The sequence below is a fragment of the Oribacterium sp. HCP3S3_B9 genome, from assembly GCF_052064255.1.
GTDB lineage: Bacteria > Bacillota > Clostridia > Lachnospirales > Lachnospiraceae > Oribacterium.
The window spans coordinates 1-57671 of sequence record NZ_JBQHVY010000008.1 but is presented as its reverse complement, the minus strand read 5'-3'; the positions used below and the strand labels follow the sequence as shown (position 1 = coordinate 57671).

Genomic DNA, 57671 nt, shown 5'->3' with positions numbered 1-57671 from the left:
CGAGATGCAGCGGCTGCACGGGATGTGCGGATCCGGTACTTCGGACAGGGCGACTGTATTGACCTCGGAGAAGTGGAGATACGCGGATACTATCCGGCGGGGACGGAGAGGCTGGAGGCCGCGAACGATCACTCGATCGGGATGCTGCTGCGCGCGCCGGATTTTCAGATGCTGTTTACGGGGGATATGGACGAGGACTGTGAGCGACAGATGCTCGCGGCACTGTGGGAGGCCGATGCAGGCTACCCGAAGATCGATGTGCTGAAGGCGGGGCATCACGGCAGCCATACGAGCAGCTCGGAGGCATTCCTCGCCGCGCTCCGCCCGGACTATGCGATTCTCAGCTACGGCGTCGGAAACGATTACGGACACCCGCATGCAGAAACGCGGGAGAGGCTGCGACGCTACGACGTAAAGATGCTCGAGACCGGCGTGATGGGGGAAATCAGGATAACAGTTTCGTCAGAGGCCCTCCGAGACCTCTGATATAAACAGAAATTAAGAAACCCTGCGGTGGGTTAACCGCAGGGCTTTGTGAGTAACGTTACTTACAAATATTTATTTTCAAGAACGACTTGAAAAAGCAGAAATCCTGTACATGATTTCTGTGCGCTTCGCGCAATCAGTTCATGGAAGCGACAGCCTTTGAGATGTGAGCAACCTTTCTGGAAGCGTTGTTAGCCTTATAGATGCCCTTGCTGTGTGCCATGCAAATCTTCTTCTGAGCCATCTTCAGAGCATCCTGAGCTGCTGCCTTATCGCCAGACTCAACTGCTGCGTATACTCTCTTGATGTATGTCTTAACCTCAGAACGAATAGCCTTGTTACGCTCGTTTCTAGCCTGAGCTACAAGAATTCTCTTCTTTGCGGACTTAATGTTTGCCATTGTGAAATCTCCTTTCCTTCAAATATCGTGTGGAGATCCGTCGGATCTCGGCGCTTTCAAATACCGGACACGGACAGTTTGAAAACACGCTAAACTATCATATATAAAACCCCCGCCGGTGTCAAGCTGAAAAGCACGTTTTTTCAGTCTCTCACGCGGACTACGTGTAACAGTTCAGATCGGCAGGAGACCCGGAGGGGGCGGCAATGGAGGCACAGTACTCCGAGACCGGTTCAATCTAAGCCGAGGCCCCTTAGCTGAACTGTGACATTCTGTTGGCAAAAGATGCAGGAGTATGTTAGTATATTTCCACGGAAAATACAAGAATCCGGGAACTGTCCCGGAAATTATATTTATATAGGTAGGAACATGGCAGACATCACAAACATCGATCAGAGTAAAATCAGAAACTTTTGCATCATCGCGCATATCGATCATGGTAAATCGACGCTGGCCGACCGGATCATCGAGAAGACGGGTACGCTGACGGCGCGTGAGATGCAGTCACAGGTGCTCGACAACATGGATATCGAGCGTGAGCGTGGCATCACGATCAAGTCACAGACGACGCGTATCGTCTATAAGGCACAGGATGGTGAGGAGTATATCTTTAATCTCATCGATACCCCGGGCCACGTCGACTTCAACTATGAGGTATCCCGTTCACTGGCAGCCTGTGATGGTGCGATTCTGATCGTCGATGCGACGCAGGGCATCCAGGCGCAGACGCTGGCAAACACCTATCTGGCGCTGGATCATGATCTCGAGATCCTTCCGGTGATCAATAAGATCGATCTTCCGTCGGCCGATCCGGATCGTGTGGCGGAGGAAATAGAGGATATCATCGGCATCGAGGCACATGATGCGCCGCGTATCTCGGCGAAGACCGGTGAAAATGTGGAGGAGGTCCTGGAGGCCATCGTGAAGAAGCTGCCGGCACCGACCGGCTCGAAGGAAAAGCCGCTGCAGGCGCTGATCTTCGACTCCCTCTATGATAACTACCGTGGTGTTATCATTTTCTGTCGAATCAAGGAGGGCACGGTGAAGGTAGGTACCCGCATCCGTCTGATGGCGAGCGGTGCCGCCTTCGATGTAACCGAGGTCGGGTATTTCGGACCGGGCCGCTTCATCCCGTGTCCGGAGCTGAGTGCCGGTATGGTCGGTTACATCACAGCGTCGATCAAGGATATCCGTGATACCCGTGTCGGTGATACGGTGACCGATGATCGGAATCCGGCGGCAGAACCGCTGCCGGGCTATAAGCAGGTGCAGTCGATGGTATACTGTGGTATCTATCCGGCTGATACGATGAAGTATCCGGATCTCCGGGATGCCCTGGAAAAGCTGCAGCTGAACGATGCGGCACTTCAGTATGAGCCGGAGACCTCGCAGGCGCTCGGCTTCGGTTTCCGCTGCGGCTTCCTGGGCCTTCTGCACCTCGATGTCGTACAGGAGCGTCTGGAGAGAGAGTATGATCTCGACCTGGTGACGACGGCACCTTCGGTTGTCTACCATGTGTATAAGACCGACGGCACGATGATGGAGCTTTCGAACCCGGCGAACCTTCCGGATCCGTCTGAGATCGATCATATCGAAGAGCCAGTGGTCGATGTGGAGATCATGGTGACCCCGGAATTCATGGGTGCCATCATGCAGCTCTGCCAGGATCGTCGTGGCGTGTATAAGAGTACCGAGTACATCGAGGCGAACCGTGCGATTCTCAAGTATGAGATGCCGCTCAATGAGATCATCTATGATTTCTTCGATGCGATCAAGTCCCGTTCAAAGGGCTATGCATCCTATGATTATGAGCTCAAGGGCTACCAGACCTCGAAGATGGTGAAGCTTGATATCATGGTCAACCGTCAGGTCATCGATGCACTGAGCTTCATCGTTCATAAGGACTCGGCGTATGAGCGTGGAAAGAAGATGTGCGAGAAGCTGAAGAATGAGATTCCGCGTCAGCTTTTTGAAATTCCGCTGCAGGCGTCGATCGGTGGACAGATCGTCGCTCGTGAGAACATCCGCGCGATGCGAAAGGATGTCCTCGCGAAGTGCTATGGCGGTGATATCTCCCGTAAGAAGAAGCTGCTCGAGAAGCAGAAGGAAGGTAAGCGCCGGATGCGTCAGTTCGGTAATGTCGAGATCCCGCAGAGTGCGTTTATGTCGGTACTGAAGCTCGATTCAGAATAAAATGTGATGGCGCAGGCCGTGGCCCCGGAGGGCCAGCAGCAGAAACACAGTACGCCGAGCTCGGAAGGCTCTAAAATCCCATCCATAAGAAGTACTAAGCCCTCTGCAATCACTGAGTTTTCTTTATGAAAACTCAGCGTTGCAGAGGGGGCTAAGGAAAAATGCTCTAAGTACTTCTAATGGATGGGATTTTGACTCTTCACGACCTCTTTGTATGGTTTCTGCTGTCGGCCCTCCGGGGCCGCAGCCTGTGTTATAACAGACATGAGTATTTTGTGTGCTTTTTGATTTGCATTCATTTTTTTCGAGGACTATACTAACTCTAATCATGACGAGATGTCATAGCGAAAGGAGATACAGACAATGGCGAAGAAAGACCTTGACTGGGGAAATATCGGTTTCAGCTATCGTGTAACCGATAAGAGATATGTATCAAACTGGAAGGATGGAAACTGGGATGAGGGTGCCCTGATCTCGGATCCGAACGTGACCTTAAATGAGTCAGCCGGCATGCTTCAGTACTGCCAGCAGGTATTCGAGGGTATGAAGGCATATACCTGGGAGGATGGCTCGGTCGTATGCTTCCGTCCAGACCTCAATGCGGACAGAATGTATACGTCGGCACAGCGTATCGAGATGCCGCCGTTCCCGAAGGATCGTTTCCTCGATGCCATCGATCAGGTCGTAAAGGGAAACCTCGACTGGGTACCGCCATATGGCTCCGGTGCATCCCTTTACCTTCGTCCATATGAGTTCGCAACCGGTGTTGTCATCGGTGTAAAGCCGGCGGATGAGTATCAGTTCAGAGTATTTGCAACTCCGGTAGGACCATACTACAAGGGTGGCGCAACGCCGATCGCTATCCAGGTTTCGGATTTCGACCGTGCAGCACCTCATGGAACCGGTGCGGTAAAGGCTGGCCTCAACTATGCGATGAGCTTACACTCTTCTGTGCTTGCGCATAAGGCAGGCTTTGCGGAGAACCTCTACCTCGATGCAGCGACCAGAACCTATGTTGAGGAGACCGGTGGGTCCAATGCAATCTTCGTCGATGCAGATGGCAAGCTGGTTGTTCCGAAGTCACCGTCGATCCTTCCGTCCATCACCAGACGTTCGATCGTGTACATCGCAGAGCATTATCTCCACCTGACGGTCGATGAGCGTCCAGTGAAGTTCGAGGAGATCAAGGGCTTCAAGGAGTGCGGTCTCTGCGGTACTGCAGCGGTTATTTCTCCGGTTGGTAAGATCGTAAACCACGAGGAGGTCATCGACCTTCCATCCGGTATGGAGAAGGCCGGCGAAGTCATCGGCGAGCTCTACGCAACCATCACCGGTATCCAGAGCGGCAAGATCGAAGCTCCGGAGGGCTGGATCCGTCACATCTGCTGATCGCGGACACCACTGAAATAATTAACTGGAAGTCAGTAAAAAGGAAACCGGAGGACTGTCTCCGGAAACCTTTAAGCTGAGGACGTGAAAAAACAGAATCGGACCTTTTAGAGGCAGTTAGACATTTTTCCTAAGCACCCTCTGCAACGCGGAGTTCCCATCAAGGGAACTCCGTCGATTGCAGAGGGCTTACTGCCTCTTAAAGGTCCGATTCTAGTTTTTTCCGCCGCAGGCGACCAGATTTTCGGAGACCGCCCTCCGGTTTTTTAGTCCAGCAGGAAATCACTTAAGATGAAATTCGAGACGTCCATACCGCGCTCGGAAAAACGGTAGCGGTAGCCTTCGTGGATCAGAAGGCCTTCGTCGGTGTAGCGTTGCAGCTGCTCGCCGAAGACGGAATGAATATCGACCTGGAAGCGGGTCTTGAACTCGACCTCGGAGATACCAGCGGTGCGGCGAAGCCCGAGAAACATAAACTCCTCCATCTGATCCTGCACGCTCTGTGTTTCATGCTCCGCGTGCAGTGTCGGGCAGCCCTGCCGAAGTTCTGAAGCCATGTCGAGTGCGAGGTACTGCGGAAAGCTTCGGAGATTGCTCCAGCGTTCGCCCTGGAAGCAGGAGGCAGCACCGAGACCGAAGCCGAGGTAAGGGATACCGGACCAGTAACCGTAGTTATGCCGGCATTCGTAGCCCGGCTTTGCATAGTTCGAGACCTCGTAGCGCTGGTAGCCGTAGCGCTCCGTCATCTCGCGGGTCAGCGCGTCGATGGCGGCCTGCGTATCCTCTGAAGGAAGTGCCAGCGTACCGGCCTCCTGCATTGCCCGAAACGGCGTCCCGTCCTCGACGATGAGGTTATAGATCGAGACATGCTCAGGCTTCAGCATGAGCACATGGCGGAGCGTCTCGCGCCAGGACTTCTCGGTCTGCCCCGGGATCTCGTCGATGAGGTCGATGTTGATGTTTCGGAAGCCCTCCATCCGCGCACTCTGGTAGCACTTCAGGAAGTCCTCGAAGAGGTGGAGACGGCCGAGGGTGCGGAGCTCGTCGTTGTCGGCGGACTGGAGACCGATGGACAGACGGTTGATGCCGGCGTCGCGGTAGGCCGCAAATTTATACGCGATGGTCGAGGCCGGGTTACACTCGATGGTGATTTCGGCGCTCGGACGGACGGTATAGAAGCGGCGGATGTAATACATGATGCGTGAGATGTACTTTGGATCCAGCAGTGACGGGGTGCCGCCACCGATGAAGATGGTCGAGATCTCGTAGTTCGTCGCCAGTGCGGCGCTTTCCCGAATCTCTGCACAGAGCTGATCGATGTAGGGTCCGTGTTCCGTTTCTTTCATCGGAAAGGAGAGGAAATCGCAGTAATTGCACTTTCGTGCGCAGAATGGGATGTGGATGTACAGCTCGAGCTGCTGATGGTCGTTTGAATCGATAATCTTGTTGTCCAGCATGGTTTTCTCCTGAAAAATCTAAAGAATAATGTAACATAAGCGCCGGATTTCTGCAATTCACGTTCATGCGCATAACAGCCATACAAAAAAGACATGCGCGCGCATGTCCTATTCTCCTTGCAATCTTTCCTTTGAAGGGGTATGATCATACACATATTTTTTGTTGGGAGAACGCGGCCTTTTTGCACGCTTTCATGCGTTGCCTCGAAAAAGAACGGCGGACTTCCTGTATTAAAGAGAGGTAAGAAAGATGACAGTAGCACAGATCGGAATGATGGTAGCCATGGTCCTGTACCTGGTCGGCATGCTCTTCATCGGATTCAAGGTATCCGATAAGAATGCGACGGCGGGGGACTTTTTCCTGGGCGGTCGTTCCCTGGGCCCCTTTGTGACGGCGATGTCGGCAGAGGCGTCGGATATGTCCTCCTGGCTGCTCATGGGCCTTCCGGGCCTCGCGTATCTCAGCGGCATCTCGGATCCGGGCTGGACCGCCATCGGTCTCGCACTCGGTACCTATATCAACTGGCTCGTCGTTGCGAAGCGTATCCGTATCTATACCGAGGTCAATGACTCCATCACGATTCCGGAGTTCTTCTCAAACCGTTATAATGACCGGAAGAAGATCCTGACCCTGATTGCGGCGGTGGTGATCGTTATTTTCTTTATCCCGTATACGGCGTCCGGCTTTGCTGCCTGCGGTAAGCTCTTCGGCAGTCTCTTCGGTGCAGACTATCATGTGGCGATGATCGCGAGTGCCTTCGTCATCGTCGGCTACACTTCCCTCGGCGGATTCCTCGCAGCGTCAACTACGGACTTCATCCAGAGCATCGTCATGTCGCTCGCACTTCTGATCGTCCTCGTCTTCGGTGTGCACAGAGCGGGTGGTTTCGCGGCCGTTCTCCAGAACGCATCTGGACTCAGTGGCTACCTCGATATGCTGCTGGTGTATGATCCGACGAGCGGGACCTCCAGCCCATACAGTCTCATCACCATCGTTTCGACGCTGGCATGGGGCCTCGGCTACTTCGGTATGCCGCATATCCTGCTTCGCTTCATGGCGATCGGTGATGATAAGAAGCTGAAGCTCTCGAGACGGATCGCGTCCGTATGGGTGGTGATCTCGATGAGCGTGGCGATCTTCATCGGTATCGTCGGCCTCGGTATGACGGCGGCTGGCGCGATCCCGAGCCTCGGCGGCAACCAGTCGGAGACCATCATCGTCGAGATCGCGAAGCTGCTTGCAACCCATGGCGTCCTGCCGGCACTGATCGCTGGTGTCGTCCTGTCCGGTATTCTGGCATCGACCATGTCGACCGCGGATTCACAGCTGCTTGCAGCGTCGAGCTCCATCGCAAACGATATTCTGACTGATGTACTGCACATTCATCTCGATGAGAAGCAGCTTCTGTACGTGGCGCGTGTCTGCCTCCTGATGATCGCCGGCCTTTCCATCGGTATCGCATGGAATCCGGACAGCTCGGTTTTCCAGATCGTATCCTTCGCATGGGCGGGCTTCGGTGCTTCCTTCGGACCGGTCGTTCTCCTCGCACTTTTCTGGAGACGCTCTAACAAGTATGGTGCGACCGCCGGTATGATCGCGGGTGGGTTCATGGTCTTCTTCTGGAAGTACAGCATCCGTCCGCTGGGTGGTCTCTGGAACATCTATGAGCTGCTTCCGGCCTTCCTTGTGGCGATTCTCGTGAACATCCTCGTGAGCCTCGCGACGCCGGCACCGAATGCGGAGGTGACCGCGGACTATGATGAGGTTCAGAAGCGCATTCGGAACCACTGATTCAGCATTCCATAAATTGAGACTGGGCCAATGCTTCTGTCGTGCTATAATGGTGGCACGCGAGGCATTGGCCTTGTTTTGTATTCGGAAAATGAAACGGGACAGGATGATGTGACGTCGGAGGCATTGGCCTCCATACAGGGAGAGAAAAGGAACGATGGCGTACGGGAAGAAAGAGTCGAAAACGGAATATCTGGCACTGAATGAGGATCTGAAGGCGCTTCGCTTTCGGCCCTGCTACCTGCTCTACGGTTCGGAGGAGTACCTGAAGCTTTCTTATAAGAAGCAGTTCCGTGCGGCCTTCGGCGGCGAGGAGGGGATGGCCTATACGTTTTATGATGGTGCACCGGATGTGCAGGAGCTGATCGATCTTCTGAATACGATTCCGTTTACCTTCGGAGAGAACACGGGGCGGCTCGTGATCATCAGCGGCAGTGAATGGTTCAAGAAGCCGGCACCGGAGAAGCTGCTGCACTATCTCGAGGATAGCGCGCACTATCCGGATACGGCACATCTCATGTTCATCGAGGGTGAGATCGATAAGCGCAGTAAGCTCTATAAGCTCGTGCAGAAGAACGGCTTCGCCTGTGAGCTCGGGGAGCAGGACCGCGCACAGCTCGGTCGCTGGGCGGCGCGGTATCTTACGATGGCGGGGAAGAAGATCCGGAATTCGACGATGGAGCTTTTCCTCGATAAGACCGGCACCAGCATGGATAACATCGCTTCAGAGATGGAGAAGCTGATCGCCTATACTGGTGTGCGGGACGTCATCGAGGACAGTGATGTCGAGGCGATCTGCTCGCAGAATGTCGAGGATCGTGTGTTTGACATGGTGTCTGAGATGGGACTCGGGCATACGAAGAAGGCGCTTCAGTACTACCGGGATCTGCTGACGTTGCAGGAGGCACCGATGCGTCTTTTGCATCTCATGCGCCGGAACTTCAATCAGCTGCTGCTCGCACGTGAGGCGATGGACAGGGATATGAGCGCCCAGGAAGCGGCGGCGTATGTCGGTGTGAGTCCGTGGATCTACCGGAAGCTCACGGATCAGGCGCGGCAGTACTCACGCCATGGTATCGAGGACTATATCCGACGCTTCTATGAATATGATGAAGCCATCAAGAGTGGGAATCTGACGGACCAGATGGCCGTCGAGCTGTTGCTCACCACGTAAGACCGACAGAAAAACGTAAGTTGACGGTTTTTCAGATCTGTATTATGGTTCTTATAGTAATCGTGCACAAAGTGGGAGATTTCTGTGGAAAAAACACAGTTTCTACCTGAAAAGTGCACCCGACTCCCTTATTTTCAGGAGGAAAAGGATGAAAAAGAATCATGTGTGGAGGACGCTTCTGACCCTCTGCCTCGCCACCTGCTTTGCGATACCTGCATGGGCGGAAGCGCAGGTCGGTCCGGCATGGGTGGATGGCGTTTCCATCAGTGAGCTGAGTCAGTCGACTTATTACACAGGCACGATGAACCCGCAGGATACAACGACGACAGATGGTGCAGAAAGGCCGGTTCTGGTGACCGCGCGAAGCGGACGCAAGGGAAAAAGTACCACCACGCCGGCTGCGGAGAGCACGACCGTGACGACAGGGACAGCGTCATCTGCAGAGAGCCCGGCGCCGGTTGCGAATGCTTCTTCAGGAAGCGCGATCGCGACGACGGCAGCAGCGGGCAGCGCGACGGATCCGTCCACAGCACTGCAGGAGAAACTGGCGGCAGAGCAGGCGGAGGCAGCGGACCTGGCGGCACAGATCGCACAGGAGGAAGCAGCGGGGAGCGTCGGTACGCGTACAGGCGAAACACCGATCGGGGCCGTCGTGACCGAGGAGTCCACGAAGTATACGAAGGGCAGCTCCCTCGGCATCTTCCAGATCACCGGCTACTACGGAAATGGAAAAACCAATTCCGGCACCTGGCCGAAGGCAGATCATACGATCGCGGCGGATACGACCATCCTGCCGATGGGGACGAAGGTTTTCATTCATCATACGGTGTATACGGTTGAGGATATCGGCAGTGCCGTGAAGGGAAATCTGATTGATATCTACTACAACAGCTACGAAGAAGCCTTCGGTGTGACCGCCCTCGGACACCGTTTCGCAGAGGTTTTCGTGGCCGTTCCGAAGAGCTGAAGCGGGACATCGATCTCCTCGCGGATGCACGAAACAGGCGCTGAGATTCGTCCCGATACAGCTGCCGGAGCAAGACGAAACAGGGGGTGTTTTCATCCGTTTATTTCGGTCTTGAAGAGGACGCGGGAAGCGAAAAAACAGTAAAATAAAGACTTGAAAAAAGTGAAAAATCACACGCAAATGCGTGATTTTTCACTTTTTTAATTCTTACGATCTTATAAACTTTTTATAATCACACACTCGACTCTCCGATGAAATAATGCGCAGTCATACGCGTATAAGCGTATGACTGATAGATGAGGGGCTTGACAATTTTTTGGATTTGTCCGTATACTTTCGTGCGTTGAGCTCGCTCCGATCCGGAGCTCTTCGTTCATGCCGGTTCATGTGAGAAAAAACGGAAAGAGAAGTTAGAGACACCGGCGCATACACAGGAGGTTATTTTGAGTTTAAATCTACAGAAGCAGAGAGGTATGATCGGGAAGATGACGATGCTCATCGTACTGATGATTCTTACGATGGCGATGTCCATGCGTACGTATGCAGATGAGAGCGCAAGCTCCGGCGTTTATGCATCTCAGAGCCTGGGCAATGTACTTTTCTTCAATACCAGCACCAACCCACACTTCACCACCGTACAGGAAACGTATGCTGCACAGGCAGTAGAAGAAGCGAAGCAGAAGCAGCAGGCGACACCGTTGTCGGGACAGACGGTGTCGATCGATGGCCGGCAGGCGACGCCGCTGGGGCGCTTCAAGCTGACAGGCTATTGCCCGTGCGCCAGATGCTCCGAGGGCTATGGTACACGTACCGCGACCGGCGCACGTGCGACCGCCGGCAGGACGGTTGCAGTCGACCCACGCGTGATTCCATATGGCACGCATCTTCTGATCAACGGCCATGAGTACGTCGCAGAGGACTGTGGCGGTGGAGTGCGTGGGGCACACATCGATGTGTTTTATAACACCCATGCGGAGGCGCGAAACATACTTGCGTATGCCGACGTATACGTCCTTCCGTAAGCGCCCTCGATTCGACGGAATTTAAAAAACAGAATATCGTGAAGAAGGGGAGCTGGCCATAGCGGTCGGCTCCCTTTCTTCACGATTTTTTCACAAATTCATCGAGGCTAATCCTTGACATCATTCCAAAATCGAGTAATATAGCAAATAGATGTTAGCACTCCGATATTTCGAGTGCTAACAGGCAAAGAGGAGGTGGCAGAGATGGAGCTGGATCAGCGTAAGGTGGTCATCCTTACAACGATTATTAAAAACTATCTGGAGACCGGTGAACCGGTCGGCTCGCGTACGATCAGCAAGTATTCCGGACTCAGCCTTAGTTCTGCTACGATCCGTAACGAGATGAGCGACCTCGAGGAAATGGGCTACATCATGCAGCCGCATACCTCCGCCGGTCGTATCCCGAGTGATAAGGGATACCGCTTCTATGTCGATCAGCTGATGGAGCATCATCAGCATGAAATCGATGATGTGAAAACGGAGATGTTCGAGAAGGTCGATAAGCTGGAGACGACCCTGAAGCAGCTCGTAAAGAACCTGGCACAGGATACTAACTACGCTGCGGTGGTCACCGAGCCGTCGATCCATACGAATAAGATCAAGTTCATCCAGACGTCGATCGTGGATGCGAGAAGAGTGCTTCTCGTCATCATGATGCAGGGCAACATCGTTCGAACCGCAACGGTGATGCTGAGCGGACAGGATGAGCTGGACTTTAACCGTATGCTGAGTATCAACATGCTCCTGAACGACACACTGGATGGCCTGAGTGGTGAAGAAATCACCGAGGGGCGGATCGGACAGATCCTCGCCCGGACACAGCATAAGGATGCAGTGGGTGCGATCCTTCAGGCGATCATCAGCATACTGGATATCCGATCCGGGGATGCACGCATCTATACGTCCGGTGCTACGAATATTTTCAAGTATCCGGAGCTCACGGAGTCGGACAATGCTTCCCGCCTCATCAATGCCTTCGAATCGAAGGTCGAGCTCGCCGAGCTGGTCCATGAGGTGCAGGGAAACGAGCCGGAAAAGAAAAATCAGATTCAGGTATACATCGGCAGTGAATCACCGATGGAAAACATGGCGGACTGCTCCGTGGTCACCGCAAATTATGAGCTCGGTAACGGGCTTCGAGGAACGATCGGTGTGATCGGGCCGAAACGCATGGATTACGAAAAAGTGCTGGAGGTTCTCTCGAAGATTCAGGGAGAGATGGATCAGGCATTTCGTTCATAGAGATGTACAGAGAATGAACGGAACATCCGGACAGGATGTGATAGGAGGTTATCTTGATAGACGAAGAGTTAAAGAAGTCTTCCGAGGAGCAGGGCACCGAGGAGACAAATGCAGGAAAGACGGCGGAGCAGGAAGCTCCGGCAGCAGATGCTGTGAAGGATACAGAAACGACGGAGAGCGATGCAAAGGATGCCGGAGAGGCAGAGAATGCAGAGCAGAGTGCGTCAGCTGAAGCTTCGGATGCAGACACCGAAAAGCTGAAAAAGAAGTATGAGGACGCGCTGGCAGAGCAGAAGGATAAGTACATCCGCCTCTATGCCGAGTTCGATAATTACCGTAAGCGGACCGAGAAGGAGAAGTCACAGAACTTCGACTTCGGTGCACGCGAGGTCATCGAGAAGCTGCTTCCAGTGGTCGATAATTTCGAGCGTGCGCTCGGTACCGTGGATCCGGAGGATGAGGGCGACGCCTTTACGAAGGGCGTACGTGGTATCTATAAGCAGCTCGAAAAGATGCTTGAGGACCTCGATGTAAAGGTCATTCCGGCAGAAGGCGAGAAGTTCGATCCGAATCTGCACAACGCCGTGATGACCGATACCGAAAGTGATGCCGAAGAGGATACGATCACCCAGGACCTGATGAAGGGCTATACCTACAAGGGCCAGGTGGTTCGTCACTCGATGGTCAAGGTTAAAAAATAAAGTATGTTCATTCCGCCGGGAAACCGGCGTTTGAAGCACCTTCACCAGAGCGCGGAAGCAATCCGGTGATGGCAAGTAGATAGATTACAAGTTTTTATAATTTCGTTTTAGATAAAGGAGATATTGTTATGGGAAAGATTATTGGTATTGACTTAGGTACGACAAACAGCTGTGTAGCTGTTATGGAAGGTGGTAAGCCGACCGTCATCGCAAACGCAGAGGGTATGAGAACAACCCCGTCTGTCGTTGCTTTTACAAAGAATGGTGAGCGTCTCGTCGGTGAGCCTGCAAAGCGTCAGGCCGTCACCAACGCAGATCGTACCATCTCTTCCATCAAGAGACATATGGGTTCAGACTATAAGGTAAGCATCGACGGTAAGGACTATACCCCGCAGGAGATTTCTGCGATGATCCTCCAGAAGCTGAAGGCAGATGCAGAGGCATACCTCGGTGAGAAGGTAAGCGAGGCAGTCATCACGGTTCCGGCATACTTCAATGATGCACAGCGTCAGGCAACCAAGGATGCCGGTAAGATCGCCGGCCTCGATGTAAAGCGTATCATCAACGAGCCGACCGCAGCTGCACTTGCATACGGCCTCGATGAGGGCGACGAGCAGAAGGTTATGGTATATGACCTCGGTGGTGGTACCTTCGATGTATCGATCATCGATATCGGTGACGGTGTCATCGAGGTTCTTTCAACCAACGGTGATACCCGCCTCGGTGGTGATGACTACGATGCACGTATCCAGAACTGGATGATCGAGGAGTTCAAGAAGGCAGAGGGCGTCGACCTCAGCCAGGATAAGATGGCCGTTCAGAGACTGAAGGAAGCCGCTGAGAAGGCAAAGAAGGAGCTTTCTGCTTCGACCACCACGGAGATCAACCTTCCGTTCATCACGGCAACCGCAGAGGGCCCGAAGCACCTCGATATGACGCTTACGAGAGCGAAGTTTGAGGAGCTGACCGCAGACCTCACTGAGAGAACCGCTGTTCCGGTACAGAATGCACTTCGTGATGCAGGTATGACGGCCGCAGAGCTTTCAAAGGTTCTTCTCGTCGGTGGTTCGACGCGTATGCCGGTTGCACAGGAGAAGGTAAAGCAGCTGACCGGTAAGGAGCCGAGCAAGACCCTGAACCCGGATGAGTGCGTAGCTATCGGTGCGGCGATCCAGGGTGGTAAGCTCGCCGGTGATGCCGGTGCCGGTGATGTTCTTCTTCTCGATGTAACACCGCTGACACTTTCCATCGAGACCCTCGGTGGTGTGGCAACACCGCTCATCAAGAGAAATACAACCATTCCTACCCATGCTTCTCAGGTATTCTCTACCGCAGAGGATAACCAGACCGCTGTAGACATTCATGTCGTACAGGGTGAGCGTGAGTTCGCAAGAGATAACAAGACCCTCGGCCAGTTCCGTCTGGATGGTATTCTCCCGGCACGTCGTGGCGTTCCGAAGATCGAGGTATGCTTCGATATCGATGCGAACGGTATCGTAAATGTATCCGCGAAGGATCAGGGTACCGGTAAGGAGCAGCACATCACCATCACCTCCGGTTCGAATATGAGCCAGGATGATATCGATAAGGCCGTAAAGGAAGCTGCTCAGTATGAGGCAGCCGACAAGGAGAAGAAGGAAGCCATCGAGACCAGAAATGGTGCAGATTCCATCGTCTTCCAGACCAAGAAGGCACTGGAAGAGGTTGGTGATAAGGTTTCTGCTTCCGATAAGTCTCAGGTTGAGGCGGATCTGAAGGCACTCGAGGATGTCCTCGCAGCAAATCCGCTCGAGTCCATCACGAAGGACGGCGCAGAGAAGATCAAGGCTGCACAGGAGACCCTGATGAAGTCTTCGCAGTCCCTGTTCTCAAAGGTGTATGAGCAGTCACAGGCTGCCGGTGCAGCAGGTCAGGCTGGCCCTCAGGGCGCAGCAGATCAGGGTGCAGCAAACAGCAACCCGGATGACAACGTAGTGGATGGCGATTTCAAGGAAGTTTAATTCCTGAAAGACATACGGAAAGCCTCCGGCGCATGCGCCGGAGGCATACGTTCGTCTTGTGAGAAAGAAAATCAGCAGGAGATAGAAACACATGGCAGAAAAGCGTGATTACTATGAAGTCCTCGGCGTGGATAAAAACGCAGATGACGCAACGATAAAGAAGGCATTCCGTAAGCTTGCCAAGAAGTACCATCCGGATGCGAATCCAGGTGATAAGGAGGCGGAAGCCAGATTTAAGGAATGCAACGAGGCCTATGCAGTTCTTTCGGATCCGGAGAAGAGAAAGGCGTATGACACCTATGGCCATGCAGCCTTCGATCCGAACTCGGCAGCTGGTCAGAGTACAGGCTATGGTGGCTTCGACTTCGGTGGCATGGACTTCTCCGATATTTTCGGAGACCTGTTCGGCTTCGGCGGTCGTGGGGGATTCTCCTCCTATGGCGGTGCCAGTCGAGGAAACCAGCCGACCCGTGGTCAGTCGATCCGTACGAGTGTTCGTGTCAGCTTCGACGAGGCCATCAAGGGCTGTAAGAAGAACATCAAGATCCGGTATAAGGATACCTGCCCGAAGTGTAATGGTACGGGCGCGAAGCCGGGCACACAGCCGGAGACCTGTTCGAAGTGCGGCGGCCGTGGACAGGTGGTGATGACACAGCAGAGCATGTTCGGTACGGTGCAGCAGGTGGTGACCTGTCCGGACTGCCATGGCTCGGGTAAGATCATCAAGGAAAAGTGTCCGGACTGCCGTGGCGAGGGCTACATCGCGACGGAGAAGAACATCGAGCTGACGATCCCGGCCGGTATCGATGATGGACAGACCTTGCGCCGTTCCGGTGGCGGTGATCCGGGAACCAATGGCGGTCCGAGAGGTGATCTTCTCGTCGATGTCGCGGTTTCCCAGCATCCGTTCTTCAAGCGACAGGGTACGAATATCTACTCGACCGAGGAGATCAGCTTCGCGACCGCGACACTCGGCGGTACGAAGGTGATCAAGACCGTGGATGGTCCGGTGGAGCTGAAGATCAAGCCGGGCACCCAGTCGGATACGAAGACGAGACTGCGTGGCAAGGGTGTACCGAGCCTGAGCAACCCGAATCTTCGAGGCGATCAGTATGTGACGATCGTCGTCAATATTCCGACGAAACTGAATAAAAAGCAGCGTGAGGCACTGAAGGCTTACGCGGAGGCCTGCGGCGAGACCGTAGACGCATGATGATACCCGATTCCCCGGAGGACTGCAGTAGCTGTCCTCCGGGGCTGTTTTTTTAGATTCTTCCACTTTTCTGTATCGTCTGTTATAATAGCGGCGGTTTAACATCAGATTTCGTTTGATGCGATACGCGAGTACGCATGTGAGGAAGAAATGCATCATTTTTTTGTAGATAGAACAGACATCGATACCGAGGCACGGCTGGTGCGGCTCACGGGTGAGAATTACCGGCATCTCAGACAGGTGCTTCGGGCGAAGCCGGGGGAGAAGGTTCTGATTTCCGATGGCGAGGGGACGGACTATGAGTGCACGGTTTCAGAGATTCATGATGCGGACGGGTGCGCGGAGGCGGAGATGAGCGCGGAGGAGGTGCTGCTCCATATCGATTTCGTGGAGGAGATGCATGAGCTGCCGGCGGATATCTATCTGTTTCAGGGGCTTCCGAAGCAGGATAAGATGGAGCTCATCGTGCAGAAGGCCGTCGAACTCGGTGCCCATGCGGTGATCCCGCTCGATACGAAAAACACCGTCGTAAAGCTCGATGAGAAGCGGGCAGCGAAGAAGGTCGAGCGCTGGCAGGCGATCGCTGAGGCGGCTGCGAAGCAGTCGAAGCGTTCCATCATCCCGGAGGTGATGCCGGTCATGAAGTGGAAGGATGCCATGCGCTTCGTGGAAAACTTCGATCTCCGGCTGATCCCGTATGAAAACGCGAAGGATATCCGTCATACCATGGAGGAGCTTCGGAAGCTTCCGAAGCATGGAAAGATCGCGGTTTTCATCGGACCGGAGGGCGGATTTGCGGATGTGGAAATCGAGGATGCCATGGCGCATGGCATCGAGCCGATCACCCTCGGAAAACGCATTTTACGTACAGAAACAGCGGCAATCACCAGTATGAGCATCCTGATGCTGACCCTGGAATCGATCGAGGCGTAAGCCTGAAAAGCGAAAGCCGGTGAACATGTTTCGGGATATGTCACGGCCGTTCATAGAAAGACAGGACATAAACATGAGAGAAATTTATTTTGATAATTCTGCAACGACGAAGCCGTATCCGGAGGTTGTGGAGCTGATGATGAAGACCCTGACCGAGGATTACGGAAATCCGTCCTCGAAGCACACGAAGGGCTTCGACGCCGAGAAGTATTTCCGTCATGCGCGGGAGCAGGTGGCTGCGACCCTGAAGGTGAAGCCGAAGGAGATCTTCTTCACCTCCGGCGGCACGGAGTCAAACAATACCGTGATTTTCGGGACGGCGATGGCGAAGCGAAAGCAGGGAAAGCATATCATCTCTTCCGCGTTCGAGCATGCGGCGATCTACCGTCCGCTGGATGTGCTCGTCGAGCTCGGCTACGAGGTGACCTATCTTCCAGTGGATGCGAAGGGACATATTTCCCTCGATGATCTTCGTGCGGCGATCCGTCCAGATACCATCCTGGTGACGATCATGACCGTGAACAACGAGATGGGTGCGATCGAGCCGATCGAGGAGATCGGACGTGTCGTGAAGGAGTGTAATCCGAATACATGGTTCCACACGGATGCGATCCAGGCCTATGGCAAGATTCCACTTCGTCCGAAGCTGCAGCATGTTGATATGATGTCGGTATCCGGTCATAAGCTGCATGGCCCGAAGGGAGTCGGTTTTCTCTATAAGGACGAGAAGATCCGACTGCGCCCGCTGATTTATGGTGGCGGTCAGCAGGAGGATATGCGCTCCGGTACCCATGATGTTCCGGGCATCGCGGGCCTCGGTCTCGCCGCCGAGATGGCCTGCGCACATCTCGAGGAGAATAAGGCCTCCCTCGAGGCACTGAAGGACTACTTCATCGATTCTCTGGAAACCCTCGAGGGTGTCACCATCAATTCCGAGCGCGGCGCACTGTCCGCACCAAATATTCTCTCGGTATCCTTCGAGAAGGTGCGTGCGGAGGTACTGCTGCATGCACTCGAGGAGAAAGGCATCTATGTCAGCTCCGGTAGTGCCTGCTCCAGCAATCACCCGGGTATTTCCGGTGCGCTGAAGGCGATCGGTGTGAAGCCGGAGCTGCTGGACTCCACGATCCGTTTCTCCTTCGGTGCCGAAAATACGAAGGAAGAGGTCGATATCTGCATGGACGCGCTCCGTGAGCTGCTTCCGGTGCTTCGTCGTTTTACACGATTCTGACCCAAAAATCGAAGTGTCCTTTATAACACAGAAAGTGAATTTCTAGAAAGAGAGTAGAAGATGATCTGGAGAAAATTTACGATTCATACGACGACCGAGGCGGAGGATATCCTCAGTGCAAACCTGGCGGAGCTCGGCATTGACGGCGTACAGATCGAGGATCGCATCCCGCTGTCCGAGGAGGATACGAAGGGGATGTTTATCGATATCCTGCCGGAGATCGGACCGGATGACGGCACAGCGGAGGTAAGCTTCTATGTCGAGGTGCTGGATCCGGAGCAGAAGCAGGACCGGCTCACGAAGGTACAGAAGATGATGGAGGATCCAGCGGTCGACGCCAGCTACATGCCGAACACCTCAAACGTCTATACTCCGCAGGAGCTGAAGAAGCTGCTTCAGGAGGTGCAGGAAACCCTCGATGAGATGAAGCAGTATGTCGATATCGGCCTCGGCACGATCGATACCTCCGACACAGAGGATAAGGACTGGATCAATAACTGGAAGACCTTCTTCCACCCGTTTACCGTCGGGGATCTCCTGATCAAGCCGACCTGGGAAGCCGTTCCGGAGGAGGATCGGGATAAGCTCGTCATCGCGATCGATCCGGGTACCGCCTTCGGCACCGGCATGCATGAGACTACCCAGCTCTGCATCCGCCAGCTGCAGAAGTACATGCAGGCAGGTGATGAAATCGCGGATATCGGTACAGGCTCCGGTATCCTCGGCATCACCGCGCTGAAGCTCGGCGCCGGCCATGTCTACGGAACGGACCTCGATGAGGAAGCTGTGCCGGCGGTGCACGATAATCTGCAGGCGAACGAGCTCCCGGAGAGCTGCTTCGATATGGTGGTGGGCAATGTGATCGGCGATGAGGATATCAAGACCCGGATGGGTCTCGGAAAGTACGACATCGTGGTGGCGAACATCCTGGCACCGGTCATCGTACTGCTGACTGCTGAGGTGGGACCGCTTCTTAAGAAGGGTGGCCTCTTCATCACCTCCGGTATCCTCGACCAGCGTGAGGCAGAGGTCCTCGAGGCTTTCCGCCAGCATGAGGACATCTGGGAGGTACTGGAAGTCAACCACCAGGGCGAGTGGGTCAATGTGACCGCACGCCGTAAGTGATCACATCAGAAAAACACATCAAAAAGGCGCCCCGTTCTCTGCGGGACGCCTTTTTCTGACCGTATCTGAATGGTGATTCGATGAAGATACGGATATGTTTCTTACTTGCCGTTACACCAGATGAGCTCGGCTTCGTTTACAGCCTTTTCAACCATCGGGATCATCGCGTCATACACGATCTGCTCGGAAGCGCGGATCTTCTCCGGTACCGGCTTCGTGACCGGATGCTTCGCGACGAAGATGGTGCAGCAGTCCTCAAACGGCTCGATGGAGGTTTCATACGTGCCGATCTTCTGGGCGATGTCGATGATCTCCTGCTTATCGAAGGCGATGACCGGACGGTAGACCGGAAGATGGCAGACCTCGTTGGTGCAGACGAGGGACTGCATGGTCTGGCTCGCAACCTGACCGATGGACTCACCGGTGATGAGTGCGATACAGTTTCGCTTCTCGGCGATGGCCTCGGCGATACGCATCATATAACGACGCATGATGATCGTCAGCTCCTCGTGCGGGCACTCCTCGTAGATCTTCAGCTGGATATCCGTGAAGTTGACGACATGCAGCGCGATCGGTCCTGTGTAGCGGGCGACTTCATTGGCCAGATCCACGACCTTCTGTTTCGCACGCTCGGAGGTGTATGGCGGTGCATGGAAGTAGGTCGCCTCGAGTACGGCACCACGACGTGAAATCATGTAGCCGGCCACCGGGCTGTCGATACCGCCGGAGAGGCAGAGCATCGCCTTGCCGTTTGTACCGAGCGGCATACCGCCGGCGCCCGGAAGCACCTCGGAGAAAATGTTGACATACTGACGGATCTCGACGCGAAGCAGCACATCCGGATGATGTACATCGACGGTGGTGTTCGGGTACTTCGTCAGGATATCGTAGCCGAGCTCAGCGTCGATTTCCGTGGAGCTCATCGGGAACTCCTTGTCGGCACGGGTCGTGCGGCACTTGAAGGTCAGCGTACGATCACCGTAGACCTCGCCGAAATACGTAAGCACCTGATCACTGATCGCACGATAGTCATGTGTGTTCTCCATCTGGATCATCGGGCAGATGCCGACGATACCGAAAACGTGCTGAAGTGCATCCACGGTCTCTTCGTAGTCATAGTTCTCCGACTTCGCCGTTACATAGATACGTCCGCGCTCACGGGTGACACGGAACTCACCCTCGACGCGCTCTAGCTTCTTCCGGATGTCATGCACGAGGGCATCCTCGAAGATATAACGATTCTTCCCCTTCGTGCCGATCTCCGCATACTTGATGAGAAAGCTCTGATACTGCATAAAACCTCTTTCTGTACAGGGATGAAGCGAGCCGCCGATGCCATCCGCACCGTGCCCGCCAGACAAAAAATGAGTACGCACCGAACAGCGCGCACTCATCATGATACTTGTTAATTTATCAGCTTAATGATACGATTACTGCGCGATGATATAAGGTGTCAGCGCATTGACGATCTCATCCATGCGACCTGCGTCCGCGTGAATGTTCAGATCGATCGGCTTGCTGAGGTCCAGGGAGAAGATACCCATGATGGACTTGGCATCGATTACATAGCGGCCTGATACGAGGTCGAAGTCAACATCAGTGAACTTCACGAGCTCATTGACAAAAGACTTTACTTTATCGATAGAATTAAGCGAGATACGAACGGTTTTCACGATTTAGTCCTCCTTAAAAATATTATTCATAATACAGATTAATTCTAGGAAAACGCTTATCAAAAGTCAATAGAATGGAATACTTTAAATTAACTGCTGCCATGCATAATCTGGGTTGCAAGGTCAATGCCTATGAAGCGGACGCGATGCTCGAGGAGCTCCGCCGCGCCGGCATACGGATCGTGCCCTGGGAGAGCGTCGCAGCCGACATCTATATCATCAATACCTGCTCCGTCACAAACATCGCCGACCGGAAGTCGCGGCAGATGATTCATAAGGCCCGGAGCATGAATCCGGCGGCCGTCGTAATCGCAGCCGGCTGCTATGTACAGGCGCGCGCCGCGGAGCTTCAGATGGATACCGCGGTGGATATCCTCGTCGGTAATCAGGAGAAGGGCCGTCTGCTGTCGATTCTCGAGGCGTACTGGACGACCCACCCGGACAGGCTTCCAGCGTCCCTCCGTGCTTCTGGCGCTGATGCAGACGAGCGGCACGTATATACCGATCCGGAGGTCCGTGTGTCCGCCGCTTCGTCCGTGGACGCTGCCGCCGACCGGACTGCAGTGATCGACCAGGCGCAGGCGGACCGATCGAACGCTGCCTGCTTCGTGTCGGATATCGCAGAGCCACAGCCGTACGCGAAGCTCCGGGCCGGTGAGATCGCCGATCAGGGACGGGTCTTCATCAAGGTGCAGGATGGCTGCAATCAGTTCTGTGCCTACTGCATCATCCCATACGTGCGCGGACGCATCCGCTCGCGTTCCATCGAGGACACGGTGAAGGAGGTCGCAGATTTCGCCCGTCGCGGCTATCACGAGGTCGTGCTGACCGGCATCCACCTCTCTTCCTACGGCCTCGATTTCGATCATGCGAACTATGAATATGCGATGAACCATGAGATTCCGTCGACGCATCTCCTCGCACTGATCCGTGCGGTGGCGGCAGTACCGGGCATCGCGCGGGTTCGTCTCGGCAGCCTCGAGCCGCGTATCATCACGGAGTCGTTCGTCGAGGAGCTGCGGGCGATTCCGGAGCTATGCCCGCACTTCCACCTTTCGCTCCAGAGTGGTTCAGACCGCATCCTGGCAGCGATGAACCGGCACTATGATACGGCAGCCTTCCGTCACTCGGTCGCGCTTCTTCGTGCAGCCTGGCCCGAGATGGCGATCACAACGGATGTCATCGTCGGCTTTCCGGGGGAGAGTGAAGCGGATTTCGAGGATTCCTGTCGCTTCGTCGAGGAGATCGGCTTCTACGAGCTGCATGTTTTCAAGTACAGCCGGCGGCAGGGAACGGCGGCCGACCGCATGCCGGCGCAGCTTACGGATCGTGTGAAGTCCGAGCGCTCCGAACGACTGATGAAGCTTGACGCGCAGCAGTCCGAGGCCTTCCGCCGCCGCTTTCTCGGCCGGAACGAGGACGTGATTCCGGAGGAAATCGTCGAGATCGAGGGGCGCCCGTATCTTCGTGGCTATAACCGGTGCTATGTGCGCTATCTGATTCCTCTTTCGGATGCGGCAGAGGGAGCTTGTAAAATCGGCCAAATAATGCAGGTATGTGGACAGGAAATCTGTGGAGGATGTGTACTTGCATTGGTTTTATAAATGTTATAAAATTAATTGAGTTATTAAGAGGACGTGACAAAATGAATGATTTAGGCAGTACACAGATTATCCGACCGATGCAGGAGTGCGATCTGGATGTGACAGAGGTTCTGGCCCGTGTCTATGAGGCACTCACGGAAAAAGGCTATAATCCGATTAATCAGATCGTTGGATACATTATGTCGGGAGATCCGACGTACATTACCAGCCATAAGGGGGCGAGAAGCCTGATTATGAAGGTGGAACGCGACGAGATCATCGAAGAGCTGATGAAGACGTACGTGGACGCGAAGCTGAGCAGGTAATGTGTTGATGATGAAGAGTCTGTCCTGTGGGACAGACTCTTTTTGGGTAATGAAAAGAGGAGACCGGCATTCTGGCGCAGGAATCCCGTGAAGGGACCTGCGCGGGACGGCATCCACTCAGAACATACGGATAGGATAAGCATTTATGAGAATACTGGGACTCGATTACGGCTCGAAGACCGTCGGCGTCGCGATGACCGACGCGCTAGGCATGACGGTACAGCCGTATAAGACCATCCAGCGGGACCGGGAGTCGAAGCTTCGGCAGACCCTGTCTGAAATTGCAGAAATCGTCGAGCAGTACCAGATCAAGAAAATCGTGATGGGACTGCCTCTTAATATGGATGATACCGAGGGGGATCGCGCAGCGAAAACGAGAGACTTCGCAGAGAAGCTGAAGCTACGTGTGGCGGTTCCGATCGAGTTTACCGATGAGCGCCTCACCACGATGGAGGCAGAGGAAATCCTCGATCAGAGTGGTATCCCGCGGAGTGAGCAGAAGAAGGTGATCGATCAGGTCGCCGCACAGCTCATCCTGGAACAGTATCTGAGGGGCTGAGACCCTTCAAGGATAAACATCGACGTCGCATGCCGGGCTTCCGCGCGGGTGCGGCCATGAACATGACAAAGGAGCGGACATGGAAAATACTATCCGACTGACATCAGAAGATGGAAATCTGGAACTTGAGATCCTGGAGGAGACGACCGTCCAGGGCGTGAATTATATTCTGGTTACGGATGCACCGGAGGGTGAGGACGGCGAGTGCTACGTCATGAAGGACGTTTCCGGCCCGGAGGATGCAGAGGCAGACTACGAGTTTGTAGATGATCAGGAATCCGAAGCATTGATGCAGATCTTTTCTGCGCTCCTAGAAGGAGAAGGTATAACGATTGAGAAATCATGAACACACTGCCGGAGAGAAGGCAGCAGAAGTAAAAGAAGTAAAAAAAGTAAAAAAAGTAAAAGAAGTAAATCATGCAGAGCTTCCTACCGGTGAGGCGGCGAAGCGTCCGACCCACCGCAGACGGAGGCGCCCATCCACGAAGGGCAGAGAGAGCACGCAGGACACCGAGAGCACGGCTGCTCTGCAGAGTGCGGCAGCGGACAGTGCGGTGAAGGAAGAGGCACCTGCAGCGAAGCGAAGCTCCACACGGAGACGAAGCACACGAAAAGCCGAGACACATGAGAATATGGTGAGTGCAGCGGCATCTGCAGCCGGTGCAGTCGTGGAGGTACCGGAACAGCAGAAGAGCGCCAGCCGAAGCCACCGCAGCAGCAGAAGAAAGAAGTCAGATGAAGTACAGATGAAGAAGAACGGCAGTATTAAGATCATTCCGCTCGGCGGACTCGATCAGATCGGCATGAACATTACCGCGTTTGAGAGTGATGACAGCATCATCATCGTGGACTGCGGTCTGGCTTTTCCATCCAACGATATGCTGGGGATCGACCTGGTCATCCCGGACATCTCCTATCTGAAGAGCCACATGTCGAAGATCAAGGGCTTCGTCATCACCCACGGACATGAGGACCACATCGGTGCGCTGCCATATGTTCTGCAGCAGATCAATGTGCCTGTGTATGGAACACGGCTGACGCTTGCACTCATCGAGGGAAAGCTGCGTGAGCGCGGACTCGACCGCCTGGTGAAGCTGAACGTACAGGCCTTCGGTGATATCGTCGGCTTCGGCGATATCAAGGTGGAGTTCATCAAGACGAATCACTCCATCCAGGATGCAGCCGCGCTCGCGATCTTCACACCGGCCGGTACCATCGTTCACACCGGCGACTTCAAGGTCGACTATACACCGGTCTTCGGTGATCCGATCGATCTGCAGCGCTTCGCTGAGCTCGGTAAGGAAGGCGTCCTGGCGATGATGTCTGATTCGACGAATGCGGAGAAGCCGGGATCTACGATGTCGGAGCGCACCGTCGGGGGTACCTTCGAGCGTATCTTTGCCGAGCACCAGCAGAACCGTATCATCGTGGCGACCTTTGCGTCGAACGTCGATCGTGTACAGCAGATCATCAATACCGCCGCGAAGTATAAGCGGAAGGTCGTGGTGGAGGGTCGTTCCATGGTGAATGTCATCACCGTAGCGTCCGAGCTTCACTATATCGATATCCCAGAGGGTACCCTCATCAGCATCGATGAGCTGAAGAGCTATCCGGATGAGCAGACCGTACTGATCACGACTGGATCTCAGGGTGAGTCCATGGCGGCACTGAGCCGTATGGCGAGCGGTATGCACCGGAAGGTTCATATCAAGCCGAACGATGTTGTCGTGCTTTCATCTCACCCAATTCCTGGTAACGAGCTCGCGGTGGATAAGGTCATCAATGAGCTGAGTATGCTTCATGCACAGGTCATCCTGCAGGATACCCACGTATCCGGCCATGCCTGCGGCGAGGACCTCAAGCTCCTGTACTCGCTCGTCAAGCCGGAGTTCGCGATTCCGATCCACGGCGAGTATCATATGCGGGATACCGCATCACGTCTCGCCGCCTCGGTCGGTGTCGAGCGTGACCACTGTCTCATGATCGAGAACGGTGACGTACTGGAGCTCACGACACGAAGCGGAAAGTCGGAGGCACTGATCAAGGATCATGTCCAGGCCGGTGGCGTCTTCGTCGATGGTCTCGGTGTCGGCGATGTCGGAAACATCGTCATCCGCGATCGTCAGAACCTGGCGCAGAACGGTATCATCGTCGTCGTACTGACGCTCGAGAAGTATTCAGGTCACCTGCTGGCTGGTCCGGACCTCGTGTCGCGTGGCTTCGTCTATGTACGGGAGTCCGAGGACCTCATGGAGGAGGCACGCGTACAGGTGCAGGATGCGGTCGATGACTGCCTCGTACGCCACGTGAACGACTGGGGCAAGATTAAAAATATCATCAAGGATTCGCTGTCTGACTTTCTCTGGAAGAAGATCAAGCGTGATCCGGTGATCCTTCCGATCATTATGGAGGTTTAAGGCATGCGCCGAAACGATTCCGTGTCCAGGACAGCCGGCTTCATCACCGGCATGGCCTGGCGCGTTATTCTGATTGCAGCCATCATTTTCCTGCTGCTGCAGGGGATCAGGGTGGCGTACAGCTATGGTCACGGACTGTTCTATGAGCATGCCCTGGCTGGTGCCGGTGCACCGGAGCAGGCGTTCGTCATCACCGATGGCGAGAGCTTGGACCGGCTTGCGAAAGACCTTGAGGAGGCCGGGCTGATCGATAATCGTCAGGCCTTCGTGCTGCAGGCGCATCTCTATGAACTCGAGATCGAACCTGGAAGCTATACACTGAGCCCGTCGATGACGGTGGTCGACATCATCGAGCACCTGAGTCAGGAGGGCACGAAGAACAAGGAGCTGGCGGATAAGAATCTGCTGGCAGCACAGGAAAGTACAGCGGCAGCGGAAGAGACCGGTGCGGACGGTACGGAAATCGTCGGCGGTACGGAGGACGAAAACCTCATCCAGCAGGATGCGGCCCGTGCCATGACAACAGCAGATAGTGAGGAAAAGAACCCTTGATTACGGATGAACGGCTTGTGAATTATATTCATTCACTGGAACCGGATCGTAGTGAGCTTCTTGAAACCATCAGAGCAGAAGCGCTCGCAGCGGAAATCCCGATTATCCGGGATGAAACGGCGGCGCTTCTTAAGTGTTTCATGAGGATGCTTCGACCGAAGCGGATTCTGGAGATCGGTGCGGCGGTCGGCTACTCCGCCCTCTGCATGGAAGAGGCCTGCGACGGGCAAGCGGAGCTGCTGACGGTGGAGAGCTATCCACCGAGAATCGAAGCGGCGACATGGAACTTCGCGCGCAGCCCGTACCGGGATCGCATCACGCTGGTTCCGGGGGATGCGGGTGCACTGCTCCGACGCCTGGTTGAGGAGGGGCAGCACTTCGATTTTATTTTTATGGATGCGGCGAAGGCGCAGTATATCGTCTGGCTGCCGGACATCCTCCGACTGATGTCGCCGGGCAGCGTGCTCGTCAGCGACAATATCCTGCAGGACGGCAGCATCATCGAGAGCCGTTACCAGGTGGAGCGGAGGGACCGCACCATCCATACCCGCATGCGGGAGTATCTCTTCCGCCTGAAGCATGAAGAGGCACTGGAAACCGCGATCCTGCCGGTCGGCGATGGCGTGTCGATCAGTGTTCGAAAATAAAACACATAGATAAACGTCGCATCGATGAGTGTCAGATGGATGCACATCGAGTAGATGATGTCAGATAGATGGAGAGAGCATATGCTGAAAGAAACAGAGCTTTTGATTCCGGCAGGTTCGCTGGACGTATTAAAGACCGCCGTGAACTATGGGGCGAATGCCGTTTACTTAGGCGGTGAGGCCTTCGGTCTTCGGGCCAATGCAAAAAACTTTACACTGGAGGAGATCCGCGAGGGTGTCGCCTACGCACATGCACATCAGGTGAAGGTTTTCGTCACCGCGAACATCTTCGCCCATAATTACGACCTCGATGGTGTGCGTACCTACTTCCAGGAGCTGGCGGAGACCGGCATCGATGCGGTGCTGATCGCGGACCCGGGTGTGTTTATGATCGCGAAGGAGGTCCTTCCGGCGTCCATCGAGCTGCATATCTCGACCCAGGCGAACAACACGAACTGGCAGACCTTCCTCTTCTGGTGGCAGCTCGGCGCGAAGCGGGTCGTCTGTGCACGTGAATTGAGCCTGAACGAGATCCGGGAGCTGCGTCGTCATATTCCGGAGGAGATGGACATCGAGGCCTTCGTGCATGGTGCGATGTGCATGTCCTATTCCGGGCGCTGCATGTTGAGTAATTTCCTGACCGGTCGCGATGCGAACCGGGGTGCCTGCACACATCCGTGTCGCTGGAAGTACAGTCTCGTCGAGGAGACCCGTCCGGGTGAGTATTTTCCGGTGGTTGAGAACGAGCGTGGCACCTATATCTTTAACTCGAAGGATCTCTGCATGATCGAGCATATTCCAGAGCTGATCGAGGCCGGCATCGATTCACTGAAGATCGAGGGACGTATGAAGACCGCGCTCTATGTTGCGACGGTCGCACGGACCTATCGCAAGGCCATCGATGATTATAAGGAGAGCGAAGAAAAGTACCGCGCCAACATGGAGTGGTACAAGCAGGAAATCGCGAAGTGTACCTACCGTGAGTTTACGACGGGCTTCTACTATGGACGTCCGACGCAGGATGATCATATCTATGACAGCAACACCTATGTGACGGGTTCCATCTACCTCGGCACGATCCGTGAGAGCGATGCAGAGGGCTGGAGCTACCTCGAGCAGAAGAACAAGTTCTCCGTGGGAGAGCAGCTCGAGATCATGAAGCCGGATGGCCGGGATCTGCCGATCACGGTGCTGGAGATCCGGGATGCGGCGACCGATGTCGTACAGACATCCTGCTCGCATGCCTGTCAGCAGCTGAAGGTGCGCTTCAGTACAGCTCCGGAGGCCGGCGATATCATCAGAAAGGAAAGCGCTGAGAAGCAGGCGCTTGACTAACGCGTATGGAAGGAATTTTCATCGTTCTGGGGGTCGCGTCCCTGCTGTATGTGATCGCGATCATCATGATTCATGGACTGACCAGCTTTCTATGGTTCTGGCCGCTTTTTGCAGCGGTCCAGTTCCTTATGTTTGCACTGGTACGCTATGTCCGCAGAAAACAGCGGGAGAAGAAGCGGATCCATCCAGGCCCCTTCGTGTTCATCTTTACGAGCTATGGTCTCTGGATGCTGGTGCTGCTCGCGCTTCTCGGCACGATCTTCTTTAATGCACATACGGTCGAGCAGAAGAACCTCGACTATGTGATCGTGATGGGGGCAGATCTCGTCGATAACCGGATCTCACCGTCACTGAAGAAGCGTCTGGACTGTGCCGTCGCGTATGCGAAGGAAAATCCGGACACCATCTTCGTGCTGTCCGGCGGCCGGAGCGATTATGATCGAAGCACCGAAGCGACGGTCATGTACTACTACATGATCAAGGCCGGCATCCCGGAGAACCGTCTTCTGCTCGAGTTCTACTCCCACTCCACGCAGGAGAAGATCGGCTTCTCGCTTCGAACGATACAGCAGGATCAGGAGGCCCGTCTCCGGGAAAGAGCGAAGACGCACCCGGGACTTATGGTGCCGCTGCGCAGTACAGACGGGGAGGAAATCGGGGTCATCCTGGGGGAGGAAAAGCCGATCACCCTCGGGATCATCACCTCCGAGTTTAATCTCTTCCGGGCCTGCCGCATCGCGGCGCGCTTCGGCTATCCGGATGCCTGTCCGATGGCGACCGAGACGAGTGAACTGATGCTCGTTCACCTGAGCGTTCGGGAAGCCATCGCGGTCTTCAAGGATCGTCTGATCGGAAATATATAGAAAAAGAGGAAGCTGAATGAAGAATTATGAGCTGATCGAGACCAGAAGGATCGATGAACTTTCGACCGATGCGTGCATCTACCGTCATACGAAGAGCGGTGCCCGCATCTTTACCATGAAGAACACGGATGACAATAAGGTCTTCAGTATCGCCTTTCGCACCCCGGCGGAGGACAGCACCGGCGTGGCCCACATCACGGAGCACTCCGTGCTGTGCGGATCTGCGAAGTTTCCGCTGAAGGATCCGTTTGTGGAGCTTGCAAAGGGCTCCCTCAACACCTTCCTGAACGCGATGACGTATCCGGATAAGACCGTGTATCCGGTTGCCTCCCGCAACGAGAAGGACTTCGAGCATCTGATGGATGTCTACCTCGACGCGGTGTTCCATCCGAACTGTGTCGAGGATCCGCGTATCCTCCAGCAGGAGGGCTGGCACTATGAGATGATGGACGAGCAGGATGCGCTTCGCTATAACGGCGTCGTCTACAACGAGATGAAGGGTGTCTTCTCGAACCCGGAGTCGGTGCTCGAGCGCTACATCATGAACGCCCTCTTCCCGGATACCTGCTACGCGAACGAGTCCGGCGGTGATCCGGCGGTGATCCCGGAGCTTAGCTTCGACCAGTTCCGCGCGTTCCATGCGCGCTACTATCATCCGTCCAATGCCTACATCATCCTGTACGGCGATATGGATATGGAGAAGAAGCTCGCGTGGCTCGATGAGGCCTACCTCTCGGAGTTCGATGCGATCGATCCGGATTCCGATATCCCGCTGCAGCCGGCGTTTACCGAGCTCCATGAGGAGGAAATCGCGTATTCCGTCGGAGCGCATGAGTCGCTCACAAAAAATACCTACCTCGCCTGGAACGTCGTGGTGGATGCACTCGATAATAAGCGGAACCTCGCCCTCGATATCCTGGACTATGTGCTGCTTTCCTCACCGGGTGCGCCGCTCAAGCAGGCCCTCGTCGAGGCCGGTATCGGAGATGATATCTTCGGCGGCTTCGAGGATGGTATCCGCCAGCCGTATTTTTCTGTCTGTACGAAGGGCGCGGATGCGAAGGATAAGAAGCGCTTCCTCTCCATCATCGACACGACCCTCCGGAAGCTGGTGAAGGAGGGCCTCGACCAGCAGGCGATCCTCGCCGCCATCAATCATGATGAGTTCCAGTACCGTGAGGCGGACTACGGACGTTCACCGAAGGGCCTCGTCTATGCACTGACTGCGATGGATACCTGGCTCTATGGCCGGGAACCATGGGAGTATCTCTTCTGTACGCAGTGCTATCAGGAGCTCCGCGAGGACGCGAAGCATGGCTACTTCGAGAAGCTGATCGCAGAGTGTCTGCTGGACAATCCGCATGCAGCCCTCGTGATCTGTAAGCCGGAGCGCGGGCTCACCGAGAAACGGGAGCAGGCGCTCGCGAAGAAGCTGGCGACGATGAAAAAAGGGATGACACAGGCGGAGCGGATCGCCTGCATTGACCAGACGAAGGCGCTGAAGGCTTATCAGGAGGAACCGACCTCCGACGAAAACCTCCGGAAGCTTCCGCTGCTCAGCATCTCTGATATCGGAAAGCAGGCCGAGCGCTATCACTGGGAGGAGAAGCGGGTGGAGGATACTCTGCTGCTCGAGACGAGTCGGGATACCCGCGGCGTGATGTATCTCCGCTTGAATTTCAATACGCAGTGCCTCACCGAGGAGGAGCTGCCGTACGCTGGTTTCCTGAAGACCGTGCTCGCGTATATGGATACGAAGCAGCATAGCTTCCAGGACCTGTCCTCGGATGTTCTGCTGCATACCGGCGGCATGAACTTCGATATGAACGCGTATCCGGACCTCGATCACTATAATCACTATACCGGCATCTTCAGTGTGGAGGTGAAGCTGCTCTACGAGCACCTGGACCGTGTCCTCGCACTGATCCGTGAGATCCTGCATACGACGAAGTTCGAGGATACGAAGCGGATGGCGGAGATCCTCGCGGAGGCCCGCTCCCGGGAGCGGATGAAGATCGAGGGCGCCGGCCACAGCTATGCCGTGAACCGTGCAAGCGCCTGCTTCTCCGGCACCGGACGATACCAGGATCTCGTGGGCGGCATCAGCTACTACCACTTCATCAACCGCGTCGCGGATGCCTTCCATGCGGATCCGACGACCCTCGGCCGGAAGCTCTGGGAGATCGCGGATAAGCTGTTCCGCCTTGAGAACATGTTTGTGTCGATAACGGCGGAGCCACAGGGCATCGCGGCGTTCGAGCAGATCTATCCGACATGGAAGGAAAACTACCGCCGTGATCTTCGCGAGAAGGAGCTGCTCCGCGAGATACTGGATGCGGACTATATCGCCGGTACCCATACAGAAGCCGATGAAGAAAAGCCGCAGCTCATCCTCCACGGCAGCCGGAACGAGGGCTTCCGAACCCCGTCCCAGGTAAATTATGTCGCCAGGGCCGGCTGGTACGATCCGACGAAGCATCCGTATACCGGTGCCCTGCGCGTACTGAAGATGATTCTGAACTACGACTATCTCTGGCTCAATCTCCGTGTGAAGGGCGGCGCCTATGGCTGCATGGCCGGCTTCGGCCGCTCCGGTGAGGGCTATCTCTGCTCCTACCGGGATCCGCATATTCAGGAGACCCTGGCCTGCTATGAGGCGCTTCCGGCGTATATCCGGAGCTTCAGCGCAAGCGAGCGGGATATGACGAAGTACATCATCGGCGCCATCAGTGAGCTGGATACGCCGCGTACGAACGCCAATGTTGCCGCCCTCAGCGTCAGCGCCTTCCTCTCCCATGTGTCGAACGAGGCACTGCAGCGAGAGCGCGACCAGGTGCTCGCGACGACGGTAGAGGATATCCGCGCACTTTCGGACTATGTGGAGGCGGTGCTGGCGACCGGTGCCGGCTGCACCATCGGCAGTGGAACAGAAATCGATGCACATCAGGATCTCTTCCTGACAACAGAGGAGCTTTTTAAATGATCAAGACAGGCTTTGTGGCGCTCGTGGGGCGCCCGAATGTAGGAAAATCAACCTTGATGAATCACGTGATCGGCCAGAAGATCGCCATCACCTCGGAGAAGCCACAGACGACCCGTGGCCGTATCCAGACGGTCTATGACGACGAACGCGGCCAGATCATCTTTCTCGACACGCCGGGTATTCACAAGGCGGCCAATAAGCTCGGCGAGTACATGGACCATGTGGCGGAGAAAACCCTCGAGGACGTCGATGTTATCGTCTGGCTCGTGGAGCCGACCACCTATATCGGCGCCGGTGAGCAGCACATCGCGGAGGTGATGAAGAAGTACGACAAGCCGAAGATCCTCGTGATCAATAAGATCGATACCCTGAAGGATCCGGCGGTCGAGCTGACGGCGGCCATCGAGAAGTATCGTGACCTTATGGAGTTCACAGAGATCGTTCCGGTCTCTGCCGCGCGTGCCCGAAACATTGACGAACTGAAAAAGGTGATTTTTCAGTACCTTCCGGAAGGGCCTCGTTACTATGATGAGGATACCGTGACCGACCAGACGATGCGTGAGATCGCGGGTGAGCTGATCCGTGAGCAGGCGCTTCGGAAGCTGAAGGATGAGGTGCCACATGGCATCGCGGTGCTGATCGACGAGATGCACCAGCGGAAGACCGGCATCTGGGACATCAAGGCGACCATCGTCTGCGAGCGGGATGCGCATAAGGGTATCATCATCGGAAAGGGCGGCGCGATGCTGAAGCGCATCGGTACCGGTGCCCGTATCCAGATCGAGCGTATGACGGAGGATAAGGTGAATCTCCAGCTTTTCGTCAAGGTACGAAAGGACTGGCGTGATTCGGATACCTTCCTGAAGAACTACGGCTTTAAGGACGAGACCTGAGCGCCATGCAGGAGGAACTTGTTTTTCACGGGCTGGTGCTGAACTCGGCCTCGTCCCGTGATTTTGATAAGCGGCTCTGTGTTCTCACAAAGGAGCAGGGAAAGATCACCGTCTGGGCGTCGGGCGCGAAGAAGCCGGGTTCCCCGCTCATGGCGGCGACACGGAATTTCGTCTTCGGTGCGTTCAGCGTGACGAAGGGAAGGGCCGGCTATAATCTCCGCTCGGTGAAGGTGAACGAGTATTTCGAGGACATCGCGCTGGATCTCGTCAACGCCTGCTACGGTTCGTATCTGCTGGAGCTGGCGGAGCTCGTCGCCCAGGAGAATCTTCCGGCGGAGGAGCTGGTGAATCTCATCTACCTGTCGCTCCGGGCGATTCTGAAGGAGAGTATCCCGAACGAGCTGGTACGGCGTATCTACGAGCTTCGGGTGCTCCTTTTAAATGGCGAGTACACAGAGCTTCCGCCACTCGAGGCCTCCGACGCCTGCTGCTATGCCTGGCAGTATGTACTGGAGTCGCCGCTCACGAAGCTCTACACCTTCACGCTGACCCCGGGCGTACTCATCGAGTTTTCGCAGAACGTGGATCTCGTGCTCCGCGACGCGTTGCCGTACCACTTCCGCTCGCTCGATATCCTGAAAGCACTGTGACGCGACGTCTGTTTGTACGGGCGCAAAAACAGGCAGGGGCTGGATTTTTCGACGGTCCCGATGTATAGTTGGATGAAGCGTCTATCGGCGCAGTACTGATTAACTTTATTCTTGGTCGCACTCCGGCGACAGAAAGAGGAAAACATGCCAAAGAATTACACCATGGACACCATCGTTTCTCTTGCGAAGTCAAGAGGTTTTGTTTATCCGGGTTCTGAGATCTACGGTGGTCTCGCAAATACCTGGGACTACGGCAATCTCGGCGTTGAGTTAAAGAACAACGTAAAGAGAGCCTGGTGGAAGAAATTTATTCAGGAATCCAAATATAACGTCGGTATCGACTGCGCGATCCTGATGAATCCGCAGACCTGGGTCGCATCCGGACATCTCGCATCCTTCTCCGATCCGCTGATGGACTGTAAGGAGTGTCACGAGCGTTTCCGTGCAGATAAGCTGATCGAGGATTTCGCAGAGGCAAACGGTATCGATATCGGTGGTTCCGCGGATGCGATGTCGAAGGAAGAGATGGAAGCATTCATCGAGGAACATCAGGTTCCATGTCCTACCTGCGGTAAGCATAACTTCACCGGTATCCGTCAGTTCAACCTTATGTTCAAGACCTTCCAGGGCGTTACAGAGGATGCGAAGAATGCCGTATATCTCCGTCCGGAGACCGCACAGGGTATCTTCGTAAACTTCAAGAATGTACAGCGTTCTTCCCGTAAGAAGCTTCCGTTTGGTATCGGTCAGATCGGTAAGTCCTTCCGTAACGAGATCACACCGGGTAACTTTACCTTCCGTACGAGAGAGTTCGAGCAGATGGAGCTCGAGTTCTTCTGTAAGCCGGATACGGACCTCGAGTGGTTTGCATACTGGAAGCAGTTCTGCCTTGACTGGCTGCTTTCGCTCGGCATTCCGAAGGATATGCTTCGTGCCAGAGACCACTCTCCGGAGGAGCTCTGCTTCTATTCGAAGGCAACCACCGATCTCGAGTTCACCTTCCCGTTTGGCTGGGGTGAGCTCTGGGGTATCGCGGACAGAACCGATTACGATCTCGGACAGCACGAGAAGACCTCCGGTCAGGATATGACCTACTTCGATGAGGAGACCAACACGCATTACATCCCGTATGTTATTGAGCCGTCCCTCGGTGCGGATCGTGTCACCCTTGCCTTCCTCTGCGCAGCATATGATGTGGAAGAGCTGGAGGGTGGCGATGAGCGTACCGTCCTTCGTTTCCATCCGGCCATCGCACCTGTAAAGGTAGGTATCCTTCCGCTTTCGAAGAAGCTGGCAGAGCCGGCACAGGCCATCCATGATGAGCTTGCGAAGTACTGGAACGTCGAGTACGACGACCGTGGAAACATCGGTAAGCGTTACAGAAGACAGGATGAGATCGGTACACCGTACTGCGTAACCTATGATTTCGATTCGGAGAACGATCACTGCGTCACGATCCGTGAGCGTGATTCCATGGCACAGGAGCGTATTCCGATCGATCAGCTGAAGAGCTACTTCGAGGAGAAACTCGCATTCTAAGTTTTTATAGCGTCTGAATAGAGGCCCATCCCGGGATTCGGGGTGGGCCTTTTGGTAAACGGAGTGTTTGGGCTCTCGACGGAGGTTTACTTCACAAATTCGTAACATATGGAAATTATAATATAATCCTGTATAGTAGAAGAGGATTGAAACAGGAGAGAATGCTTATGAAGCATATAGGACTGATGGGGCGTGTGGGCGTCAGCTTCTTCGTCAGCACGGTGCTGCCACTGGTGCTGATGTTTCTGATGTTCCGCGGAGACATCACGATGGGAACGAATATGGCGATTCTGATTCTTGCAGGTCTTTTTCTGATCTGCTGGATCTATATGGGGATCGTGCGTCCGGTCGATGAGCTGAAGGCGGCGGCGAAGCGCATCGAGTCCGGAGATCTCGATTTCACGCTGGAAGCAGAGACGAACGACGAGTTCGGTGAGCTGATGCAGGCCTTCGATGAGATGCGGATTCGTCTCAAGGAAACCCAGGAGGAGAAGATACGAAACGATACAGCCAACCGTGAGCTGGTCTCCAACATTGCCCATGATCTGAAGACGCCGCTGACGGCGATCAAGGGCTACAGCGAGGGCCTGCTCGATGGGGTCGCCAGCAGTCCGGAGATGCAGCGGAAGTATATTCGGACCATCAACAACAAGGCGGCGGAGATGGATCGCCTGATCGACGAGCTGCGCTACTATGTGAAGGTCGAGTCGGATAAGATCCCGTATGATTTTCAGCATATCTGTGTGAAGGATTATTTCCAGGACTGTGCGGAGGAGATCGGACTCGATATGGATTCGCAGGGAATCCGATTCAGCTATCGCAATACGATCGACCCGGAGGTGGAGATGATCGCGGATCCGGAGCAGCTCCGGAAGGTGATCAGTAACATCATTTCGAATTCTGTGAAATATATGGATAAGGAAGAAAAGGAGATCGCGCTGAGTCTGGAGGATGCCGGGGATTTCATCCAGGTGAATATCCGGGATAACGGAAAGGGCATCTCCCGCTCGGATCTGCCGTATATTTTCCAGCGTTTCTTCCGGGCGGACAGCTCGCGCAATTCGATGAAGGGGGGATCCGGTATCGGCCTTTCCATCGTGAAGAAGATCATAGAGGACAGTGGCGGACGGATCTGGGCGAGCTCGAAGGAGGGCGAGGAAACCACGATTCATTTCGTTTTACGTAAATACATCAAGAGCCCGAAGGAGGCGTAAACTATGGATGAGGATAAGAAGAACATACTGATTATAGAGGATGAGCAGTCGATTGCGGAGCTGGAGCGGGATTATCTGGAGATTTCCGGCTTTTCCGTCGATATCGCATCCGATGGTGATACCGGTCTTCAGAAGGCACTGGAGGGCGACTATGCACTCATCATCCTGGATCTGATGCTGCCGGGAAAGGACGGCTTCCAGGTATGTAAGGAGGTCCGGGAGATGAAGGATATACCGATCATCATCGTTTCTGCACGGAAGGATGATATCGATAAGATCCGAGGGCTTGGTCTCGGTGCCGATGATTATGTGACGAAGCCGTTTTCTGCTTCGGAGATGGTGGCACGGGTGAAGGCGCACATGGCACGGTATGCACGTCTCGTCGGCAGCGGCCGGGAGGAGAGCGGGGTCATCGAGATTCATGGACTGAAGATCGATCCGAGTGCCCGCCGCGTATTCGTGAACGGAGAGGAGCGGACCTTTACGACGAAGGAGTTCGACCTTCTCTGCTTCCTCGCCTCGCATCCGAATCATGTATACACGAAGGCGGAGCTCTTCAAGGAGATCTGGAAGATGGATTCCGTCGGTGACATCGCGACCGTCACGGTGCATATCAAGAAGATCCGCGAGAAGATCGAGATGGATTCTGCGAAGCCACAGTATATCGAAACCATCTGGGGTGTCGGATACCGCTTTAAGGTCTGACCGTGAGCTGTCCAGATTTATAAAGCCTTTGAAATTCTTTGATTTACGATGGAATTTCTTAGGCTTTTTTGTGTGGGAAAAATAATTCACGATGTAAACGTTTACATTTTCTGTTCAGACTTTACTAACAATTTTTCCTAAAGTATAATTCGAATAGAGATTTTTCCTCGACATGGGTTAAATCGTATGAGTCGTTTTGCAGAGATCGCCGTCCATGTGTACGGCCTTTTTTTAAGAGATGCACTCATCAACATACATAGGATTAGGAGGATAAGCGATGGCTAAGAAATGGGTTTACTTGTTCACGGAGGGTAACGCAGACATGCGTGAGCTTCTGGGTGGTAAGGGTGCAAACCTTGCAGAGATGACCAATATCGGTCTCCCGGTTCCACAGGGCTTCACCATCACGACAGAGGCCTGCACACAGTACTACGAGGACGGTCGTGAGATCAATGCGGAGATCATGGGTCAGATCGACGAGCATATCGAAAAGATGGAGGAGATTACCGGTAAGAAGTTCGGTGATCACGAGAATCCGCTTCTGGTATCGGTACGTTCCGGTGCACGTGCTTCCATGCCGGGTATGATGGACACCATTCTGAACCTTGGTCTTAACGAGGACGTTGTAAAGGTTCTTTCTGAGAAGTCCGGTAACCCACGTTGGGCATGGGATTCCTACAGAAGATTTATTCAGATGTACTCAGATGTCGTTATGGAAGTTTCCAAGAGCGAGTTTGAGAAGCTGATCGATAAGAAGAAGGAAGAGAAGGGTGTAAAGCTCGATGTCGAGCTGAGCGCAGAGGATCTTCATGATCTCGCAGAGCAGTTCAAGGCGAAGTATAAGGAAGCACTCGGTGAGGACTTCCCGGCAGACCCGAAGGCACAGCTCTATGGCGCAATCAAGGCCGTATTCCGTTCATGGGATAACCCACGTGCAAACGTTTATCGTCGTGACAATGATATCCCATATTCCTGGGGTACTGCTGTAAACGTACAGTCCATGGCATTCGGTAACATGGGTGATGACTGTGGTACCGGTGTAGCCTTCACGAGAGATCCGGCTACCGGTGCAAAGGGCCTCTTCGGTGAGTTCCTTACGAACGCACAGGGCGAGGACGTTGTCGCAGGTGTTCGTACGCCGATGCACATCCAGGAGATGGAGCAGAAGTTCCCGGAGGCATTCGCAGAGTTCGTAAAGGTATGCGAGACCCTCGAGAAGCATTATAGAGATATGCAGGATATGGAGTTTACCGTTGAGCACGGTAAGCTGTACATGCTGCAGACCAGAAATGGTAAGAGAACCGCACAGGCTGCGCTGAAGATCGCCTGCGACCTCGTAGATGAGGGCATGAGAAGCGAGAAGGAAGCCGTTGCGATGATCGATCCACGTAACCTCGATACACTTCTTCACCCGCAGTTCGATAAGGATGCGCTGAAGGCAGCGGTTCCGATGGGTAAGGGCCTCGGTGCTTCCCCAGGAGCGGCATGTGGTAAGGTCGTCTTCACTGCAGAGGATGCAGAGGCGTGGAACGCACGTGGCGAGAAGGTGATTCTCGTTCGTCTCGAGACTTCCCCAGAGGATATCACAGGTATGAAGTCTTCCGAGGGTATCCTGACCGTTCGTGGCGGTATGACCAGCCATGCAGCCGTTGTTGCCCGTGGTATGGGTGAGTGCTGCGTATCCGGCTGCGGTGATATCGTGATGGATGAGGAGAACAAGAAGTTCACACTCGGCGGAAAGACCATCAAGGAGGGAGATTTCATTTCAATCGATGGTACAACCGGTAACATCTACGAGGGTAAGATCGCTACCGTAGATGCTCAGATTTCCGGCGACTTCGGTCGTATCATGGGCTGGGCTGATAAGTATAGAAAGCTCGGCGTAAGAACCAACGCGGATACACCGCGCGATGCTGCAAAGGCACGTGAGCTCGGTGCGGAGGGTATCGGCCTCTGCCGTACAGAGCACATGTTCTTCGACCCGGAGAGAATCGAAGCATTCCGTGAGATGATCTGCTCGGATACGGTAGAAGAGCGTGAGAAGGCACTCGAGAAGATCGAGCCGTATCAGCAGGATGATTTCAAGCAGCTCTTCGAGTCCATGGAAGGCAACCCGGTTACCATTCGTTTCCTGGATCCGCCTCTTCATGAGTTCGTTCCGACCACGGAGCCGGAGATCAAGGCGCTTGCAGAGAAGATGGGCAAGACGGTTGAGCAGATCAAGGCGATCATTACCGGTCTCCACGAGTTCAACCCGATGATGGGTCACAGAGGATGCCGTCTGACCGTAACCTATCCTGAGATCGCAGTTATGCAGACACAGGCGATCATCCGTGCAGCCATCGAGGTAAAGAAAGCACATGCTGACTGGAACCTCGTTCCGGAGATCATGATTCCGCTCGTTGGCGAGGTGAAGGAGTTCAAGTTCGTGAAGGACATCGTCGTAAAGACCGCAGACGAGGAAATCGCAGCGGCTGGCGTAGAGCTCAAGTATGAGGTTGGTACCATGATCGAGATCCCGAGAGCTGCTCTTACAGCTGACGAGATCGCTGCAGAGGCTGATTTCTTCTGCTTCGGTACAAACGACCTTACACAGATGACCTTCGGCTTCTCACGTGATGATGCCGGTAAGTTCCTGAACAGCTACTATGACACCAAGATCTACGAGCAGGATCCGTTCGCAAAGCTCGATCAGAAGGGTGTTGGTAAGCTCATGGATATGTCACTGAAGCTTGGTAAGCCGGTGAACCCGAACCTCCACTGCGGTATCTGCGGCGAGCACGGCGGCGATCCTTCTTCTGTAGAGTTCTGCCACAACATCGGCCTCGACTATGTATCTTGCTCACCGTTCCGTGTACCGGTAGCAAGACTTGCAGCAGCACAGGCTGAGATCAACAATCCGAGAAAGTAATTTCACAGGATCGTGGATTAAATAAGTGATGATAAACACCGGAGACTGTCCTCGACATTCTCCGGTGTTTTATATCGTACACAGGTATGGACAGGGGGGAATTATGGCTGGAGATCATAGCGGACTAAATAAAGAAGAAATGAAAAACATCGCGCTGATCGGTTTTATGGGTGCCGGAAAAACGACAGTATCACATGCACTCAGAGCACTGTATGGACTGACAGAGATCGATACGGATCAGGAAATCGTGCGCCAGGAGGGACGCCCGATTACGGAGATTTTTGCGACGGATGGAGAGGCGTATTTCCGGCAGCTTGAGCACGACGTGGTGCTGCGTTTTCAGGATGTGCATGCGGCGGTGATCTCCTGTGGCGGGGGTCTCGTGATGAATCCGGAAAATGTTAAAAATCTGCGTACATCCTGCATCATTGTTTTTCTGACGGCGACCCCGGAGACGACGCTCCTTCGGGTGAAGGATTCTGCGGATCGTCCGATCCTGAACGGACATATGGATGTCGCGTATATCCGTATGTTGCAGGAGAAGCGCCGGCCGGCGTATGAGGCGGCAGCGGATATATGCGTCGCGACGGACGGGAAGGATGTGGAGACGATCTGCTGTGAAATTATGCAGAAAATGAAGGATTACTCATAATTATATAAATAGTACAGGACCGCGTTATTGTGTTGAAAAGTGCGCAATAACGCGGTTTTTGTATGCTGCTTTTGGCGCTTATTCTGCGCCAGTTTATAATTTTTTTATAATTTTGTTGCGAAATTAACGAAGCTATAATATAATTTTCACGAATAAGACATATTCCACTTGCGAATAATCGTCATGTTTTACACAGATTGTGAGGATAGAAAATGAATCATCAGGAAGTGAATAAGGAACTGCTCCATTTTCTGGATCATAGCCCGAATGCATTTTATGCAGTAGCCAATATGCAGAAGGAACTCGAGGACGCCGGTTTCACCCGCCTCTATGAGGGCTGCCCGTGGACACTGTCCGAGGGCCATGGCTACTATGTGACACGGAACGATTCGGCCATCATCGCCTTTCGTATACCGGAGGGTGAGTATAAGGGCTTCCAGATCATGGCGAGCCACTGCGATTCACCGGTTTTTAAGATCAAGACGAACGCAGAGATCGTCGTGGACAACAGCTATGTCAAGCTGAATGTCGAGAAGTATGGCGGTATGCTCTGTGCACCATGGCTGGATCGTCCGCTTTCCGTTGCCGGTCGTGTAGTCGTTCAGACGGAGGAGGGCATCGCGACGAAGCTGGTCAATGTTGATCGGGATCTTCTCATCATTCCGAACGTGGCGATCCATATGAATCGTCAGGTCAATGACGGTTATGCATTTAATGCACAGGTGGATATGCTGCCGCTGTTCTGTGAGCAGGGTGAGGAGAAGAACCAGTTCATGCAGCTGATCGCAGACGAGGCAGCTGTGCAGGTGGAGGACATCCTGGATACGGATCTCTTCCTGTATAACCGCATGAAGGGAACGACGCTCGGCCTCCATGGCGAGTTCATCGCAAGTGGACGTCTGGATGATCTCCAGTGTGCATTTGCATCTCTGAAGGGCTTCCTCGCGGCCGAGCTGAAACAGTCCATCGCTGTTCACTGTGTCTATGATAACGAGGAGGTCGGCTCCGGTACGAAACAGGGTGCCGCCAGCACCTTCCTGAAAGATACACTCCAGCGCATCAGCCGCGCGATGGGACGCAGCGAGGAGCAGTACCTCATGAGCATCGCTTCGAGCTTCATGGTATCTGCAGATAATGCACATGCCGTGCATCCGAACCATGCCGAGAAGGCAGATCCGACCAACCGCCCGTATATGAACCGGGGAATCGTCATCAAGTACAGCGCGAACCAGAAGTATACGACCGATGGTGTTTCCGGCGCTGTGATGCGCGCGATCTGTAAGAAGGCAGCTGTGCCATGTCAGACCTTCACCAACCGCTCCGATATGCTCGGCGGCTCGACGCTGGGAAATATTTCGCAGGCGCAGGTTGCGCTGAACACCGTCGATATCGGACTGCCACAGCTCGCGATGCACTCTCCGTATGAGACGGCCGGTGCGCGGGATACCGCGTATCTGATCGAGGCGGCGCGGGTACTGTTCAGCTCGAGCTTTGAAGGAAACGGGGACGGCAATTACAGACTGATCTTCTGATCATGATCATGTGTGGATGAGCCCGTGGAACAGGCGAATGCTGATCACCGGGCTTTCAAAACAAAGCGAAATCTGAATTCGTTTCGCTAAACAACAAAAAAGGAGTATACATATGGATTCAAAACACATTAAATGGACGACGCTCGCGTTCATGGCGTTTTCGACGGTCTGGGGCTTCGGAAATGTACTGAACGGCTTCATCTACTTCAACGGTATCCAGGTTATTTTCAGCTGGATCCTCATGTTTGCGCTTTACTTCGTACCATACGCACTGATGGTCGGTGAGCTGGGTTCCGCATTTAAGGAGTCCGGTGGTGGTGTGAGCTCATGGATTCTGAAGACGACAGGACCGAAGCTTGCGTACTATGCAGGCTGGACCTACTGGGCATGCCATATCACCTACATCGCAAGTAAGTCCTCCGGTGGTCTGAAGGCATTGAGCTGGGCTGTGTTCCGTAACGCGGAAGCATACGATACCTTCCCTACACTGGCAGTACAGCTGATCACCTTCTGTATCCTGATTCTGTTCTGCTATATCGCAAGCCGTGGTCTGAACCCGCTGAAGAAGATGGCGACACTGGCAGGTACCAGCATGTTCATCATGTCCATCCTCTACATCATCATGATGTTCGGTGCGCGTGCCATCAATCCGGCTTCTTCCTTCGTGACACTGGATTTCAGTGCGAAGAACCTGATTCCGACCTTCGACTGGAAGTACTTCACCTCCCTGTCCATCCTGGTTTTCGCTGTCGGTGGCTGTGAGAAGATCTCTCCGTATGTTAATAAGGTAGAGAACCCGAGCAAGGGCTTCCCGCGTGCGATGATTAGCCTGGCGATCATGGTTGTGATCTGTGCGATTCTCGGTACCATCGCGATGGGCATGATGTTCGATCCGACCATCATCAACGAGTCCAAGGAGAGCTTCAACTCCTATAACTCGAACGGTTCCTACTGGGCATTCCAGAGACTGGGCGAGTACTATCATATGGGTGACAGCCTGATGATCATTTACGCACTCTGCAACGCGGTAGGTCAGCTTTCCACGCTTGTCATCAGTATCGATGCACCGCTTCGTATGCTGTTTGACAACGAGGATGCGCGTGAGTTTATCCCGTCGAAGCTTCTCAGACAGAATGATAAGGGTGCCTATGTCAACGGTATCAAGATGGTTGCGGTTCTTTCCGGTGCTATCATCCTCGTACAGTCCTTCGTTCCTGGTGCAGCGACCGTTCTGAAGCAGCTCACCAAGCTGAACTCCGTATGTATGCCGATGCGTTATCTCTGGGTATTTGCAGCGTACATCGCACTTCGTAAGGCGGAGGACAGGTTCAAGCCGGAGTATCGTTTCGTGAAGAATCATAACGTGGCTATGTTCTTCGGCTGCTGGTGCTTCTTCGTGACCGCGGCGAGCTGTCTGCTCGGTGTTTATGATGAAGACCTGTTCACCATGTGTCTCAACATCATCACACCGTGCGTACTGACAGCACTCGGTATCATCCTTCCGATTCTGAAGAAGAGAGAGGATGCAGCGAAGGCCTGATCCTTCAGATGCTGAAAGAGAGGATGCAGCGAAAGGCATCATGGCGTATGCCCGGAAAGCATCTACAGGAAAACAGATACAAAATGCTTTGCCAGGATGTAGAGAAATCTGCATCTTGGCAAATTTTGACAAGAAAAGTGAACCGGTTTACCGCAACATTCACAAACTTTGTGAAGAGTGCCTGTGAAGGCTTGAACCGGGGTACCAAATCAACTATGATGATGCTGGTATGGATGTATTCAGGCATCGTGCCTGAGAACATAGAAGTAAGAAAAATGGAAGAAAAAGGAGATTTGTTATGGCTGGAATTCTTGATAAGTTCAGACTTGATGGCAAGGTTGCATGGGTAACCGGCGCATCCTATGGACTGGGTCTAGCATATGCGAAGGCATTTGCTGAGGCTGGCGCAAAGAAGGTCGTTTTCAATGATATCAATCAGGAGCTCGTAGACAGAGGTATCGCAGAGTACCAGAAGCTCGGCATCGATGCATACGGTGTCGTATGTGATGTTACGAACGAGGAGCAGGTAAACGCACTCGTGAAGGATATCGAGGAGAAGTTCGGTGGTGTTGATATCCTGGTAAATAATGCCGGCATCATCAAGAGAATCCCGATGGTTGAGATGACGAAGCAGCAGTGGGATCAGGTTATTAATGTCGATCTCACCGGTCCTTTCCTCTGCGCAAAGGCTGTCCTTCCAGGCATGATCAAGAAGGGCTACGGCAAGATCATCAACGCATGCTCCATGATGTCTGAGCTTGGTCGTGAGACGGTATCTGCTTATGCAGCTGCCAAGGGCGGCCTCAAGATGCTCACAAAGAACATCTGCTCTGAGTATGGTCAGTACAACATTCAGTGTAACGCGATCGGACCTGGCTACATCGCTACTCCGCAGACTGCTCCGCTTCGTGCAAAGCAGGCAGACGGTTCCATGGCTCCGTTTGATCGTTTCATCCGTTCGAAGACACCTGCACAGCGCTGGGGCGAGACAGAGGACCTCGAGGGTCTCGCTGTATTCCTCGCTTCTCCGGCATCTGACTTCATCAACGGTCAGGTCGTATACATCGATGGTGGTATCCTCGCGTACATCGGTCAGGATCCTAGCCAGCTCGATGAGTCCAAGTTCCAGGACGTTACAGGCGTTGAGGATATCAAGGTAGCAGATCACTGATCTTGGTTTTCTGGATACGTTCACGAGAGACTGCTGCGGCAGTCTCTCGTTTTCTTTTAGTAGAAAATATGCTACACTGCATGAGAGAAGGCAGACAGGAAAACCAGGAGGTTTATATATGGCAGATTATACTGAAAGAGCCAACCAGAAGCTGGTTGACGCGATCCATGCACTGAAGGCATCAAATGGTGAAAACACAGGTGCGGAGCAGATCGTGATGGAGGAGATGGCGGGTGCTGAGTTCATCATGCCGGTACGTATCGTCGGCGAGAAGGCACGTGAGCGTAAGCTTCTGTATGGTGTCACCGCAAACAAGGACGGTGCACACTTCTACATGGTATTCACGAGCCGGGCAAATCTGAAGGCATGGTTTAAGAGCGAGCCGGTACAGAGCGTGAAGCACAGCTTCGAGGAGGCGGCCGATATCGCGATGAACGATCGGCAGATCTACGGCTTCGTTCTGAACCCGGGTACGGATGATTTCATCGTCGCCCGTGAGATGATCATCGATCTTCGCACGAAGATCAAGGGCGCTGAGCTCGGACTCGAGGGTGAGAAGTCCAGCGCAGACGAAGACATCATTTTCAAGAATGTCCGGGAGGATCAGACGACAGCGGATCTTCTGAATGCACTGACCGGTGCGATGCGGAGCGATCGTAATGTGGCGGCGGGGTACATCCGTGACATGGTCCGCAATGGACACACGGATTACTGCGTTATCGTTCGTCACATCGGTTCGATGGATGAGACCTTCCCGAGACTGATGGCAGCGGCACGTCGTGCCAGCCGTGGACGCTCTGTGGCACTTCTGTCGGCACGTGCGCCGATCGCGGCGAAGGCGATCGAGGGTCAGCAGCCGTTCTATCAGAGAGCGTTTAAGATCGTCGAGCCGTAAGCCGGAAGCAGCAGGCATTGATTCCTTCTGAATGGGGAAAATGCATGAAAATGACGGATCAGGCGAAAGGAGGGGCGGATGGCGGAGTTGACACATGTGGATCACCGTGCGTTCGGACCGCTGTATGATGCGGATTCGGAGGTGCTGGTGCTGGGCTCGATTCCTTCGCCGAAGTCGCGGGAAATGAAGTTCTACTACGGACATCCGCAGAATCGTTTCTGGAGGGTTATGGCGACAGTGCTGGCGGAGACATTGCCTGAAAGTGTCGAGGAGAAGTCCGCGATGATGCGGCGTCACCACATCGCCCTCTGGGATGCGCTGAGTGAGTGCGATATCGTGGGCGCATCGGATGCCAGCATCCGAAATCCGGTTCCGACGGACATCGAGGGACTCCTGAAGAAGACGAAGATCACGCGCATCTTCTGCACGGGTGCGAGCTCGTATAAGTACTATGAAAAGTATCAGTACCCGCGGACCGGTATCCATGCGGTGAAGCTTTCGTCGACGTCGCCGGCGAACTGTGCGGTATCTTTTGAGCGTCTCGTGACGGAATATCAGCAGATCATCGCAAATAATTCTTGACTTACTTATGTAAGGAAATGTATTATGGGCATATTACATAACAGTTACTGTTAGGAAAGAGGTATTTCTATGAAGCATATTATGACATTAAACACAAGAGATATGAAGAGATCCGAGGAGAAGGGCGGCTGTGGCGAGTGCCAGACATCCTGCCAGTCTGCTTGCAAGACCAGCTGTGGTATCGCTAACCAGCAGTGTGAGAACAAGAACGCTTAATATCAGGTTCGTGTATCGACCGGGGCATGAACAGCCCCGGTTTTTTATTGCTTATCGATTTTGGTTTTTTGTATCGATTTTCTGATCGTTTTTCGATCATTAGAGTAGGAGATTTCATGATTCATCAGTATAAACTCAATGGTTATAACATCGTTCTCGATGTATACAGCGCAAGCGTTCATGTGACCGACGACCTGGCTTATGACGCGATCCATCTGATCGACAGCGGCATGAGTGAAGAGGCAGCGACGGAAGAGCTTCGCACGGTGCATCCGGAAGCATCGGCGGAGGAGCTCGCGGATACCTTCGCGGATATCCATGAGCTGACGGAGCAGGGAAAGCTCTTTACGAAGGATGTCTATGAGAAGGCCGCCGGCTATCTCAAGCAGCAGTCCACGGTGGTGAAGGCACTCTGCCTCCTCGTGGCACATACCTGTGATCTGAACTGCAGCTACTGCTTCGCATCCCAGGGAAAGTTTCATGGTAAGGAAGGGATCATGACCATCGAGACCGCTAAGCGTGCGATCGACTTCCTGGTAGAGAATTCCGGAAACCGTCGGAATCTCGAGGTCGATTTCTTCGGTGGTGAGCCGCTGCTGAACTTCGAGCTCTGTAAGGAAACCGTGGCGTACGCGCGTTCCATCGAGAAGGCGCACAATAAGAACTTCCGCTTCACGCTGACGACAAACGGTGTCAAGCTGACAGACGAGGTCATCGAGTGGGCGAATAAGGAGTGCTACAATGTCGTTCTTTCACTGGATGGACGGAAGGAGGTCCATGACCGCTTCCGTGTCGATCGTGCAGGTCGCGGCTCCTATGACCGTATCGTGCCGAACTTCCAGAAGTTCGTCGAGTCCCGTGGTGATAAGAGCTACTATATGCGCGGAACCTTCTCCCACTACAACACGGATTTTACAAACGATATCTTCCATATGGCGGATGATCTCGGCTTCTCCGAACTCTCTATGGAGCCGGTTGTCACCGATCCGTCCAGCCCGAGTGCGCTGACCGAGGAGGACCTTCCGGTTCTGTACGAGCAGTATGAGATTCTCGCGAAGGATATGCTGCGTCGTGAGAAGGACGGTAAGCCGATCACCTTCTATCATTACATGATCGATCTCGAGCACGGTCCATGCGTGTACAAGCGTGTGTCCGGCTGCGGCTCAGGAACGGAGTATATGGCTGTGACTGCCTGGGGTGACCTCTATCCTTGCCATCAGTTCGTAAACGATCCGGAGTATAAGCTCGGTAACATCTGGGATGGTGTGCAGCATGAGAACATCCGTGATGAGTTTAAGGAGTGCAATGTTTATTCCCGTCCGGAGTGTAAGGAGTGCTGGGCACGTATGTACTGTGCCGGCGGCTGCGCAGCCAATGCCCTGCATGCTACCGGTGATATCCACGGTGTCTATGAGTATGGCTGTAAGCTCTTCCGTAAGCGGATGGAGTGTGCGCTCATGATGAAGGTGGCGGAGGCCGAGATGGCTCAGGAAGCAGATGAAGAAGCATAATCTGAAAGATCAGCTGGATCAGTATCTGAATCAGCAGTATTATCCGATGCATATGCCGGGACATAAGCGCCGCGTGGCGGTCGTACCGGAGTGTGTTCTGCGTTATGATCTGACGGAGGTCTCCGGGACGGATGACCTCCACCATGCGTCGGGGATCCTGAAGGACGCCATGGCACGAACGAGTGCACTGCATGGCGCGGACCGAAGCTGGTATCTGGTCAATGGAAGCACCTGCGGGAATCTCGCAGGTGTTTCTGCTATCGTGCCCTATGATGGAGAACTGATCGTCGCGCGAAACTGCCATCGTTCGGTGTTCCATGCGATCGAGCTTCGCCATGCGCATCCGCACTGGCTCTGGCCATCCATGGATCCGGCAACCGGCATTTTCGACAGCATCCGGCCGGAGGCGGTGGAAGCACTGCTCGACGAGTATCCGGAGAGCCGCGCGGTGGTACTGACGAGTCCGAGCTATGAGGGCGTGGTTTCGGATATCCGGCGCATCGCGGATCTCTGTCATCAGCATGGGATCCCGCTGATGGTGGATGAAGCACATGGCGCACATCTCGGTCTCGTGCCGGAGGCGGGCTTCCCGGACAGTGCGACCCGCCAGGGCGCGGACATCAGTGTGCAGTCGGCACACAAAACCCTGCTGGGCATGACGCAGACGGCGTATCTTCATCTGCGTGGAGAGCGGGTATCGGAAAGCGTCATCGAGGAAAAGCTGTCGATCTTTGAAAGCTCTTCGCCATCGTATCCGCTGATGCTGTCGCTGGCGGGCTGTACCGAATGGATGGAGCAGGAGGGACGGCAGTGCTTTATGGACTGGGCAGCAGCACTTCGGGCCTTCGATGAAACGATCCGGTCACTTCGACACCTGCGCGTGCTTTGCCATGGTGAAGATGCGGTGAATGCACATGCGTTTTATGCATTTGATCCGAGTAAGCTCGTGATCGACTGCAGCGCGACGCGGCTCAGCGGCTATGCGATGATGGATCTCCTGCGGATGTACTTTCACTATGAGCTGGAGATGGCGCAGCCGGGCTATGCGCTCGCGATGACCGGGCCGGGCGACGATTTTGCGGAGCTTCCGCGTTTCGCAGAGGCGCTGCGGATGATCGACCAGGTACTGGATGAGGATGAAAATGCAGATTCGGTACGCACTTTGGTGGATGGCACGTCGACGGATGTGGATATGTCCGCCTTGAGAGAAGCCGTACGGAGAAAATGTGCGACCGATACGATGGCGGAAGTGCGAAACAGCGCTGAATCGGCACGCCTCGCGATGGTGGACATCCCGAGCCTGCAGGAGGCGACACCGAAGGAAATGGTACAGACTCCGTGCGAGGCGGTGGAAGCGGCTGTGGAGATGGTGCCGGTCGCGGCGCTCCAGGGACGCGTTTCCGGAGAGTATGTCTATAGCTACCCACCTGGGATTCCACTTCTGGTACCGGGGGAACGCATCACCGAGGCGATGGTCCGCTACCTGCAGCAGGCAGATAAGCGATATGATGAACTTCGTTATTCGCGCTCGGAAGCTGTGCCTGGAAGGGTCGCCTGTCTCACGCAGGTATGAAGTGCTCCTGCTGTCTGTGATAAAAATATATAAACAGGCTGAAAAACCGGTGGCGATGCCGCCGGTTTTTCAGCATCTTACGTAAAAGCATGCGGATGTGCAATTTTTTGCATAGCTGCATGCTATCTTTATACCTGTAAGGCAAACATACATTTTTAGAACAAATATTTGCAAACGACTGTTTACAAAACAAACGTACCGTGTTATGATGTGGATAGTTGATGAAGGAGGCAGAGCACATGAGAATTAATCTGAAAACTTTCGAGCTGGTAGCGATGATTATTTTAGGGATGGGCGTGATGGCATCCCTGTGTGAGTTCCACCAGGTGCGCTGGATCGGTTATGTCCTGAGCGCGGGCAGTGTGTATCTGCTGTATGAGATCGACCGGGAGCGTGCGCGCCAGCGTCATCGCGCGGCGTTTTACAGACGCATGGGACGGATCGTGGAGTCCAGACTGGCGGATACGATCTGAGAGAAGATCGGCAGGCTCTGTCAGAAAAACCAGCTGAAGCTGCATCATATGATATATACGCGCCCACCGCTGCATGAAAAAGTGCAGTGCTGGGCGCGTTCTGTTTTTTGAAGAGATGGAGAAACTACAGGATGTTGATGCCGTGTCTGTATCCGAGACGTTGCCATCTGGAGAAGATGGTTTAAGTGCGAATAAAAATCATGTTATAATGTCCGTGCTGGAAAAAACGTCATTATAACAGAAAAAACGAGGGCAGGATCATGGCAGCAGGTAGCGAGAGAGGCTGTCGAGCGTTGCCTGCGGAAAAAGTGAGAAAGGTTTTTATATATGAAAATAGTAGAGAAAATCACGCAGGAGCTCGGACTGAAGACCTGGCAGACGGAGGCGGTCATCCGACTGATCGATGAGGGAAATACGATCCCGTTTATCGCACGTTACCGCAAGGAGACGACGGGTGCGATGCACGATGACGTGCTGCGTGCCTTCGATGAGCGTCTGCGTTATCTTCGGAATCTGGAGGAGCGGAAGGAGACGATTCTCGCCTCGATCGAGGAGCAGGGAAAGCTGACGGCTGCCCTGCGGAAGGAAATCGAGGAAGCAGAGACGGCGGTGAAGCTCGAGGATATCTACCGTCCATATAAGCCGAAGCGTCGCACCCGTGCGATGATCGCCCGTGAGCGTGGCTTGGAACCGTTGGCGCTTTACATTCTCTCGGGGCAGGGGAAGCCGGCGGTTCCGGTGGAGGCGGAGAAGTATGTCGATGCGGAGCATGAAGTACCGGATGTAAAGGCGGCGATCCAGGGCGCAGAGGATATCATCGCAGAGACGATGTCGGATAGTGCAGCGCTGCGTGCCTGGATCCGCCGGAAGAGTGTGGAGGAGGGCTGCATCGTATCCGCTGCCCGGACGAAGCAGCAGGCTGCGGAACACAGCGTATATGATAACTACTATGCATATTCAGAGCCGATTCGTAGGATTCCGGGCCACCGTGTACTGGCACTGAATCGTGGTGAAAAGGAGAAGATCCTCAGCATCCGGCTGGAGGTGCCGGAGGCGGAGATTCTTCACTTTATGGCGCAGAAGATGGGCGCAGAACAGCATCCATCGAGTGCGTCCTATATTCGCGAGGCCTGTGTTGATGCCTATAAGCGGCTCATCGGGCCGTCGATCGAGACGGAGATCCGGAATGATCTGACGGATCGGGCAGAGGATGGAGCGATTCAGGTCTTCCGTGAGAACCTGCGGCAGCTGCTGATGCAGGCCCCGCTGAGCGGAAAGACCGTACTGGGCTGGGATCCGGCCTTCCGTACCGGCTGTAAGATCGCGGTGGTGGATCCGACCGGAAAGGTGCTGGATACGACGGTGGTTTTCCCGACGGCACCGCAGAACCGCGTGGAGGAGGCGATGCGGACCATCGAAGACCTGATCCGAAAGTATCATGTGGATGTGATTTCACTCGGCAATGGTACAGCCTCCCGTGAATCCGAGCAGATCATCGCAGATTATATAAAGAAGGATCATCTGCCAGTGCAGTATGTGATCGTGAACGAGGCGGGGGCGTCTGTCTATTCTGCGTCCGCACTTGCGACAGAGGAGTTCCCGAATTTCGATGTAGGGCAGCGCTCGGCGACCTCGATGGCGCGACGGCTGCAGGATCCGCTGGCAGAACTTGTTAAGATCGATCCGAAGTCGATCGGTGTCGGACAGTATCAGCATGATATGAACCAGACGAAGCTGAGTGAGCAGCTGTCGAGTGTCGTCGAGGACAGCGTCAACAGCGTCGGTGTCGATGTGAACACCGCAAGCTTCGCGCTCCTGTCGTATGTGTCAGGCATCAATAAGACCATCGCACGAAACATCGTCGCCTACCGCGAGGAGAAGGGCGACTTTCGCTCCCGTAAGGAGCTCCTGAAGGTGGCGAAGCTCGGCCCGAAGGCATACGAGCAGTGTGCCGGCTTCCTGCGGATACGGAATGGAAAGGAAGCGCTGGATAACACAGCGGTGCATCCGGAAAGCTATGCTGTTGCGAAGGCACTTCTCACATCGATGGGATATACGGAGGAGGATCTTCAGAGTGGGAAGAATGCGCAGCTGGCGGCGAAGCTGCAGTCTGCGAAGAGCTCGATTCCGGCACTGGCAGAACAGCTACAGGTCGGTGTCTATACGCTCGAGGATATCGTGCAGGAGCTGATCCGGCCGGGACGTGACCCTCGGGAGGATGTACCGGCACCGGTGCTTCGCTCGGATGTGCTCGATTTTGATGATCTGAAGCCGGAGATGGAGCTTCAGGGAACCGTTCGAAATATCGTGGATTTCGGCGCGTTCGTCGATATCGGTGTGCACCAGGATGGACTCGTGCATATCTCGCAGCTCGCGGATCGATTTGTGAAGCATCCGCTCGACGTCGTAAAGGTCGGCGACATCGTTCGCGTCCGGGTGCTGTCGGTGGATAAGACACGGAAAAAGATCTCACTCACGATGAAAGGCGTAGACCAGCACCGCTAAGGGCGGCATAGCGATGAAAATCAAGCAGGGCTCCGGAGGGAAGGCAACAGAAGTCATCCCTCCGGGGCCCTGCTTAATTCTTGAACCGTCGGCAGGACCGAATGCGCCGGATGCATAGCCCTCCGGGGCTCTGCCGGATTTTTGCCTGCGGACACCGTGGATACCGAGATGTATTAGCACGTTGAATTGTAACACTTTCCGACATTAAAAATTTAAATCGATTGTAATAACAGTTATATGTGTTATAATTGGCCGTGATATTTTTTATTAGGGGGTTATCAAATGGATAACAAAGAACAGTTCAAGCCATTTATCCCGGCTGAGAAGATCGTTCCTGAAATGACCGCTTTCTCGATCATTATGGGTGCCATTCTCGCCGTGATCTTTGGTGCAGCCAATGCTTACCTGGGATTACGAGTTGGTATGACCGTGTCCGCTTCGATCCCGGCAGCCGTTATCTCGATGGGTGTCATTCGTGTGATTCTTCATCGTGATTCTATTCTCGAGAACAATTTCGTTCAGACCGTAGGTTCCGCCGGTGAATCACTGGCTGCCGGCGCGATCTTCACGCTTCCGGCGATGTTCCTGTGGGCGAAGGATGGTCTCATGGAGAAGCCGAATCTCGTAGAGATCATGATTATCTGTCTCATCGGCGGTCTTCTCGGTGTATTCTTCATGGTACCACTTCGTAACGCGCTGATCGTGAAGGAGCACGGCACACTTCCGTATCCGGAAGGTCAGGCCTGTGCAGAGGTACTGCTCGCTGGTGAGGAGGGTGGCGATTCCGCTTCCGTTGTATTTGCGGGTCTCGGAATTTCTGCTGCTTTCAAGTTCGTCATCGACGGTCTCGGCCTCGTTCCGAGTGAGATCAACACACCGAGTACCGGTCTCGGCAGCTTCAAGGGCCAGATAGGTACCCAGATCTACCCGGCGGTCTTCTCTGTAGGTTATATCTGCGGACCGAAGATTTCTTCTTATATGTTCTGCGGTGGTGTCATCTCCTGGATGATGCTGATTCCGCTGATCGTTATGTTCGGTTCAGACGCCGTACTGTATCCTGGCACAGCACCGATCGGTGAGATGTTTGCACAGGGTGGTGTGAGCGCCATCTGGGGAAGCTATATCCGCTACATCGGTGCCGGCGCACTGGCAACCGGTGGTATCATTTCCCTCATCAAGTCTCTTCCGATGATCGTGACCACCTTCCGTGATTCCATGAAGGCACTCGCGGGTGGCCAGGGTGGAAGTGAGCTTCGTACAGATAAGAATATCAGCATGAAGGTGGTTGTCATCTGTCTTGCAGTTCTTATCGTTCTGACCGGTGTTCTTCCGCAGATCCCGGTTGGCATCGGCGGCGCAGTCCTGATCGCGATCTTCGGTTTCTTCTTTGCGGCCGTTTCATCCCGCATGGTTGGTATCGTTGGTTCTTCCAACAACCCGGTATCCGGTATGGCGATTGCGACACTTCTATTCTCCACCATCATCCTGAAGGCCACCGGCGCAGAGGGTGCAGCAGGCATGAAGGCAGCGATTGCCATCGGCACGGTGATCTGTATCGTAGCAGCCATCGCCGGTGATACCTCACAGGATCTGAAGACCGGTTACCTCGTAGGTGCGACACCGATCAAGCAGCAGTATGGTGAGATCATCGGTACCATCGTATCGGCGATCGCCATCGGTGGTGTTCTCTACCTTCTCGATGCAGCCTGGGGCTTCGGCTCGGAGCAGCTCGGTGCACCGCAGGCGACCCTGATGAAGATGATCGTTGAGGGCGTTATGGGTGGTAAGCTTCCATGGAGTCTGGTCATCGTGGGTGTCGTTCTTGCATGTGTGGTTGAGATCCTCGGTATCCCGGTGCTTCCGTTTGCCATCGGTGTTTATCTTCCGGTTCAGCTCAACGCATGCATCATGATCGGTGGTCTCGTTCGTCTGTACTTCGATCGTAAGAAGTATGCTTCCGAACAGGAGCAGACCAGAGTGACCAATCGTGGCGTACTTTACTGCTCTGGTATGATCGCCGGTGAGGGTCTCGTCGGCATCGTTCTGGCGATTCTTGCTGTTATCGGTGTATCCGATAAGATCAACATGGCAGGCGTACTGAATCTCAGCGCAGGCGCTGGCAACATCGCTTCTGCTGTCGTATTTGCGGTGATGATTCTTCTTGTGTTCAAGTTCACACTTGGCGGCAGGAAGAACGCATAAGGAATTCTCTATGGGTAAAAAGCCGAAGCTTAGTAAAGACGAGACCATCGCACTGTACAACAGCTATGTACCGGTGATCTCTCAGAAAATCAAAGAGTGGAAGATGGGCGAGGATGGACTCGTGACCCTCAGTATCGAGAATAAGGGCGCGATGAATACCATCATGCAGAAGCTCTTCCGAAAACCACGCATCTCCTATGTCCATCTGGACGAAACGGGAAGCTATATCTGGCAGCAGCTGGATGGGAAAACAAACGTGGCAGGCATCGCACAGGCGGTCCACGCACACTTCGGAGAGAAGGCGGAGCCTCTCTATGAACGTCTGCTGAAATTCTTTGAAATCGTCGAAAGCTATGACTTCATCTTCTGGCTGAAGCCGGATGTGAGATAAAACAGAATATGCTCTGAAGGCAGTGGAGGAGACTCCGCTGCCTTTTTTGTAATAGTGCCGCTGAGGGGGTCCGGCAGGAAAGGCAGAACGAAGCGTATCACCATCGATGTCTTGACAATCAAATGAAGCTCCATTATGATGATATAGTTAAATAAATTTAACTAAAATATTCGAGGCTTTATAGGAGAAGAGATGAAACTGGGAACGAAGGAACTGATGGTGCCGCTTTTACAGGGCGGAATGGGCGTCGGTGTGTCGCTGGGCGGACTCGCAGGCGCTGTGGCCCGGGAAGGGGCCATGGGCTGTATCAGCACAGCCGATGTCGGCTTCCGCGAGCCGGATTTCAGACAGCATCCGGAGGAGGCGAATCTGCGTGCGCTGGAGAAGGAAATCCGAAAGGCGAAGGACATCGCCGGCGGGCATGGCCTCATCGCCATCAATGCGATGGTCGTGACACGCCAGTTTGGCGATGCGATCCGCGCAGCGGTAAAGGCAGGCATCGATGCCGTGATTTGCGGTGCGGGTCTACCACTGAACCTGCCGGAATTTGTACCGGAGGGAAGCGCGCTGATCGCCCCGATCGTCTCGAGCGCGAAGGCGGCGACGGTCATCATACGCATGTGGCAGCGGAAATATAAGCGCTATCCTGATTTCGTTGTGATGGAAGGATACAAAGCCGGCGGACATCTCGGCTTCGATCGTGCGGATTTGCAGGAAGGCAGATGCCGCAGAAATGAAGACATCATCCCGGAGCTCATTTCGGCACTGAAGCCGTTTGAGGAAGCTGCAGGCCATCCGATCCCTGTGTTCGCCGCGGGCGGTATCTGGGACCATGACGATTTTCGGGCAATGCAGGCGGCCGGAGCGGCTGGTGTGCAGCTCGCCACCCGTTTCATCGGAAGCTATGAATGCGACGCCTCTCAGGCCTATAAGGATGTCCTTCTGAACGCAAAGGCAGAAGATCTCCGTATCATTCAGAGCCCGGTCGGTATGCCTGGACGCGCCGTGTACACCCCGCTCCTTCAGCGCATGGAAGAGGAGGGCCGCGTTGCCCCAACCCACTGCTACCGTTGCATCTCCGTATGCAATCCGGCAGAAACGAAATACTGCATCACACAGGCCCTCACAGACGCCGTACTCGGCGACGTAGAGCACGGGCTCTTCTTCTCCGGCGCCAACGTCGAACGGCTCACAAAGATGGAACACGTAAAAGACATCATTCAGGATGTAGCAGGAGAGATATAAAACGGTATGCCGCCCCTTCTGACACCCTGAAAATATTTTGAAAAAAGTGAAAATGACGCTTGACATGCCCTGGTTTGTCTGTTAAAGTATGCAACTGTCGCCGCAAGCGAAACGGACACAAAGCTCCATCGCAAGCGAATGACAAAAAGAAATTTTAAAAAGTGCTTGACACAAGCGAAACGGTTTGCTAATATATACAAGCTGCCGCGAGACGAGAGCACAACGAACCTTGAAAATCAAAGATCGATTAATACACAGACCCTGAAGATTCTAAAGAATTTTCAGAGACCAGCAATGGTCAAGCGATCAAGAGATCGCGCGAATTTATTCGCAGTAAAACAACGGACAGAACAAAGCTAAGCGAGTTCTGAATCGGAAAGAACTTAAAGGCTTCGGCCTTAACATTTAATATGAGAGTTCGATCCTGGCTCAGGATGAACGCTGGCGGCGTGCCTAACACATGCAAGTCGAACGAGACTGATTAGAATGAGATTTCGGTTGATTTCTATGAAAGTCGAGTGGCGGACGGGTGAGTAACACGTGGGTAACCTGCCTTACAGAGGGGGATAACAGTTTGAAAAGACTGCTAATACCGCATAAGCACACAGTACCGCATGGTACGGGGTGAAAAGATTTATCGCTGTAAGATGGACCCGCGTCTGATTAGCTAGTTGGCAGGGTAACGGCCTACCAAGGCGACGATCAGTAGCCGACCTGAGAGGGTGATCGGCCACATTGGGACTGAGACACGGCCCAAACTCCTACGGGAGGCAGCAGTGGGGGATATTGCACAATGGAGGAAACTCTGATGCAGCGACGCCGCGTGAGTGAAGAAGTATTTCGGTATGTAAAGCTCTATCAGCAGGGAAGATAATGACAGTACCTGACTAAGAAGCCCCGGCTAACTACGTGCCAGCAGCCGCGGTAATACGTAGGGGGCAAGCGTTATCCGGATTTACTGGGTGTAAAGGGAGCGTAGACGGAACGGCAAGTTTGAAGTGAAATACC

49 protein-coding genes and 1 rRNA gene (1 of these 50 running past the window's edge) are annotated in these 57671 nt (G+C 54.1%); 46 read left to right on the top strand and 4 right to left on the bottom strand.

Annotated features, from left to right (window positions below):
- Nucleotides 1–486, top strand: partial view of a ComEC/Rec2 family competence protein gene (locus tag ACTNC3_RS05935; protein ID WP_441226793.1) — the 3' portion only. 2139 nt of this gene lie to the left of the window's left edge; 486 of the gene's 2625 nt are visible here — the last part of the coding sequence; its start codon lies beyond the left edge, outside the window; the stop codon is at nt 484–486.
- A gap of 136 nt (nt 487–622) precedes the next feature.
- Here the strand turns inward: ACTNC3_RS05935 and rpsT are convergent, their stop codons facing one another.
- Nucleotides 623–886: a 30S ribosomal protein S20 gene (gene rpsT / locus ACTNC3_RS05930; RefSeq protein ID WP_410042919.1), complete on the bottom strand. Its 264-nt coding sequence runs from the start codon at nt 884–886 to the stop codon at nt 623–625.
- Nucleotides 887–1255: 369 nt separating this feature from the next.
- On the opposite strand from rpsT, the gene lepA reads away from it, so the two are divergent.
- Together lepA and ACTNC3_RS05920 are read left to right on the top strand one after the other, a co-directional pair.
- The gene (gene lepA / locus ACTNC3_RS05925; RefSeq protein WP_441226792.1) at nt 1256–3079 is read left to right on the top strand and encodes a translation elongation factor 4; all 1824 of its coding nucleotides are present in this window, start codon (nt 1256–1258) and stop codon (nt 3077–3079) included.
- Between the two features lie 363 nt (nt 3080–3442).
- Complete coding sequence (locus ACTNC3_RS05920; protein WP_441226791.1) at nt 3443–4468, top strand: branched-chain amino acid aminotransferase; 1026 nt, start codon at nt 3443–3445, stop codon at nt 4466–4468.
- 266 nt (nt 4469–4734) lie between these two features.
- On the opposite strand, the gene hemW is transcribed toward ACTNC3_RS05920, so the two are convergent.
- Nucleotides 4735–5925, bottom strand: coding sequence for a radical SAM family heme chaperone HemW (gene hemW / locus ACTNC3_RS05915; protein WP_441226790.1), 1191 nt, complete (start codon nt 5923–5925; stop codon nt 4735–4737).
- 250 nt (nt 5926–6175) lie between these two features.
- On the opposite strand from hemW, the gene ACTNC3_RS05910 reads away from it, so the two are divergent.
- The 11 genes from ACTNC3_RS05910 (at nt 6176) to prmA (ending at nt 19325) form a co-directional block, all read left to right on the top strand.
- Complete coding sequence (locus ACTNC3_RS05910) at nt 6176–7717, top strand: sodium/proline symporter (protein WP_410042923.1); 1542 nt, start codon at nt 6176–6178, stop codon at nt 7715–7717.
- Between the two features lie 157 nt (nt 7718–7874).
- A complete protein-coding gene (gene holA, locus ACTNC3_RS05905; protein WP_410042924.1) occupies nt 7875–8891 on the top strand; it encodes a DNA polymerase III subunit delta in 1017 nt (338 codons plus the stop codon).
- A 148-nt stretch (nt 8892–9039) separates the two neighbouring features.
- Nucleotides 9040–9858 (top strand): 3D domain-containing protein, encoded by an 819-nt coding sequence (locus ACTNC3_RS05900; protein ID WP_441226789.1) that lies wholly within the window; start codon nt 9040–9042, stop codon nt 9856–9858.
- A 443-nt stretch (nt 9859–10301) separates the two neighbouring features.
- The gene (locus tag ACTNC3_RS05895) at nt 10302–10880 is read left to right on the top strand and encodes a 3D domain-containing protein (RefSeq protein WP_441226788.1); all 579 of its coding nucleotides are present in this window, start codon (nt 10302–10304) and stop codon (nt 10878–10880) included.
- 204 nt (nt 10881–11084) lie between these two features.
- Nucleotides 11085–12122: a heat-inducible transcriptional repressor HrcA gene (hrcA, locus tag ACTNC3_RS05890; RefSeq protein ID WP_441226787.1), complete on the top strand. Its 1038-nt coding sequence runs from the start codon at nt 11085–11087 to the stop codon at nt 12120–12122.
- Between the two features lie 53 nt (nt 12123–12175).
- Nucleotides 12176–12823 (top strand): nucleotide exchange factor GrpE, encoded by a 648-nt coding sequence (gene grpE / locus ACTNC3_RS05885; protein WP_441226786.1) that lies wholly within the window; start codon nt 12176–12178, stop codon nt 12821–12823.
- A 128-nt stretch (nt 12824–12951) separates the two neighbouring features.
- Complete coding sequence (dnaK, locus tag ACTNC3_RS05880) at nt 12952–14823, top strand: molecular chaperone DnaK (RefSeq protein WP_441226785.1); 1872 nt, start codon at nt 12952–12954, stop codon at nt 14821–14823.
- 91 nt (nt 14824–14914) lie between these two features.
- A complete protein-coding gene (gene dnaJ, locus ACTNC3_RS05875) occupies nt 14915–16036 on the top strand; it encodes a molecular chaperone DnaJ (protein ID WP_441226784.1) in 1122 nt (373 codons plus the stop codon).
- A gap of 150 nt (nt 16037–16186) precedes the next feature.
- On the top strand, nt 16187–16969 hold the full coding sequence (locus ACTNC3_RS05870; protein ID WP_410042931.1) for a 16S rRNA (uracil(1498)-N(3))-methyltransferase: 783 nt from the start codon (nt 16187–16189) through the stop codon (nt 16967–16969).
- Nucleotides 16970–17042: 73 nt separating this feature from the next.
- Entirely contained in the window at nt 17043–18200 is a 1158-nt protein-coding gene (locus ACTNC3_RS05865; RefSeq protein WP_410042932.1) for a cysteine desulfurase family protein, read from the top strand.
- 60 nt (nt 18201–18260) lie between these two features.
- Nucleotides 18261–19325 (top strand): 50S ribosomal protein L11 methyltransferase, encoded by a 1065-nt coding sequence (gene prmA, locus ACTNC3_RS05860; protein WP_441226783.1) that lies wholly within the window; start codon nt 18261–18263, stop codon nt 19323–19325.
- Between the two features lie 101 nt (nt 19326–19426).
- Here the strand turns inward: prmA and thiI are convergent, their stop codons facing one another.
- Together thiI and ACTNC3_RS05850 are read right to left on the bottom strand one after the other, a co-directional pair.
- Nucleotides 19427–20620, bottom strand: coding sequence for a tRNA uracil 4-sulfurtransferase ThiI (gene thiI / locus ACTNC3_RS05855; protein WP_410042934.1), 1194 nt, complete (start codon nt 20618–20620; stop codon nt 19427–19429).
- Nucleotides 20621–20755: 135 nt separating this feature from the next.
- Complete coding sequence (locus tag ACTNC3_RS05850) at nt 20756–20998, bottom strand: HPr family phosphocarrier protein (RefSeq protein ID WP_410042935.1); 243 nt, start codon at nt 20996–20998, stop codon at nt 20756–20758.
- 74 nt (nt 20999–21072) lie between these two features.
- Here ACTNC3_RS05850 and mtaB point away from each other — a divergent pair, with 74 nt between their 5' ends.
- From mtaB to ACTNC3_RS05690, 32 genes are all read left to right on the top strand, one after another.
- Nucleotides 21073–22602, top strand: coding sequence for a tRNA (N(6)-L-threonylcarbamoyladenosine(37)-C(2))-methylthiotransferase MtaB (mtaB, locus tag ACTNC3_RS05845; RefSeq protein WP_441226782.1), 1530 nt, complete (start codon nt 21073–21075; stop codon nt 22600–22602).
- A 41-nt stretch (nt 22603–22643) separates the two neighbouring features.
- Nucleotides 22644–22907: an IreB family regulatory phosphoprotein gene (locus tag ACTNC3_RS05840; RefSeq protein ID WP_410042937.1), complete on the top strand. Its 264-nt coding sequence runs from the start codon at nt 22644–22646 to the stop codon at nt 22905–22907.
- Between the two features lie 145 nt (nt 22908–23052).
- Nucleotides 23053–23466 carry a Holliday junction resolvase RuvX gene (ruvX, locus tag ACTNC3_RS05835; RefSeq protein ID WP_410042938.1) on the top strand — a complete coding sequence of 138 codons (414 nt, stop codon included), beginning with the start codon at nt 23053–23055 and terminating at the stop codon, nt 23464–23466.
- A gap of 79 nt (nt 23467–23545) precedes the next feature.
- Nucleotides 23546–23812 (top strand): DUF1292 domain-containing protein, encoded by a 267-nt coding sequence (locus ACTNC3_RS05830; RefSeq protein WP_410042939.1) that lies wholly within the window; start codon nt 23546–23548, stop codon nt 23810–23812.
- Between the two features lie 400 nt (nt 23813–24212).
- On the top strand, nt 24213–25883 hold the full coding sequence (locus tag ACTNC3_RS05825; protein ID WP_441226814.1) for a ribonuclease J: 1671 nt from the start codon (nt 24213–24215) through the stop codon (nt 25881–25883).
- Nucleotides 25884–25886: 3 nt separating this feature from the next.
- Complete coding sequence (locus ACTNC3_RS05820; RefSeq protein ID WP_441226781.1) at nt 25887–26435, top strand: endolytic transglycosylase MltG; 549 nt, start codon at nt 25887–25889, stop codon at nt 26433–26435.
- A gap of 17 nt (nt 26436–26452) precedes the next feature.
- On the top strand, nt 26453–27082 hold the full coding sequence (locus tag ACTNC3_RS05815; RefSeq protein ID WP_410042941.1) for an O-methyltransferase: 630 nt from the start codon (nt 26453–26455) through the stop codon (nt 27080–27082).
- 84 nt (nt 27083–27166) lie between these two features.
- Nucleotides 27167–28417: a peptidase U32 family protein gene (locus tag ACTNC3_RS05810; protein WP_441226813.1), complete on the top strand. Its 1251-nt coding sequence runs from the start codon at nt 27167–27169 to the stop codon at nt 28415–28417.
- Between the two features lie 5 nt (nt 28418–28422).
- Entirely contained in the window at nt 28423–29280 is an 858-nt protein-coding gene (locus tag ACTNC3_RS05805; protein ID WP_441226780.1) for a YdcF family protein, read from the top strand.
- Between the two features lie 16 nt (nt 29281–29296).
- Nucleotides 29297–32263 (top strand): insulinase family protein, encoded by a 2967-nt coding sequence (locus ACTNC3_RS05800; protein WP_441226779.1) that lies wholly within the window; start codon nt 29297–29299, stop codon nt 32261–32263.
- On the top strand, nt 32260–33156 hold the full coding sequence (era, locus tag ACTNC3_RS05795; RefSeq protein WP_410042944.1) for a GTPase Era: 897 nt from the start codon (nt 32260–32262) through the stop codon (nt 33154–33156). The genes ACTNC3_RS05800 and era overlap by 4 nt, the downstream gene beginning before the upstream one ends.
- A gap of 5 nt (nt 33157–33161) precedes the next feature.
- Complete coding sequence (gene recO, locus ACTNC3_RS05790; protein WP_410042945.1) at nt 33162–33806, top strand: DNA repair protein RecO; 645 nt, start codon at nt 33162–33164, stop codon at nt 33804–33806.
- Between the two features lie 144 nt (nt 33807–33950).
- Nucleotides 33951–35345 carry a glycine--tRNA ligase gene (locus ACTNC3_RS05785; RefSeq protein WP_410042946.1) on the top strand — a complete coding sequence of 465 codons (1395 nt, stop codon included), beginning with the start codon at nt 33951–33953 and terminating at the stop codon, nt 35343–35345.
- Nucleotides 35346–35512: 167 nt separating this feature from the next.
- Complete coding sequence (locus ACTNC3_RS05780) at nt 35513–36559, top strand: sensor histidine kinase (protein ID WP_410042947.1); 1047 nt, start codon at nt 35513–35515, stop codon at nt 36557–36559.
- 3 nt (nt 36560–36562) lie between these two features.
- Complete coding sequence (locus ACTNC3_RS05775; RefSeq protein ID WP_410042948.1) at nt 36563–37264, top strand: response regulator transcription factor; 702 nt, start codon at nt 36563–36565, stop codon at nt 37262–37264.
- Between the two features lie 277 nt (nt 37265–37541).
- Complete coding sequence (gene ppdK, locus ACTNC3_RS05770) at nt 37542–40175, top strand: pyruvate, phosphate dikinase (protein WP_410042949.1); 2634 nt, start codon at nt 37542–37544, stop codon at nt 40173–40175.
- Between the two features lie 103 nt (nt 40176–40278).
- Entirely contained in the window at nt 40279–40827 is a 549-nt protein-coding gene (locus ACTNC3_RS05765) for a shikimate kinase (RefSeq protein WP_441226778.1), read from the top strand.
- Between the two features lie 212 nt (nt 40828–41039).
- Nucleotides 41040–42359 (top strand): M18 family aminopeptidase, encoded by a 1320-nt coding sequence (locus ACTNC3_RS05760; protein WP_410042951.1) that lies wholly within the window; start codon nt 41040–41042, stop codon nt 42357–42359.
- A gap of 112 nt (nt 42360–42471) precedes the next feature.
- Nucleotides 42472–43899, top strand: coding sequence for an APC family permease (locus tag ACTNC3_RS05755; protein ID WP_441226777.1), 1428 nt, complete (start codon nt 42472–42474; stop codon nt 43897–43899).
- 8 nt (nt 43900–43907) lie between these two features.
- Nucleotides 43908–44249 (top strand): hypothetical protein, encoded by a 342-nt coding sequence (locus ACTNC3_RS05750; RefSeq protein ID WP_441226776.1) that lies wholly within the window; start codon nt 43908–43910, stop codon nt 44247–44249.
- Nucleotides 44198–45070, top strand: a complete 873-nt coding sequence (locus tag ACTNC3_RS05745) for a gluconate 5-dehydrogenase (RefSeq protein ID WP_410042953.1) — start codon at nt 44198–44200, stop codon at nt 45068–45070. Before ACTNC3_RS05750 ends, ACTNC3_RS05745 begins: the two co-directional genes overlap by 52 nt.
- A 118-nt stretch (nt 45071–45188) precedes the next feature.
- Entirely contained in the window at nt 45189–45965 is a 777-nt protein-coding gene (locus ACTNC3_RS05740; protein ID WP_441226775.1) for an enhanced serine sensitivity protein SseB C-terminal domain-containing protein, read from the top strand.
- 78 nt (nt 45966–46043) lie between these two features.
- On the top strand, nt 46044–46547 hold the full coding sequence (locus ACTNC3_RS05735; RefSeq protein WP_410042955.1) for a DNA-deoxyinosine glycosylase: 504 nt from the start codon (nt 46044–46046) through the stop codon (nt 46545–46547).
- Nucleotides 46548–46616: 69 nt separating this feature from the next.
- The gene (gene scfA / locus ACTNC3_RS05730; protein WP_410042956.1) at nt 46617–46763 is read left to right on the top strand and encodes a six-cysteine ranthipeptide SCIFF; all 147 of its coding nucleotides are present in this window, start codon (nt 46617–46619) and stop codon (nt 46761–46763) included.
- A gap of 116 nt (nt 46764–46879) precedes the next feature.
- Nucleotides 46880–48274: a thioether cross-link-forming SCIFF peptide maturase gene (gene scfB / locus ACTNC3_RS05725; RefSeq protein WP_441226774.1), complete on the top strand. Its 1395-nt coding sequence runs from the start codon at nt 46880–46882 to the stop codon at nt 48272–48274.
- Nucleotides 48261–49847, top strand: a complete 1587-nt coding sequence (locus tag ACTNC3_RS05720) for an aminotransferase class I/II-fold pyridoxal phosphate-dependent enzyme (RefSeq protein ID WP_441226773.1) — start codon at nt 48261–48263, stop codon at nt 49845–49847. The genes scfB and ACTNC3_RS05720 overlap by 14 nt, the downstream gene beginning before the upstream one ends.
- 239 nt (nt 49848–50086) lie before the next feature.
- On the top strand, nt 50087–50320 hold the full coding sequence (locus ACTNC3_RS05715) for a hypothetical protein (protein WP_441226772.1): 234 nt from the start codon (nt 50087–50089) through the stop codon (nt 50318–50320).
- 327 nt (nt 50321–50647) lie between these two features.
- The gene (locus ACTNC3_RS05710) at nt 50648–52825 is read left to right on the top strand and encodes a Tex family protein (RefSeq protein ID WP_441226771.1); all 2178 of its coding nucleotides are present in this window, start codon (nt 50648–50650) and stop codon (nt 52823–52825) included.
- A 282-nt stretch (nt 52826–53107) separates the two neighbouring features.
- Nucleotides 53108–55027 (top strand): OPT family oligopeptide transporter, encoded by a 1920-nt coding sequence (locus ACTNC3_RS05705; RefSeq protein ID WP_441226770.1) that lies wholly within the window; start codon nt 53108–53110, stop codon nt 55025–55027.
- Between the two features lie 10 nt (nt 55028–55037).
- On the top strand, nt 55038–55418 hold the full coding sequence (locus ACTNC3_RS05700; RefSeq protein ID WP_410042962.1) for a PqqD family protein: 381 nt from the start codon (nt 55038–55040) through the stop codon (nt 55416–55418).
- Nucleotides 55419–55610: 192 nt separating this feature from the next.
- On the top strand, nt 55611–56663 hold the full coding sequence (locus ACTNC3_RS05695) for an NAD(P)H-dependent flavin oxidoreductase (protein ID WP_441226769.1): 1053 nt from the start codon (nt 55611–55613) through the stop codon (nt 56661–56663).
- Between the two features lie 406 nt (nt 56664–57069).
- Nucleotides 57070–57671 (top strand): 16S ribosomal RNA (locus ACTNC3_RS05690); the annotation flags it as partial.

Excerpts from the sequence above, each read along its gene's own strand:
- rpsT (WP_410042919.1), bottom strand. The coding sequence starts at position 886 with ATGGCAAACATTAAGTCCGCAAAGAAGAGAATTCTTGTAGCTCAGGCT.
- lepA (WP_441226792.1), top strand. The coding sequence starts at position 1,256 with ATGGCAGACATCACAAACATCGATCAGAGTAAAATCAGAAACTTTTGC.
- ACTNC3_RS05920 (WP_441226791.1), top strand. The coding sequence starts at position 3,443 with ATGGCGAAGAAAGACCTTGACTGGGGAAATATCGGTTTCAGCTATCGT.
- hemW (WP_441226790.1), bottom strand. The coding sequence starts at position 5,925 with ATGCTGGACAACAAGATTATCGATTCAAACGACCATCAGCAGCTCGAG.
- ACTNC3_RS05910 (WP_410042923.1), top strand. The coding sequence starts at position 6,176 with ATGACAGTAGCACAGATCGGAATGATGGTAGCCATGGTCCTGTACCTG.
- holA (WP_410042924.1), top strand. The coding sequence starts at position 7,875 with ATGGCGTACGGGAAGAAAGAGTCGAAAACGGAATATCTGGCACTGAAT.
- ACTNC3_RS05900 (WP_441226789.1), top strand. The coding sequence starts at position 9,040 with ATGAAAAAGAATCATGTGTGGAGGACGCTTCTGACCCTCTGCCTCGCC.
- hrcA (WP_441226787.1), top strand. The coding sequence starts at position 11,085 with ATGGAGCTGGATCAGCGTAAGGTGGTCATCCTTACAACGATTATTAAA.
- dnaK (WP_441226785.1), top strand. The coding sequence starts at position 12,952 with ATGGGAAAGATTATTGGTATTGACTTAGGTACGACAAACAGCTGTGTA.
- dnaJ (WP_441226784.1), top strand. The coding sequence starts at position 14,915 with ATGGCAGAAAAGCGTGATTACTATGAAGTCCTCGGCGTGGATAAAAAC.
- ACTNC3_RS05870 (WP_410042931.1), top strand. The coding sequence starts at position 16,187 with ATGCATCATTTTTTTGTAGATAGAACAGACATCGATACCGAGGCACGG.
- ACTNC3_RS05865 (WP_410042932.1), top strand. The coding sequence starts at position 17,043 with ATGAGAGAAATTTATTTTGATAATTCTGCAACGACGAAGCCGTATCCG.
- prmA (WP_441226783.1), top strand. The coding sequence starts at position 18,261 with ATGATCTGGAGAAAATTTACGATTCATACGACGACCGAGGCGGAGGAT.
- thiI (WP_410042934.1), bottom strand. The coding sequence starts at position 20,620 with ATGCAGTATCAGAGCTTTCTCATCAAGTATGCGGAGATCGGCACGAAG.
- mtaB (WP_441226782.1), top strand. The coding sequence starts at position 21,073 with ATGGAATACTTTAAATTAACTGCTGCCATGCATAATCTGGGTTGCAAG.
- ACTNC3_RS05840 (WP_410042937.1), top strand. The coding sequence starts at position 22,644 with ATGAATGATTTAGGCAGTACACAGATTATCCGACCGATGCAGGAGTGC.
- ruvX (WP_410042938.1), top strand. The coding sequence starts at position 23,053 with ATGAGAATACTGGGACTCGATTACGGCTCGAAGACCGTCGGCGTCGCG.
- ACTNC3_RS05830 (WP_410042939.1), top strand. The coding sequence starts at position 23,546 with ATGGAAAATACTATCCGACTGACATCAGAAGATGGAAATCTGGAACTT.
- ACTNC3_RS05825 (WP_441226814.1), top strand. The coding sequence starts at position 24,213 with ATGAAGAAGAACGGCAGTATTAAGATCATTCCGCTCGGCGGACTCGAT.
- ACTNC3_RS05820 (WP_441226781.1), top strand. The coding sequence starts at position 25,887 with ATGCGCCGAAACGATTCCGTGTCCAGGACAGCCGGCTTCATCACCGGC.
- ACTNC3_RS05805 (WP_441226780.1), top strand. The coding sequence starts at position 28,423 with ATGGAAGGAATTTTCATCGTTCTGGGGGTCGCGTCCCTGCTGTATGTG.
- ACTNC3_RS05800 (WP_441226779.1), top strand. The coding sequence starts at position 29,297 with ATGAAGAATTATGAGCTGATCGAGACCAGAAGGATCGATGAACTTTCG.
- era (WP_410042944.1), top strand. The coding sequence starts at position 32,260 with ATGATCAAGACAGGCTTTGTGGCGCTCGTGGGGCGCCCGAATGTAGGA.
- recO (WP_410042945.1), top strand. The coding sequence starts at position 33,162 with ATGCAGGAGGAACTTGTTTTTCACGGGCTGGTGCTGAACTCGGCCTCG.
- ACTNC3_RS05785 (WP_410042946.1), top strand. The coding sequence starts at position 33,951 with ATGCCAAAGAATTACACCATGGACACCATCGTTTCTCTTGCGAAGTCA.
- ACTNC3_RS05780 (WP_410042947.1), top strand. The coding sequence starts at position 35,513 with ATGAAGCATATAGGACTGATGGGGCGTGTGGGCGTCAGCTTCTTCGTC.
- ACTNC3_RS05775 (WP_410042948.1), top strand. The coding sequence starts at position 36,563 with ATGGATGAGGATAAGAAGAACATACTGATTATAGAGGATGAGCAGTCG.
- ppdK (WP_410042949.1), top strand. The coding sequence starts at position 37,542 with ATGGCTAAGAAATGGGTTTACTTGTTCACGGAGGGTAACGCAGACATG.
- ACTNC3_RS05765 (WP_441226778.1), top strand. The coding sequence starts at position 40,279 with ATGGCTGGAGATCATAGCGGACTAAATAAAGAAGAAATGAAAAACATC.
- ACTNC3_RS05760 (WP_410042951.1), top strand. The coding sequence starts at position 41,040 with ATGAATCATCAGGAAGTGAATAAGGAACTGCTCCATTTTCTGGATCAT.
- ACTNC3_RS05755 (WP_441226777.1), top strand. The coding sequence starts at position 42,472 with ATGGATTCAAAACACATTAAATGGACGACGCTCGCGTTCATGGCGTTT.
- ACTNC3_RS05750 (WP_441226776.1), top strand. The coding sequence starts at position 43,908 with ATGCTGAAAGAGAGGATGCAGCGAAAGGCATCATGGCGTATGCCCGGA.
- ACTNC3_RS05745 (WP_410042953.1), top strand. The coding sequence starts at position 44,198 with ATGGCTGGAATTCTTGATAAGTTCAGACTTGATGGCAAGGTTGCATGG.
- ACTNC3_RS05740 (WP_441226775.1), top strand. The coding sequence starts at position 45,189 with ATGGCAGATTATACTGAAAGAGCCAACCAGAAGCTGGTTGACGCGATC.
- ACTNC3_RS05735 (WP_410042955.1), top strand. The coding sequence starts at position 46,044 with ATGGCGGAGTTGACACATGTGGATCACCGTGCGTTCGGACCGCTGTAT.
- scfA (WP_410042956.1), top strand. The coding sequence starts at position 46,617 with ATGAAGCATATTATGACATTAAACACAAGAGATATGAAGAGATCCGAG.
- scfB (WP_441226774.1), top strand. The coding sequence starts at position 46,880 with ATGATTCATCAGTATAAACTCAATGGTTATAACATCGTTCTCGATGTA.
- ACTNC3_RS05720 (WP_441226773.1), top strand. The coding sequence starts at position 48,261 with ATGAAGAAGCATAATCTGAAAGATCAGCTGGATCAGTATCTGAATCAG.
- ACTNC3_RS05715 (WP_441226772.1), top strand. The coding sequence starts at position 50,087 with ATGAGAATTAATCTGAAAACTTTCGAGCTGGTAGCGATGATTATTTTA.
- ACTNC3_RS05710 (WP_441226771.1), top strand. The coding sequence starts at position 50,648 with ATGAAAATAGTAGAGAAAATCACGCAGGAGCTCGGACTGAAGACCTGG.
- ACTNC3_RS05705 (WP_441226770.1), top strand. The coding sequence starts at position 53,108 with ATGGATAACAAAGAACAGTTCAAGCCATTTATCCCGGCTGAGAAGATC.
- ACTNC3_RS05700 (WP_410042962.1), top strand. The coding sequence starts at position 55,038 with ATGGGTAAAAAGCCGAAGCTTAGTAAAGACGAGACCATCGCACTGTAC.
- ACTNC3_RS05695 (WP_441226769.1), top strand. The coding sequence starts at position 55,611 with ATGAAACTGGGAACGAAGGAACTGATGGTGCCGCTTTTACAGGGCGGA.